General features: G+C 71.4%; 51 protein-coding genes (1 of these 51 only partly in view). 12 read left to right on the top strand and 39 right to left on the bottom strand.

Features of this window, described 5'->3' with window-relative positions; all coding sequences use genetic code 11:
* The 7 genes from ACP7BP_RS12190 to ACP7BP_RS12160 all read right to left on the bottom strand — a co-directional run.
* On the bottom strand, positions 1-962 hold the 5' portion of the coding sequence (locus ACP7BP_RS12190) for an endonuclease/exonuclease/phosphatase family protein (RefSeq protein ID WP_426244891.1). The gene continues 250 nt to the left of window position 1, outside the view; the window shows 962 of its 1,212 coding nt (coding positions 1-962); it begins with the start codon at positions 960-962; the stop codon falls past the left edge of the window.
* A gap of 126 nt (positions 963-1,088) precedes the next feature.
* Positions 1,089-2,300, bottom strand: a complete 1,212-nt coding sequence (locus ACP7BP_RS12185) for an acyl-CoA dehydrogenase family protein (RefSeq protein WP_426244890.1) — start codon at positions 2,298-2,300, stop codon at positions 1,089-1,091.
* A 111-nt stretch (positions 2,301-2,411) separates the two neighbouring features.
* Positions 2,412-3,689 carry a phospholipase D-like domain-containing protein gene (locus ACP7BP_RS12180; RefSeq protein WP_426244889.1) on the bottom strand — a complete coding sequence of 426 codons (1,278 nt, stop codon included), beginning with the start codon at positions 3,687-3,689 and terminating at the stop codon, positions 2,412-2,414.
* Positions 3,686-4,837 (bottom strand): hypothetical protein, encoded by a 1,152-nt coding sequence (locus ACP7BP_RS12175; RefSeq protein WP_426244888.1) that lies wholly within the window; start codon positions 4,835-4,837, stop codon positions 3,686-3,688. The genes ACP7BP_RS12180 and ACP7BP_RS12175 overlap by 4 nt, the downstream gene beginning before the upstream one ends.
* On the bottom strand, positions 4,837-5,070 hold the full coding sequence (locus ACP7BP_RS12170; RefSeq protein ID WP_426244887.1) for a DUF6752 domain-containing protein: 234 nt from the start codon (positions 5,068-5,070) through the stop codon (positions 4,837-4,839). The genes ACP7BP_RS12175 and ACP7BP_RS12170 overlap by 1 nt, the downstream gene beginning before the upstream one ends.
* Before the next feature lie 5 nt (positions 5,071-5,075).
* Positions 5,076-6,605: a hypothetical protein gene (locus ACP7BP_RS12165; protein ID WP_426244886.1), complete on the bottom strand. Its 1,530-nt coding sequence runs from the start codon at positions 6,603-6,605 to the stop codon at positions 5,076-5,078.
* Positions 6,602-7,696, bottom strand: a complete 1,095-nt coding sequence (locus ACP7BP_RS12160; protein ID WP_426244885.1) for a hypothetical protein — start codon at positions 7,694-7,696, stop codon at positions 6,602-6,604. Before ACP7BP_RS12160 ends, ACP7BP_RS12165 begins: the two co-directional genes overlap by 4 nt.
* 157 nt (positions 7,697-7,853) lie before the next feature.
* Here ACP7BP_RS12160 and ACP7BP_RS12155 point away from each other — a divergent pair, with 157 nt between their 5' ends.
* Genes ACP7BP_RS12155 through ACP7BP_RS12135 form a run of 5 tightly spaced genes read left to right on the top strand, consistent with a single transcriptional unit; the run spans position 7,854 to position 12,849 of the window.
* Positions 7,854-9,455, top strand: a complete 1,602-nt coding sequence (locus ACP7BP_RS12155; protein ID WP_426244884.1) for a sulfatase family protein — start codon at positions 7,854-7,856, stop codon at positions 9,453-9,455.
* A 43-nt stretch (positions 9,456-9,498) separates the two neighbouring features.
* The gene (locus tag ACP7BP_RS12150) at positions 9,499-10,764 is read left to right on the top strand and encodes a magnesium transporter MgtE N-terminal domain-containing protein (RefSeq protein WP_426244883.1); all 1,266 of its coding nucleotides are present in this window, start codon (positions 9,499-9,501) and stop codon (positions 10,762-10,764) included.
* The gene (locus ACP7BP_RS12145; RefSeq protein ID WP_426244882.1) at positions 10,761-11,306 is read left to right on the top strand and encodes a DUF1003 domain-containing protein; all 546 of its coding nucleotides are present in this window, start codon (positions 10,761-10,763) and stop codon (positions 11,304-11,306) included. Before ACP7BP_RS12150 ends, ACP7BP_RS12145 begins: the two co-directional genes overlap by 4 nt.
* Positions 11,307-11,355: 49 nt before the next feature.
* Entirely contained in the window at positions 11,356-12,519 is a 1,164-nt protein-coding gene (locus tag ACP7BP_RS12140; protein WP_426244881.1) for an Mrp/NBP35 family ATP-binding protein, read from the top strand.
* Between the two features lie 3 nt (positions 12,520-12,522).
* Positions 12,523-12,849 carry a sec-independent translocase gene (locus ACP7BP_RS12135; RefSeq protein ID WP_426244880.1) on the top strand — a complete coding sequence of 109 codons (327 nt, stop codon included), beginning with the start codon at positions 12,523-12,525 and terminating at the stop codon, positions 12,847-12,849.
* 18 nt (positions 12,850-12,867) lie between these two features.
* Here ACP7BP_RS12135 and ACP7BP_RS12130 read toward each other — a convergent pair whose 3' ends face one another.
* Positions 12,868-13,404, bottom strand: a complete 537-nt coding sequence (locus tag ACP7BP_RS12130) for a hypothetical protein (protein WP_426244879.1) — start codon at positions 13,402-13,404, stop codon at positions 12,868-12,870.
* 137 nt (positions 13,405-13,541) lie between these two features.
* Between ACP7BP_RS12130 and ACP7BP_RS12125 the strand changes: the two genes are divergently transcribed.
* Both ACP7BP_RS12125 and ACP7BP_RS12120 read left to right on the top strand, forming a co-directional pair.
* On the top strand, positions 13,542-14,297 hold the full coding sequence (locus ACP7BP_RS12125) for a LysM peptidoglycan-binding domain-containing protein (protein WP_426244878.1): 756 nt from the start codon (positions 13,542-13,544) through the stop codon (positions 14,295-14,297).
* A 40-nt stretch (positions 14,298-14,337) separates the two neighbouring features.
* The gene (locus tag ACP7BP_RS12120) at positions 14,338-14,853 is read left to right on the top strand and encodes an Rv3235 family protein (RefSeq protein ID WP_426244877.1); all 516 of its coding nucleotides are present in this window, start codon (positions 14,338-14,340) and stop codon (positions 14,851-14,853) included.
* Positions 14,854-15,071: 218 nt separating this feature from the next.
* On the opposite strand, the gene secA is transcribed toward ACP7BP_RS12120, so the two are convergent.
* The 16 genes from secA to ACP7BP_RS12040 all read right to left on the bottom strand — a co-directional run bounded on the left by secA (position 15,072) and on the right by ACP7BP_RS12040 (position 33,426).
* Positions 15,072-17,930 carry a preprotein translocase subunit SecA gene (secA, locus tag ACP7BP_RS12115; protein WP_426244876.1) on the bottom strand — a complete coding sequence of 953 codons (2,859 nt, stop codon included), beginning with the start codon at positions 17,928-17,930 and terminating at the stop codon, positions 15,072-15,074.
* Between the two features lie 178 nt (positions 17,931-18,108).
* Positions 18,109-19,335 (bottom strand): winged helix-turn-helix domain-containing protein, encoded by a 1,227-nt coding sequence (locus tag ACP7BP_RS12110; RefSeq protein ID WP_426244875.1) that lies wholly within the window; start codon positions 19,333-19,335, stop codon positions 18,109-18,111.
* A gap of 71 nt (positions 19,336-19,406) precedes the next feature.
* Complete coding sequence (locus ACP7BP_RS12105; RefSeq protein WP_426244874.1) at positions 19,407-20,084, bottom strand: response regulator; 678 nt, start codon at positions 20,082-20,084, stop codon at positions 19,407-19,409.
* 48 nt (positions 20,085-20,132) lie between these two features.
* On the bottom strand, positions 20,133-20,771 hold the full coding sequence (gene hpf / locus ACP7BP_RS12100; RefSeq protein ID WP_426244873.1) for a ribosome hibernation-promoting factor, HPF/YfiA family: 639 nt from the start codon (positions 20,769-20,771) through the stop codon (positions 20,133-20,135).
* A 384-nt stretch (positions 20,772-21,155) separates the two neighbouring features.
* The gene (locus tag ACP7BP_RS12095) at positions 21,156-21,923 is read right to left on the bottom strand and encodes a ComF family protein (RefSeq protein WP_426244872.1); all 768 of its coding nucleotides are present in this window, start codon (positions 21,921-21,923) and stop codon (positions 21,156-21,158) included.
* A gap of 68 nt (positions 21,924-21,991) precedes the next feature.
* On the bottom strand, positions 21,992-23,746 hold the full coding sequence (locus tag ACP7BP_RS12090; protein WP_426244871.1) for an LpqB family beta-propeller domain-containing protein: 1,755 nt from the start codon (positions 23,744-23,746) through the stop codon (positions 21,992-21,994).
* Positions 23,743-25,344: an MtrAB system histidine kinase MtrB gene (gene mtrB / locus ACP7BP_RS12085; RefSeq protein ID WP_426244870.1), complete on the bottom strand. Its 1,602-nt coding sequence runs from the start codon at positions 25,342-25,344 to the stop codon at positions 23,743-23,745. The genes ACP7BP_RS12090 and mtrB overlap by 4 nt, the downstream gene beginning before the upstream one ends.
* Positions 25,345-25,349: 5 nt before the next feature.
* On the bottom strand, positions 25,350-26,069 hold the full coding sequence (mtrA, locus tag ACP7BP_RS12080) for an MtrAB system response regulator MtrA (RefSeq protein ID WP_426244869.1): 720 nt from the start codon (positions 26,067-26,069) through the stop codon (positions 25,350-25,352).
* Positions 26,070-26,104: 35 nt separating this feature from the next.
* On the bottom strand, positions 26,105-27,535 hold the full coding sequence (gene ahcY, locus ACP7BP_RS12075) for an adenosylhomocysteinase (protein WP_426244868.1): 1,431 nt from the start codon (positions 27,533-27,535) through the stop codon (positions 26,105-26,107).
* Positions 27,536-27,630: 95 nt separating this feature from the next.
* Positions 27,631-28,743, bottom strand: coding sequence for an MFS transporter (locus ACP7BP_RS12070; RefSeq protein ID WP_426245429.1), 1,113 nt, complete (start codon positions 28,741-28,743; stop codon positions 27,631-27,633).
* A gap of 129 nt (positions 28,744-28,872) precedes the next feature.
* Positions 28,873-29,892: a DUF808 domain-containing protein gene (locus tag ACP7BP_RS12065; RefSeq protein WP_426244867.1), complete on the bottom strand. Its 1,020-nt coding sequence runs from the start codon at positions 29,890-29,892 to the stop codon at positions 28,873-28,875.
* A gap of 135 nt (positions 29,893-30,027) precedes the next feature.
* Positions 30,028-30,321 (bottom strand): Fe-S cluster assembly protein HesB, encoded by a 294-nt coding sequence (locus ACP7BP_RS12060; RefSeq protein ID WP_426244866.1) that lies wholly within the window; start codon positions 30,319-30,321, stop codon positions 30,028-30,030.
* Positions 30,322-30,416: 95 nt separating this feature from the next.
* Complete coding sequence (locus tag ACP7BP_RS12055; RefSeq protein WP_426244865.1) at positions 30,417-31,451, bottom strand: SIS domain-containing protein; 1,035 nt, start codon at positions 31,449-31,451, stop codon at positions 30,417-30,419.
* 11 nt (positions 31,452-31,462) lie between these two features.
* Positions 31,463-31,627: a Trm112 family protein gene (locus tag ACP7BP_RS12050; protein WP_426244864.1), complete on the bottom strand. Its 165-nt coding sequence runs from the start codon at positions 31,625-31,627 to the stop codon at positions 31,463-31,465.
* Positions 31,624-33,015 (bottom strand): phosphomannomutase/phosphoglucomutase, encoded by a 1,392-nt coding sequence (locus ACP7BP_RS12045; RefSeq protein WP_426244863.1) that lies wholly within the window; start codon positions 33,013-33,015, stop codon positions 31,624-31,626. Before ACP7BP_RS12045 ends, ACP7BP_RS12050 begins: the two co-directional genes overlap by 4 nt.
* 51 nt (positions 33,016-33,066) lie before the next feature.
* Complete coding sequence (locus tag ACP7BP_RS12040) at positions 33,067-33,426, bottom strand: DUF3499 domain-containing protein (protein WP_426244862.1); 360 nt, start codon at positions 33,424-33,426, stop codon at positions 33,067-33,069.
* A 48-nt stretch (positions 33,427-33,474) separates the two neighbouring features.
* On the opposite strand from ACP7BP_RS12040, the gene ACP7BP_RS12035 reads away from it, so the two are divergent.
* Entirely contained in the window at positions 33,475-33,918 is a 444-nt protein-coding gene (locus ACP7BP_RS12035) for a metallopeptidase family protein (protein ID WP_426244861.1), read from the top strand.
* A 3-nt stretch (positions 33,919-33,921) separates the two neighbouring features.
* Here ACP7BP_RS12035 and ACP7BP_RS12030 read toward each other — a convergent pair whose 3' ends face one another.
* The 4 genes from ACP7BP_RS12030 to ACP7BP_RS12015 form a co-directional block, all read right to left on the bottom strand.
* Positions 33,922-34,821: a S66 peptidase family protein gene (locus tag ACP7BP_RS12030; RefSeq protein ID WP_426244860.1), complete on the bottom strand. Its 900-nt coding sequence runs from the start codon at positions 34,819-34,821 to the stop codon at positions 33,922-33,924.
* Positions 34,818-36,206: a DUF5719 family protein gene (locus tag ACP7BP_RS12025; protein WP_426244859.1), complete on the bottom strand. Its 1,389-nt coding sequence runs from the start codon at positions 36,204-36,206 to the stop codon at positions 34,818-34,820. Before ACP7BP_RS12025 ends, ACP7BP_RS12030 begins: the two co-directional genes overlap by 4 nt.
* Complete coding sequence (locus tag ACP7BP_RS12020) at positions 36,203-39,097, bottom strand: glycosyltransferase family 2 protein (protein WP_426244858.1); 2,895 nt, start codon at positions 39,095-39,097, stop codon at positions 36,203-36,205. The genes ACP7BP_RS12025 and ACP7BP_RS12020 overlap by 4 nt, the downstream gene beginning before the upstream one ends.
* An 83-nt stretch (positions 39,098-39,180) precedes the next feature.
* On the bottom strand, positions 39,181-39,435 hold the full coding sequence (locus ACP7BP_RS12015; protein WP_295662002.1) for a WhiB family transcriptional regulator: 255 nt from the start codon (positions 39,433-39,435) through the stop codon (positions 39,181-39,183).
* A 188-nt stretch (positions 39,436-39,623) separates the two neighbouring features.
* Here ACP7BP_RS12015 and cofD point away from each other — a divergent pair, with 188 nt between their 5' ends.
* From cofD to ACP7BP_RS12000, 3 genes are read left to right on the top strand one after another with little or no spacing between them, the layout of a single operon-like run.
* Positions 39,624-40,643: a 2-phospho-L-lactate transferase gene (cofD, locus tag ACP7BP_RS12010; RefSeq protein ID WP_426244857.1), complete on the top strand. Its 1,020-nt coding sequence runs from the start codon at positions 39,624-39,626 to the stop codon at positions 40,641-40,643.
* Positions 40,640-41,617, top strand: a complete 978-nt coding sequence (gene cofE / locus ACP7BP_RS12005; protein WP_426244856.1) for a coenzyme F420-0:L-glutamate ligase — start codon at positions 40,640-40,642, stop codon at positions 41,615-41,617. Before cofD ends, cofE begins: the two co-directional genes overlap by 4 nt.
* Before the next feature lie 41 nt (positions 41,618-41,658).
* Positions 41,659-42,396, top strand: coding sequence for a DUF3105 domain-containing protein (locus ACP7BP_RS12000; protein ID WP_426244855.1), 738 nt, complete (start codon positions 41,659-41,661; stop codon positions 42,394-42,396).
* Positions 42,397-42,408: 12 nt separating this feature from the next.
* Here ACP7BP_RS12000 and ACP7BP_RS11995 read toward each other — a convergent pair whose 3' ends face one another.
* Complete coding sequence (locus ACP7BP_RS11995; RefSeq protein ID WP_426244854.1) at positions 42,409-43,491, bottom strand: mannose-1-phosphate guanylyltransferase; 1,083 nt, start codon at positions 43,489-43,491, stop codon at positions 42,409-42,411.
* 41 nt (positions 43,492-43,532) lie between these two features.
* Here ACP7BP_RS11995 and ACP7BP_RS11990 point away from each other — a divergent pair, with 41 nt between their 5' ends.
* A complete protein-coding gene (locus ACP7BP_RS11990) occupies positions 43,533-44,261 on the top strand; it encodes a TIGR03089 family protein (RefSeq protein WP_426244853.1) in 729 nt (242 codons plus the stop codon).
* An 18-nt stretch (positions 44,262-44,279) separates the two neighbouring features.
* Here ACP7BP_RS11990 and ACP7BP_RS11985 read toward each other — a convergent pair whose 3' ends face one another.
* The 10 genes from ACP7BP_RS11985 to ACP7BP_RS11940 form a co-directional block, all read right to left on the bottom strand.
* On the bottom strand, positions 44,280-46,973 hold the full coding sequence (locus ACP7BP_RS11985; RefSeq protein ID WP_426244852.1) for an FG-GAP-like repeat-containing protein: 2,694 nt from the start codon (positions 46,971-46,973) through the stop codon (positions 44,280-44,282).
* 226 nt (positions 46,974-47,199) lie between these two features.
* Positions 47,200-47,982, bottom strand: coding sequence for an ABC transporter ATP-binding protein (locus ACP7BP_RS11980; protein ID WP_426244851.1), 783 nt, complete (start codon positions 47,980-47,982; stop codon positions 47,200-47,202).
* Positions 47,983-47,989: 7 nt separating this feature from the next.
* Positions 47,990-48,937, bottom strand: a complete 948-nt coding sequence (locus ACP7BP_RS11975; RefSeq protein ID WP_426244850.1) for an ABC transporter permease — start codon at positions 48,935-48,937, stop codon at positions 47,990-47,992.
* On the bottom strand, positions 48,930-50,957 hold the full coding sequence (locus ACP7BP_RS11970) for a glycosyltransferase (RefSeq protein WP_426244849.1): 2,028 nt from the start codon (positions 50,955-50,957) through the stop codon (positions 48,930-48,932). Before ACP7BP_RS11970 ends, ACP7BP_RS11975 begins: the two co-directional genes overlap by 8 nt.
* Positions 50,954-52,177: a UDP-galactopyranose mutase gene (glf, locus tag ACP7BP_RS11965; RefSeq protein ID WP_426244848.1), complete on the bottom strand. Its 1,224-nt coding sequence runs from the start codon at positions 52,175-52,177 to the stop codon at positions 50,954-50,956. The genes ACP7BP_RS11970 and glf overlap by 4 nt, the downstream gene beginning before the upstream one ends.
* Positions 52,178-52,269: 92 nt before the next feature.
* Positions 52,270-53,148, bottom strand: coding sequence for a formylglycine-generating enzyme family protein (locus tag ACP7BP_RS11960; RefSeq protein WP_426244847.1), 879 nt, complete (start codon positions 53,146-53,148; stop codon positions 52,270-52,272).
* 107 nt (positions 53,149-53,255) lie between these two features.
* On the bottom strand, positions 53,256-54,140 hold the full coding sequence (locus tag ACP7BP_RS11955) for a glycosyltransferase family 2 protein (protein ID WP_426244846.1): 885 nt from the start codon (positions 54,138-54,140) through the stop codon (positions 53,256-53,258).
* Complete coding sequence (locus tag ACP7BP_RS11950; protein ID WP_426244845.1) at positions 54,137-55,081, bottom strand: glycosyltransferase family 2 protein; 945 nt, start codon at positions 55,079-55,081, stop codon at positions 54,137-54,139. The genes ACP7BP_RS11955 and ACP7BP_RS11950 overlap by 4 nt, the downstream gene beginning before the upstream one ends.
* A gap of 46 nt (positions 55,082-55,127) precedes the next feature.
* Positions 55,128-56,612 (bottom strand): LCP family protein, encoded by a 1,485-nt coding sequence (locus tag ACP7BP_RS11945; RefSeq protein ID WP_426244844.1) that lies wholly within the window; start codon positions 56,610-56,612, stop codon positions 55,128-55,130.
* Between the two features lie 145 nt (positions 56,613-56,757).
* Positions 56,758-57,153, bottom strand: coding sequence for an acyl-CoA thioesterase (locus ACP7BP_RS11940; RefSeq protein WP_426244843.1), 396 nt, complete (start codon positions 57,151-57,153; stop codon positions 56,758-56,760).
* Between the last annotated feature and the right edge of the window lie 328 nt (positions 57,154-57,481).

Below are 57,481 nucleotides of genomic sequence, written 5' to 3'. Positions count from 1 at the left end.
ACCTGCCACGGCTTGGGCGGCATCGCGCAGCTGCCGGGTCCGGTGCCGCCGCCGTTGGCCGCCTTCATGGAGGCCTGCGTGGTGATCGGGCAGAAGTACTCTTCGCGCTCGTTCATGTCACCGGTGATGAAGACCGGCAGGCCGGTGGTGGCGCGCAGGTTGTTGACCATGTCGACCTGGATCTGGGTCGCCTGGTTGCGCCACTGCTGCGCCGGGCCCTGCGCGTCGGCCGGGTTGTGGAAGTTCGCGAAGTAGATCTGGCGGCCGGTCTGCTTGTTCTTGAGCAGGACCAACGGCATCTTGATCGGGTTGCCGCCGAAGTAGGGGATGTCGATGCCGGTGGCGGTGACGAGCTCCCACTTGTCGAGGCGGTAGGCGATGGAGTTGGCCATCGCGGCCGGGCCGAGCTCCGGGCCGGGGTAGACGCCGTACTGCCCGCCCAAGGTCGCCATGAAGGCGGTGTACTGGGGCGGCTGGAACTCCTGGAACCCGACGACGTCGACGTCGTGGAGCTGGAGAAGGCTGGTGGTCCACTGCATCCGGGTCGAGCCGGCGGCGTAGCCCGTGCGGTTGCCGCCGGGGGCGGTGTGTCCGGCGCCGAGGATGTTGAAGGAGCTGATCCGCACGCTCGTGGGTGCGGTGGCGCCCACCGGGACCCGGCCGAGCTTGGTGAGCAGCTCCTCGCGGTAGTCGGCCTTGGACTGGGCGACGCGGGCGAGCTTCTTGACGGCCTGCTCCCGCTCGGCGACCTGCGCCTTGGCGGTCTTGGCCTCGGTCTTCTTGGGGCGGGCGGCCACCTGCTCGACGACGTCGGTGGAGGTCGTCGACGACTCCTCGGGCGCGGCCTCCTTGCGCGGCGACCTGTCGAGGTCGAGCGTCAGCGCGGCGAGGATCAGGGCGACGACCACCGCCACGGCGCCTGCACGCAGTACGTCGGTGTGGGCGTACCGAGATGGCCGCACGATTTCGCCTCCTGGTGCTGAGTCAATGTCGCGCCACAGGTGTCTCCACCGGGCGGTGCCCCGAGTCTAACCTCTGGCCCGTGCCGAGGCCGGACATTCGCCGACGCCCGGAGTGCCACGCCGGCATCAGCGCAGCTTGTAGTCCTCGAGCAGGCGACGGCCGATGATCATCTTCTGGATGTCGGCGGTGCCCTCGCCGATGAGCATGAACGCGGCCTCCCGGTAGAGCCGCTCGATCTCGTACTCCTTGGAGTACCCGTAGCCGCCATGGATCCGGAAGGAGTCCTCGACGACCTCCTTGCAGTACTCCGCGGCGAGGTACTTGGCCATCCCGGCCTCCACGTCGTTGCGCTCGCCCTTGTCCTTGAGCCGGGCGGCGCGGACCATCATCGCGTGGGCGGTCTCGACCTTGGTGGCCATCTCCGCGAGCCGGAAGAGGATCGCCTGGTGCTGCGCGATCGGCTTGCCGAAGGTCTCCCGCTGCTGCGCATAGGCGATAGCGAGCTCGAAGGCCCGGTTCGCGATGCCGCAGGCGCGTGCGGCGACGTTGACGCGGCCGACCTCGACCCCGTCCATCATCTGGTAGAAGCCCTTGCCGGCCTCGCCACCGAGGATCTGGTCAGCCGAGATCCGGTGGCCCTCGAAGACGGCCTCGGTCGTGTCGACGCCCTTGTACCCCATCTTGTCGATCTTCCCGGGAATGGTGACGCCCTGGGCGGTCTCGCCGAAGCCGGGCTCCTTCTCCACCAGGAAGGTCGTCATCCTCTTGTAGACCGACGTGTCGTCGTCGCCCTCGTCGGTGCGCACCAGCACCGCCACCAGGTTCGATGACCCGCCGTTGGTCAGCCACATCTTCTGGCCGGTGATCTCGTAGCCTCCCCCGTCGGCGGAGTCGGTCCGCTTCGCCCGGGTCTTGATCGCGGCCACGTCGGAGCCCAGGCCCGGCTCCGACATCGAGAACGCGCCGCGCACCTCACCCGTGGCCATCTTGGGCAGGTACTTCCTCTTCTGCTCCTCGGTGCCGTGCTGCATGAGCAGGTAGGCCACGATGAAGTGGGTGTTGATGACACCGGCGACGCTCATCCAGCCGCGCGCGATCTCCTCGACGCACAGCGCGTACGTCAGCAGCGACTCGCCGAGGCCGTCGTACTCCTCGGGGATCGTGAGCCCGAAGATGCCGAGCTCCTTGAGTCCGTCGACGATCTCCTGCGGGTACTCGTCGGCGTGCTCGAGCTCGGTCGCCACCGGGAGGATCTGGTCGTTGACGAACGTGCGGACCGCCTTGAGGATCTCGGTCTGGTCCTCGGAGAGACCCTCGGTCTGGCAGAGACGACCCATGGCATGTCCTATCTGTGGAGCGAGCCCGACGACCCGCCATGTTACGGGCGGGTACGACGCCGTCGGTCGGGGACCTGCATCCCGAGACGGCCAGGCGGAGTGCCGGAAGGATCAGTCGTCCTCCCAGGCATCACCCTTCTTCAGCTGCGGCTCGTCGACCGGCGTCTGCGTCACCATCCGGCCGTAGCCGGTGGGCACCCGGTAGGGGATGTAGAGAGCGAGGTGGGAGCCGTTGCGCCAGATGTACTCGAAGTTCTCGAGCCACTGCGGGAAGTAGCGCCCGGGGAGCCGGATGATCAGCTCGTCGCCGCGGAGCCCGCCGAAGTTCCAGTTGCTCGACCCGGTCCACACTCCGGCGTTCGCCGGGTTGCCCTCGTAGGTCCCGGAGACCGCGAGGTACTTCTGGTGGCTGTAGAGGTCGATCTCACCGTCGTAGTCGGTGTCGTAGCCGTCGACGTGGACGGGCAGGTAGCCGCGCGCGGTGCGGCCGGCCAGGGCCTTGCGGACAGCGACCCCGGCCATGCCGTACATCACCTGCACGTCGCAGCCCGCGGCGTACAGCTCGCGCATCTTGTTGGCGAGGTAGACGCCGCGCGCGTCGGCCCAGGAGTGCATGGAGACGCGCACGAGGGTGCGGCCGTCACGGCCGTAGCCCGGTGCGGGCGGGGTCTTGCAGTCGATCTGGTTGAGGATCGCCATCTCGGGGTCGGTCTTGATCGTCGGCGACGGGAACGGCATGGCCTGGAGCAGGAACTCCCCGGCCTGCTTGACCCAGTAGGGGTCCTTGGTGCGCTTGTCCTTGCGCATCATCCGCCACAGCTCGTCCATGCCCGCGAAGAGCGCGGGGTCGTTCTTGCGGACGAACATGTCGTTCCACTGGTTGACCACGGAGTTCTCGGTGAGGTTGAACGACCCGGTGAACACGACGTTGGTCGCGCCGCTCTTCAGCGCGGAGAACAGGAACATCTTGGTGTGGAGGTTCTCGCCGCGGTTGTAGTGCCGGCAGCCGAAGTGGCACTCGTAGGAGAAGCTCTTGTTCCAACGACCGCCGCCCAGGCCCTGCTTGAGGATCCTCTGGGCGGGGGTGAACTGGTGGTTGTTGAGCAGCACCTGGACGCGCACGCCGCGCTTCTTGGCGCGCACGAGGGCCTGAGCCATCCGCTGACGGTCCCAGGAGAAGAGCGACACCCGGATCCGCGAGCCACGCTTGGCGTGGTTGATGGTCTCGAGGATCGTCCTCTCGATGCGGACTTCCTTGCGGAGTGCCTCACGGGGGTGGTTGAAATGACCGCCCTCGCGTGGTTCCCAGTTGCGCCCGGCCTGGGCCGGTGCAGCCAATGCGGTGAAAACGAGCACCACAACGAGCAGGGTGATCCCCCGGAACTTCATTCCCCATGCCTCCGCAGTCTGTTCAGCGACCGAGAGAGCCTAACCCAGGTCGCGGGCTCGTCCTCATCGGCAGAGCCGGGGGTGGACGCGAGCCCTTCCTCCTCCGCGAGCTGGCGCCGTAGCTCGTCGCGCTCGCGGGAGATGCTGCGGACGTCCTCGAGCATCGCGGCGATCGTCTGGGCAGCCGACTCGACCAGCTCGGCGTCGCTCACCTCGCTCGGGTGCCGCCGGTCGGGAAGCGGGCGGGGCTCCAGCAGCGCCGCGTCACCGCGGACGTCGAAGCCGCCCTCGGCGATCAGCTCGACCGCCTTGCGGGCTCGCTTGAGGTGCTGCTTCTCGTAGGCCTCCCGGCCGACCCGGAACCGCTCACCGGACTCCGGGAGCACGCCGCCCTCGGCGAGGTAGCCGCGCACCCAGCGGCCCCGGTCACCGGCGGTGAGGAAGTCGGTGAGGTGCGGGGTGACGCGGCGCATCAGCTCCACCTCGACCACGCCCAGGGACGGGTTCACCACCTCCGACGGTGCGGGGAAGCGGGACCCGTCCAGGCCCAGGACGCCGCAGAACCTGAGCCACAGCTCCTCGGGGTCGTCGGCGCCGGGGTCGACGGGCAGGACGTGGATGCGCTCGCGGGGCAGCACCTGCGACCACCGCTTGAGGATGTCGTGCAGGTCGAAGGAGCCCCAGCCCCATTCGTTGACGGGGTCGTAGGCCTTGCGCACCGGCCAGTCGTCGATGGCCAGCGAGCCGCCGTTCTTGATCCACTCCTGCCAGCGGGACGCGACAAGCTCGGTCAGCGGCCGGGCCGTGACGATGGCGTGCAGCTCGTCGTCGGGGAACGAGTCGACCATCCGCTGCACGTGCTCGGGGGCGGCTGCGCCGAAGAACTCGTGGCTGATCAGCACGTCGCCGTCGAAGGCGAGCGCCTCGTCGACGAGGTCCTGCCACGGGTTCTTGATGTTGCCGGCCCGCCGCGAGAGCCGGGGGTCCTCCCGGATGTCCAACGAGGCCAGCAGGTGCCGACGGTGCCCCTGGCCCGGCACCAGCACACCGGCCTTGCGCAGGCGGGTCTTGTTGGACCACAGCGCTGCCTGGAGGTACGTCGTACCCGTCTTGGGCAGGCCGAGATGCACGAAGACCCGGCGGCTCATCAGCGCGGCCCGCCCAGGCTTTCGCGGTAGCGGTCGACGACGGCCTGGACCTTGCTCTCGTCGCGCTCGGAGAGCGGGACCACCAGCTCCATCATGGCGTCGGTGAGCTCGGCGATGCGCAGGTTGAGCTGTCGGTTCTCCTGCACGGCCTCCTCGAGAGCCGTCACCCGAGCGCGCAGGGACCGCCGTGCGGCGAACCGGCCGGCGATGCTCTTCACGTTGTCAGTCTTCATGGCTCTCACTTCCAGGTGACGATCAGTCTGGCGATGTTGTCGGCGCCAGCGGGGTCGGCCTCGTTGAGGGTGTCGACGTCGACCACGCTGCCACCGTGGCCGGCGACCAGGTCGAGAAGTCCGGACAGGTCGACGGGCGTCACCTGTCCATGGCTCTCGGGGTTGCGGTCGGCGGTCATCTGCACCTGGCAGAAGAACGTGCCTCCCCCGCGGGTGAGCACCCGGGCCAGCCGCAGCAGGTTGTCGCGACCGGTCCCGTCGAGGACGTCGAGCACGTGGCGGGCCATCACCACGCGCGGGCCGGGCAACCGGGACAGGTCGGCCGCCGCGTCGAGGACGGACCGGTGCTCGGTGAGGTTCACCCAGCGGTAGCGCACTGGCAGGTCCTCGGCCTCGGCGACCTTCCGCATCCGGACGTAGGACTTGTAGTGCGCGTCCATCCCCCACGTCGAGCGACCCTGGCGCCCCAGCCAGACCGCGTCGGTGCCGTAGCCGCAGCCGAGGTCGACGAACGTACCGACGTCCGGGGCCGCCTGCGCGTGCACCCACCGCACGAAGCTGCTGGGCTCGTCGGGGCTGATGTCCCTGCCACCCATGCCCCGGCCCTGGCCCACGCGGATCCCGCGGAACCAGCCGTTGAGCCGCAGCCGCGTGGAGTCGGGGGTGGTGAACTCGTAGGCGGGGTCGGGGACGCGCCAGCTCTCGCCGTACATCGCCGCCAGGAGACGGTCGGGCTGCGCCGGCGCCGCGAAGGTGCGGCCCTCGAGCTCAACCGTGCCGCGCGGGAAGATCCACTCCTCCTGGAACGGAGCGCGCACCTCCCCCATCAGGTAGAGCATCTCGTCGCGCATGAAGCCGCCGAAGACGTCGAGGCCTCTGATGGTGCCGTCGGCCTCGGGCACGTGCACCTTGACCGCGATGCCGCTGTAGCGGGTGACCACGAAGCCCATCTCGACGAGGGTGCGCTGGAGGGCGAACGACTCGAGCATCACGTCCACCGGATGGGTGTGCCTGCTGACGTAGCCGAGGTCGGCGTCGGAGTCGTGGCCGATGAGCCTGCCGTCGCGGAAGGCGCCGAGCAGGGTGCCGTAGGCGACGAAGCCCTCGATGCCGCAGTCGTCGAGCGCCTTCAGCACCGTGTCGATAGCGTCCATGAGCGGTGCCACCTGGTCGCTGTCGCGGCTCTCGAACAGCCGGGAGAGCCGGTTGGACTTGTCGAGGCCGAGCGGCCGGCCCTTGCGATCCTGTACGGCGATCCGGCCGCTGCCCTCTCCGAGCGTCACGTCGGCGGCGTACAGCTCGGCCTCGGCGACGTGGTCGACCAGAGCGAGCCGGGTCTCGCCGTCCAGGAAGCGGCGCAGCGGCTGCGGCCAGGCGATCTCGCGCTCGCCGCCACGGCCCTGGGTGTCCCGCTGGAGCCAGAACGACCACACCCGGCGGCCGTCGAACGTCACGTCGACGACGACGTCGTCACGAGAGCTGAACCGGATCCCGTCGTCGTCGACCCGGACGTCCTGCATCGTCGCCACGCTCACCGCACCCCCACCCCGGCCGCCGGGCCGGGCGAGCCCACGCCACTCCAGCCGTTGGCGCGCGCCAGGAGCAGGGACGTGTCGCGGACGAGCTCGTCGAGCGGCCCGTGCGCGGGACCCGGATCCTCACCCAGCCGGCCGGCGAGCCAGGTGCGGGCGGCCAGGGCTGCGGCACGCGTCTCGGACTCGTCGACGGCGGGCGCCTTGTCGGGTACGGCGTCGATGTCGGCGTCGAGGCGGATGTCGGCCAGGTGGCCGAAGACCGGGTAGCCGCGCTCCTCGAGGAACGAGCGGACCTCCCGGTTGATCGCGAGGCCGAGCTTGACGCCCCCACGGTCGAGGACCGGCTTGGACTCCTCGCCGCGCCGGACGACCAGGGCGCCGCGGGCGAGCTTGCGCACGCCCCGCCGGTAGTCCTTGGGTCGCACCACGGAGAGGTGCTCGTTGGCCCGACGCAGGAGGTCGCAGGACCCGTAGCCCAGTGACGGGTTCGACTCGACGATCGACAGGTCGACCTCGATGTCGGGAAGGCCGGCGGCCGCCGCGAAGCGCTGCCACAGCACCCCGGGCGGCGAGCCCGACGGGGGCACGGTGACGACGTGGACGCTCGAGACTCCTGGGGCCTCCTCCCAGCGGCGTACGAACGTGGGGATCTGCTGGGCGCGGTTGAACGTCTTGAACGCGCGGGTCCGGCGCGGCCGGCCCAGGAACGTGGGCTCGATCGAGCGGAGGTAGTCGGGCCAGCCCTCGGTGCCGAGGTTGCGGCAGTAGGTCTGCCACTGGGCGGGGATCGCACCGAGCTGGTCACGCACGGACACGACGACCTCGACCCGGTCGCCGGCGAAGGGCTCGAGCGCGGCGGCGACCTGGCGCTCGGTCGCGAAGCTGAGGAACTCCATCGAGACGAGCAGGTCGCCGTCGGTGGCTGCCGCCAGGGCCTGCCAGCGCTCGCGGTGCTCCTTCGGGAGCCGGGGCAGCTTGAGGAGGTCCAGCACTGCCTGCGGGCTCGCCGCGGGATAGCCGATGCCGGCCTCGGCCAGCGCCTCGCGATGGGTGGCCAGCACCGACTGGACGAAGCTGGTGCCGGTCTTCATCGCACCCACGTGAAGAATCACCCGACGCGTCACTTGCTGCCTCGATCCGGTCTCCAAAGGCTCGTCAACAGGGGCGAACCTAGCATCCGCCGTTGTCCTGCCACGTCTAGGATCGAGAGCCTGCTCCCCCAGACCCGTCATCAGTGAGGTGCTCCGCATGCGGCACGGCCCGCAACGCCCCGGCCGTCGGTGCCTGGTGGCCCTGACGACCCTCGCCCTGATGGCCACCGGCGCCGCGGCGTGCACCTCCGACGACGCGCAGCCGCGCGCCAAGCCGAAGCGGCAGACTCCCACCACCGCGGCGCCCGTGCCCGATCCCGGTCCGCGCGACACGGTGCTGCCGGCGTCGGCCGTGGCCCCGAGGCCGTTGTCGCGGGGCGCCGGGCGGCCCAACATCCTGCTGATCACCGCCGACGACGCCGCCATCGGCGACCTCGACCACATGCCGAAGCTCCAGCAGTACGTCGCCGACGAGGGCGTCACGGTCGAGAACGGGCTGGCCCCGACCCCGATCTGCGTGCCGGCCCGAGCGTCCCTGATCACCGGGCAGTACGCCCACAACCACGGCGCGGTCACGATCGAGGGCGAGGGGGGCGGCTTCGACGCCTTCGCCGACCAGGACACGCTGCCCGTGTGGCTGCAGGCCGCTGGCTACGACACGATGTTCGTGGGCAAGTACCTCAACGGCTACGGCGAGGACGACGCCACCTACGTGCCGCCGGGGTGGACCGACTGGCAGGCCACCGTCGACCCGACGACGTACGACTTCGAGAAGCCCACGATCAACCACAACGGTGAGCTGAGCGAGCACGAGGAGTACTCCACCGACCTGCTGCGCGACCTCGCCGTCGAGCAGATCTCCGAGCCGGCGCGCCAGGACAAGCCGTGGTACATGTGGGTCAACTACGTCGCCCCGCACACCGGGCAGCCGGCCCAGGACGACGACCCGGCCGAGACCGACCCCGACAACGAGAAGCACCTCAAGACGACCGTGCCCGCGCGGGAGTACGAGGACACATTCGAGGACCAGGACCTGCCCGACACCCCCGACATGTTCGAGGCGGAGACGTCCGACAAGACGGTCGCCAAGCTGACCTGGGACAGGTGGAACGACCGCGACCGCGAGCTGCTGCGCGAGTCCTACCAGCAGCGGCTCGAGGCGCTGCAGTCGGTCGACGACGCGGTCGCCGACACCATCGAGGCGCTCCGTGACACCGGACAGCTCGACAACACCTGGGTGGTGTTCACCGGCGACAACGGCTACTCCCAGGGCGAGCACAACATCGCCGGCAAGCTCTGGTACTTCTCCGACATCCTCGGCATCCCGATGGTCATGCGCGGGCCGGGGCTGCCGCACGGCAAGGTCGTGTCGACCCCGGTCACCAACCCGGACCTGGCCACCACGTTCGCGGCGCTGGCCGGCGCCACCCCCACGCGACCGCAGGACGGCGTCGACGTGACGCCCTACCTCACGACGGACGCCGACACCCGCGTCGTACCCATCGAGGGCTACCGCGTGAAGGGCGGTCTCACCCCGCTCTACTACGGCGTGTGGGCCGGGCCGTGGACCTACGTGCGGACCCCCGCCCGCCGCGAGGAGCTCTACAACCGCGACCTCGACCCCTGGCAGCTGAGCAGCGTCGCCGCCGATCCGCGCTTCGCGACCCAGCTGCGCGAGCTGCGCCGGCTGGCCAAGGAGCAGCACACCTGCGCCGGCGAGACGTGCGCGAAGGAGTTCTACTCCTCCGCGCAACGCTGACCAGCGAGCGATCAGGGGCCGTGCGGGCCGGTACGTTTGGACAGTGAGCACCACCCCCACCCGCGTCTACGTCGCCCGTCTGGTCGGGCTGCCCGTCTTCGACCCCCAGGGCGACCAGGTGGCGAAGGTGCGCGACATCGTGGTGGCGCTGCGCTCGGAGGCCAACCAGCCCCGCGTGCTCGGCCTGGTCGCGGAGGTGTTCGGACGGCGCCGGATCTTCGTGCCGATGACGCGGGTCACCCACGTCGACGCCGGGCAGGTGTCGACGACCGGGCTGCTCAACATGCGGCGCTTCGAGCAGCGCCCCACCGAGACCCTGGTGATGGCGCAGATGCTCGACCGCTCCGTCACCATCCGGACGTCGGGCATCACCGGCACGGTCTACGACGTCGCGATGGAGCAGGCGCGCAACCGCGACTGGGTTCTCAGTCGGGTCGCCGTGGCCGAGTCCGCCAAGGGCTTCCGGCGTCGCGGGCAGACCCACGTCGCCGAGTGGCGCGACGTCGACGGGCTCACCCGTCGCGAGGCCACCCAGGGCGCCACCCAGCTGCTGGCCGCCATGAACGAGATGCGCCCGGCCGACGCGGCGCACATGATCCACGGGCTGCCCGCCGAGCGCCGGCGCGCCGTCATCGCCGCCCTCGACGACGAGCGCCTCGCCGACGTCCTGGAGGAGCTGCCCGAGGAGGACCAGGTCGAGATCCTCGAGCACCTCGACTCCGAGCGCGCCGCCGACGTGCTGGAGGAGATGTCCCCCGACGACGCCGCCGACCTGATCGCCGACCTGCCCGCCGACATGGGGGCCACCCTGCTGGCGCTGATGGAGCCCGACGAGGCCGAGGACGTCCGGCGCCTGATGTCGTACGCCGAGCACACGGCCGGCGCGATGATGACGCCCGAGCCGGTCATCCTCGACCCGCAGGCGACCGTGGCCGACGCCCTCGCCCACGTCCGCAACCCCGAGCTCACGCCCTCGCTGGCCGCCCTCGTCTACATCTGCCGGCAGCCGCTCGAGACGCCCACGGGACGGTTGCTCGGCGCCGCCCACATCCAGCGCCTGCTGCGTGAGCCGCCGTCGACGCTGGTGGCCGCCGCCCTGGACGAGTCGATGGACCCGCTCCGCCCCGAGGCGACGATCGACCAGGTCGCGGCCCACCTGGCGACCTACAACCTCGTCGCGGCGCCGGTCGTCGACGAGGAGGGCCGCCTCCTCGGGGCGGTCACCGTCGACGACCTGCTCGACCACATGCTGCCCGAGAACTGGCGAGACAACGCCGTCCGGCCCGGCCCGATCGGCGGTGTCTCGTGAGCAAGTCGCGCACGTCTCGTCCCCGTCTCGACACCCCGCGCGAGACGCGGCGGGCCCTGGTCCGGCGGCCGTCGTACAACTCCGACGCGTTCGGCGTGTTCGCCGAGCAGTTCGCCCGCTTCATGGGCACGGCGCGGTTCCTGCTCTACATGACGCTCTTCGTGGTCGTCTGGGTCGCCTGGAACCTGCTGGCGCCCGCCGGCCTGCGGTGGGACGACTACCCGTTCATCTTCCTCACCCTGATGCTCAGCCTGCAGGCGTCGTACGCCGCCCCGCTCATCCTGCTCGCGCAGAACCGCCAGGAGACCCGCGACAAGATCATCAACGAGCGGGACCGCCAGGCGAACGCCCGCGCACACGCCGACATGGAGTACCTCGCCCGCGAGGTCGCCTCGCTCCGGATGTCGGTGGGCGAGATGGCCACCCGCGACTTCATGCGCTCGGAGCTGCGCTCCCTGCTGAGCGAGCTCGACGAGCGCGCCCGGCCCGAGCCCGAGGCGACGTTGGAGTCCTCTGCGGAGGCACAGGTCACAGACTCCTGACCCGCTCCGGCGGTGGTCGGCCACGGCGCAGCAACTACTCTTGGGGATCATGAGCACCCCGACTCTCGAGCAGGTCCAGGCTGCCCTGGAGACCGTGAACGACCCCGAGATCAAGCGCCCCATCACCGAGCTGCGCATGGTCGAGTCGGTCGACATCGCGGCCGACGGCGTCGTCTCGGTGACCGTGCTGCTGACAGTGGCCGGCTGCCCGATGAAGGACACCATCACCCGAGACGTGAGCGCCGCCGTCGAGCGGGTCCCCGGCGTCGCCCGGGTCGAGCTCACCCTGGGCGTCATGTCACCCGAGCAGCGCGGCGAGCTCGGGGAGACGCTGCGCGGCGGCCAGGCGCAGCGGGAGATCCCGTTCGCCCAGCCGGGCTCGCTGACCAAGGTCTACGCCATCGCCAGCGGCAAGGGCGGCGTCGGCAAGTCGTCGGTGACGGTCAACCTCGCGCTGGCGCTGGCCAAGCAGGGGCTCAAGGTCGGCGTGGTGGACGCCGACATCTACGGGCACTCGGTGCCGGCCATGCTCGGCGTGGCCGACTCCCGGCCGACCCAGGTCGACGACCTGATCATGCCGGTCCCGACCCCCTCGGGCGTCTCGGTCATCTCGATCGGCATGCTCAAGCCGCGCCGCGACCAGGTGGTCGCTTGGCGTGGCCCGATGCTCGACCGGGCACTGGTGCAGATGCTCGCCGACGTCTACTGGGGCGACCTCGACGTGCTCCTGCTCGACCTGCCGCCCGGCACCGGCGACGTCGCGATCTCGCTGGGCCAGCACCTGCCCAACGCCGAGGTGCTGGTCGTGACCACGCCGCAGGAGGCCGCCGCCGAGGTGGCCGAGCGCGCCGGCACGATGGCCTCGATGATGCACCAGCGGGTCGTCGGGGTCGTCGAGAACATGAGCTTCCTGCCCTGCCCGCACTGCGCCGAGGCCGGCACCGAGCACCGTCTCGAGATCTTCGGGTCCGGCGGCGGTGAGCGAGTAGCAGCCACCTTGTCGCAGCGGTTCGGGTACGACGTGCCCGTGCTCGGCGCGATCCCGATCGACATCTCCCTGCGCGAGGGCGGCGACGCCGGCAAGCCGATCGTCGAGTCCGACCCGACCGCGCCGGCGGCCCTCGAGCTCAGCGCCATCGCGGCCACGCTCTCCGGCCGCGGACGCGGCCTGGCCGGCATGCAGCTGGGGCTCACGCCGTCGAGTAGGTTCTGACGCATGTTCGGCGTCGGTCTGCCCGAGATGGCAGTGATCGCGTTCGTCGCGGTCCTCGTCTTCGGTCCGGACCGGCTCCCGGGGCTCGCCCAGCAGGCGGGCCAGCTCCTCCGCAAGGCGCGCACGATGGCCAACAGCGCGCGCGACGAGCTGCGCTCCGAGCTCGGCCCCGAGTTCGCCGACCTGGAGCTCCGCGACCTCGACCCCCGCACCATCGTGCGGAAGCACATCATCGAGGCGATGGAGGAGGACGAGGCCTCCGAGCGCCGGCGCAGGGACCGACGGCTGCCCGACGGCCAGGTCCCGCCGTACGACGTCGAGGCGACCTGACGCTCGGCACCCGGCTCCTCAGCGCGTGCGGCTCTGCACCGCGGCCAGCCGCGCGAAGCCGACGAGCATGGTGGCCCCGCGTTCGCCGCTGGTCTCCACGAAGTCCGCTCCGACGCGGGTGAGGCGCGCCTCGTGACGCGAGCCGTCGGCGAGGTGGACGAGACAGCGCTCGCCCGCCTCGGCCAGCCGGCGCAGGGCCGAGCCGAGACCGAGCCGCGTGAGCGGCGACCAGGCCACCTCGGGAACCGATCGCGGCGAGGCGTCGCGCACCGCGGCGACCGCCGAGAGCGGCACGATCCACTCCTGCGCCGAAGAGACGAGCAGGCACCACTCCGCGCTCACGCGGTGCAGCTCGCCGTGGAGGGCACCGAGCCCGACCACGTGCACGCCGACCTCGGTGCCGAGGGATGCCATCAGCCGGCTCGCGAGCGTGACGTGCTGGTACTCCGCGCGGCTGCGGTCGGCCACCTCGGCCTCTCGCTCGGCGTCGTACAGCGCCTCGGCCTGACCCTCGAGGTCGTCGAACAGGGCGGACAGCTGCTCTTCCCAGCTCACGGCGCCCCCGACATGCGCCCAGTCTGACGCACCGAGCGACGGCACGACCGTCTTCCTCGCAACTGTGCACAACGGATTGACTTCGTGAGCAAAGCGTCTTTCAATCAAGCAAACGCACGCAAACGAAAGAGTCATCCATGTCTAGGACACCACCGATGCCGCCGCCGGGCACCCGTGCCCGCCCGGCCGGGCACCGGACGGTGCGCTGCCTGATGGTGTGGGTCGGTGTCACGGCCGCGGTCTGGCTCGGAGTCATCGCCATCCGCGAGGAGATCTCCGCGGCCCTGACCGCAGACTGGGCGCTGCTCGCCTTCGACGCCGGGCTCGTGCGAGTCTCCGCCCTGGCCGCGGCCGCCGCAGGCGCCTGGATCTGGCTGGTCACGACCGTCACGGTGGTGGAGGCGGCGTGCGGCCTCCAGCGACCGGCCTCGACGAGCGGGCCGGTGCGCCGGCTCGTCCTCGCGGCCTGCGGGGTCGCCCTGGTCAGCGGGGTGGGGTGGGCACCGGCCGGTGCGGCGCCGGGCTGGACCGATCCCGCCGGCGCCGCGTCGCCCTCGGTGCAGGGCCGGCTGATCGGCGGCCTGCCGTTGCCCGACCGCGCGAGCATCGACGACTCCGTGCGAGCGGCTGGTGCTGAGCCGTCGGCTCGGGCCTCGTCCGGCCCCGCGCACACCCGCCCGGTCGCGCATCCGGCGCCGCACGACACCGGCTCTGTCGTCGTACTCGCCGGCGACTCGCTGTGGACGGTCGCCGCCGCGTCCCTGCCGCGCGGGGCCGGGGCCGAGCAGATCGAGCGCCGCTGGCGCGAGATCTACGCCGCCAACCGTGCCGTGATCGGCCCCGACCCCGACCTGATCCGCCCCGGGCTGCGCCTGACGCTGCCGCCCACCTGAAAGCGCACTGCCCCCTCGCCTCCTCGGAAAGGTGTCGACCATGACCAGCAAGCGGACCGCCTCGGTCACCCCCCTCCGCGCCCCCGTCGGCGTGGGCAGCGTTCAGGGCGCGCTCGCGCTCGAGCTCTCCCCTCGCTTCGACCCGCCGGCGCCCACCCTGGTCCCGCCCGCGCCGTCGCAGGACGTCGTCGAGGTCGACGTCGCTGAGCGCACCCGCGTCGACGGGTTCGTGGGTCGCTACCTCCGGGCCGTCGTGGAGATCGTCGCCGGTGACCGGCCGGCCTCCCAGGTGGTCCGGCACACCCGTCCCGACGTCTACGCCGACCTTCGGCGCCGGGCGCTGCTCGTCGCCCGCGCCGGCGGGCACACGCCCGGCCAGGGCCGCACCCGCGAGGCGATCCGTCCCCAGCTGGTGTCGGCCCGCACCAGCTTCGTGCGCGACGACGCGGTGGAGGCCTGCCTGATCGTGAGGTACGGCGCCCGGTGCCGCGCCGTCGCCGCCCGCTTCGAGCTCCTCCGCGACCGCTGGGTCTGCGTGGCCCTGGAGTTTGCCTGAGCAGCGGGGCACGAGGAACGAGTGCCACGCGTGGGCTCAGGCAGGTCGAGCAAGCGCGACCGAGGAACGAGGTCGCGACCGCGCGTCGAGACCCGGTGAGGCGAACGGCAGCCTCAGCCCACCGCGCCGCGGGCGAAAGGCAGCCGCAGCCCAAAGACGTCATACGGACGGAGCCCCCGGAGGCTCCATCCGTATGACGTCCGGCGGCTCTGGAGAGATCAGCCGTTGACGCGCGCGGTCAGACCCGTGGGCCCACCCGGAGCGCCGTGGCACTTCTTGAACTTCTTGCCTGAGCCGCACGGGCAGTCGGCGTTGCGGCCCACCCCGGCGAACTCGTCGTCGGCGTTGCTCGCGGGCTGCCCGACGACCTCGGCCTCGCCGTCCTCGCTGGGCGCGGAGTAGGCGAGTCGCTGCGGCTTCCGCTCCCGCTCGAGACCCTTGGCCCGGATGCTCGGCGCGTGAGCCGCGGCGGCCGCCAGGTCGATGCCGCCCGCGGCCGGAGCCGCGGTGACCTCGTGGTCGTGGTCATGGTCGTGGTCATGGTCGTGGTCGTGGTCGTGCGCGTCGTCGTCCTCGTCGTCGTCGACCTCGACCTGCAGGTTGAACAGGAAGCCGACCGACTCCTCCTTGATGCCGTCCATCATCGCGGCGAACATGTCGAAGCCCTCGCGCTGGTACTCCACGAGCGGGTCGCGCTGGGAGTAGGCGCGCAGGTAGATGCCCTCGCGGAGGTAGTCCATCTCGTAGAGGTGCTCGCGCCACTTGCGGTCGAGCACGGAGAGCACCACGCGGCGCTCGAGCTCGCGCATGACCTCGTCGCCGACCTCGGCCTCACGCCGATCGTAGGCAGCCTGGGCGTCCTTGGTGATGTCCTCGACGAGCACCTCGCGCGACAGCCCGGCCCGGCCACCGGCAGCGGCCTCGATCTCCTTGAGCGACAGGCTGATCGGGTAGAGCTGGCCGAGCGCGGTCCAGAGTGCCTCGAGGTCCCACTGCTCGGCGAAGTCGGTCGTCGCACCCATGACGTAGCCGGCGACGACGTCGTCGATGAACGTGCGGATCTGCTCCTCGAGGTCGGCGCCCTCGAGGACCCGGCGCCGCTCGCCGTAGATGACCTCGCGCTGACGGTTCATCACGTCGTCGTACTTGAGGACGTTCTTGCGGGACTCGAAGTTCTGCGACTCCACCTGGCCCTGCGCACTGGCGATGGCACCGGTGACCCGCTTGTTCTCGATGGGCACGTCGTCGGGGACCTTGAGCACCTGCAGGATGCGGTCGACCCAGTCGGACTTGAACAGCCGCATCAGCTCGTCCTCGAGCGACAGGTAGAACCGGGACTCCCCCGGGTCGCCCTGCCGGCCGGAGCGGCCACGCAGCTGGTTGTCGATGCGACGCGACTCGTGACGCTCGGTGCCGACGACGTAGAGCCCGCCGACCTTCTTGACCTCGTCGTGCTCGTTGGCGACCTGCGCCTTGACCCGCTCCAGGGTGGCCGGCCATGCCTCCTCGTAGGCGGCGGAGGTCTCGCCCAGGGGCTCGAGACCCTGCTTGCGCAGCTCCTGGTCGGCGAGGAACTCCACCGAGCCGCCGAGCATGATGTCGGTGCCTCGACCGGCCATGTTGGTCGCGACCGTGACAGCACCCTTGTGGCCGGCCATCGCGACGATCTTGGCCTCGTCGGCGTGCACCTTCGCGTTGAGCACCGTGTGCGGGACGCCGCGCTTGGTGAGCAGGGCGGAGAGGTGCTCCGACTTCTGCACCGAGACCGTGCCGACCAGCACGGGCTGGCCGACCTGGTGGCGCTCGGCGATGTCGTCCACGACGGCGTCGTACTTGGCGTCCTCGGTGCGGAACACCAGGTCGGCCCTGTCGTCGCGCATCATCGGTTTGTTGGTCGGGATGGGTACGACGCCGAGGCCGTAGATCTTGTCGAACTCGCTCGCCTCCGTCATGGCCGTACCGGTCATGCCGGAGAGCTTGTCGTAGAGGCGGAAGTAGTTCTGCAGGGTCACGGTGGCGAGGGTCTGGTACTCCTCGCGGACGGTGACGCCCTCCTTGGCCTCGATGGCCTGGTGGAGGCCGTCGTTGTAGCGGCGCCCCGAGAGCATGCGGCCGGTGTGCTCGTCGACGATGAGCACCTCGCCGTCCATGACGACGTACTCCTTGTCGTTGCGGAACAGCTCCTTGGCCTTGATGGAGTTGTTCAGGAACGAGATGAGCGGGGTGTTGACCGAGTCGTAGAGGTTGACGATGCCCAGGTGGTCCTCGACCTTGGTGATGCCCGGCTCGAGCACCGAGATGGTGCGCTTCTTCTCGTCGACCTCGTAGTCGACGTCGACCGTCAGCGTGCGCGCGAGCTTGGCGAACTCGGCGTACCAGTGCACCTCGTCCTGGGTGGGACCGCTGATGATCAGCGGGGTCCGCGCCTCGTCGATGAGGATCGAGTCGACCTCGTCGACGATGGCGAAGTTGTGGCCGCGCTGGACGCAGTCGGCGAGCGCGTCGGCCATGTTGTCGCGCAGGTAGTCGAAGCCGAGCTCGTTGTTGGTGCCGTAGGTGATGTCGGCGGCGTAGGCCACCCGGCGCTCGTCGGGCCGCATGGCGGGCAGGATGACGCCGGTGGTGAGGCCGAGGAAGTGGTGGATGCGGCCCATCCACTCCGCGTGGTACTTGGCCAGGTAGTCGTTGACCGTGACGACGTGGACGCCCTTGCCGGTCAGCGCGTTGAGGTACGCCGGCAGGGTCGAGACCAGGGTCTTGCCCTCACCGGTCTTCATCTCCGCGATGTTGCCGAGGTGGAGAGCCGCGCCGCCCATCACCTGGACGTCGTAGTGCCGCTGACCGATCACGCGCTTGGCGGCCTCGCGCACCGTGGCGAACGCCTCGGGCATCAGGTCGTCGAGCTCCTCGCCGTTCGCCAGCCGCTCCTTGAACTCGGCGGTCATGCCGCGCAGCTCGTCGTCGGTCATCTTCACGAAGTCGTCCTCGATGGCGCTGACCGCCTTCGAGATGGTCTCGAGCTGTCGGAGGATCTTGCCTTCGCCGATGCGGAGGAGCTTGTCGATGATGGCAGGCACGGAAGTTGTCTCCTGAGACGTTCGGGGCGGCTGCGCGCACCGGGCGGGTGGCAGCACCGGCCATGCTACCCACGCGTTCCAGTCACGGCAGGCCCGGGAGACGCGGGTGGCCGGGGTCCGTGGGTGTCCGTGGGCTCCGACGGCACCCGCCGGAAGCGCCTGACAGGCACGCCTCCCGCTAGGCACACACCACGGCGGCCAGTGCGGAAGCGAGGTCGCCGCGGGGCTCGACGACGATGTCGCCCAGGCCCAGCCAGCCGGCGAGGCGGCGCAGCTCGGTGGCCAGCTCCTCGGCGGTCGTGTCGGGGGCGTGCGACTCCGCGAATGCGGCCTTGACGAGCAGGCGGCCGGTGGCCCGGTCGGCCTTGAGGTCGACCCGGGCGACGATCCGGTCGCCGAGCAGGAACGGCAGCACGTAGTAGCCGTGGAGTCGCTTGGCCGCCGGCACGTAGATCTCGATGCGGTAGAAGAAGTCGAAGAGCGCCAGCGCACGCTCGCGCTCCCAGACCACCGGGTCGAAGGGACTCAGCAGCGCCCGGGCAGCGACCCGGCGCGGCAGCCGGGCGTCGCGATGGAGGTACGCCGGCCGGGCCCAGCCCTCGACCCTGACCGGCAGCAGCTCGCCGGTCTCGACGAGCGTGTCGATCGCCGCCTTCGCCCCGCTCAGCCCGTCGCCGGGCTGCAGCCGCATCCGGTAGTAGTCGGCCAGGCAGCGCGCGGTGGCGACGCCGTGCGACCGGGCCGCGCGGCGTAGGAGCTCGAGGTCGGCCTCCTCCTGGGTCGGGACCGGCCGGGCGAGGATCTCCGCCGGGATGACCCGCTCCGGCACGTCGTAGAGCACCTCGAACTGGCTGTTGCGACCGGAGATCGCGACGTCACCTGCCATGTAGAGGAAGTCGAGCACCTTGCGGGCCTCCGACCAGTTCCAGCCCCAGTGCTCGCGGGTGCGCGGGCCGGTGCTGAAGTCGTCCTCGAGCTGGCGCGCGGTCACGGGTCCCCGGTCGAGCACCGCGGCGAGGACCTCGTGCTCGAGGCCGGGCCGGGTGTCGACGACCGGCCACCACTTGCCGCGGCGCGCCCGGTAGGACTCCATCCGGTGCCGCATCAGCGGCCACAGCTCGACCGGCATCAGCGCCTGGACGTGGGCCCAGTACTCCACGAGCCGCCTCGGGCTCGCCCCGGAGGCGCGGCGCAGGAGGTCGACGTCGTAGCTCCCCATCCGGGAGTAGAGGGGCATGTAGTGGGCCCGCTGCAGGACGTTGACCGAGTCGACCTGGAGCACGCCGGTGCGCTCGACCGTGCGCATCAGGGTGCGCATCGTGGGGGTGGCGTGCGGCTTGTCGGCGAACCCCTGGGCCGCGAGGGCGATCTTGCGCGCCTGGCTCAGGCTCAACGTGTCGGGCACGGGTGCATGCAATCACGTGGCGCCGACGGTCGTGCTGTTGCTGGTTGCCTCAGCGGGTGAGACGCCTGCCCCTACGGCAGGTCCAGCAGCTTCTCCTTGACGGCGTACATCACGGCCTCCATCCGCGAGTGCAGCTGCAGCTTCTCGAGGATGTTGCGCACGTGGTTCTTGACGGTGTTCTCGGAGATGAAGAGCTGCTTGGCGATGTCGCGGTTGTTGAGCCCCTTGGCGACCAGCCGCAGCACCTCGAGCTCGCGCTCGGTCAGCCTCAGGCCGGGCACCTGGCCGCGGTTGGGCTTGGACATCTGCTTGAACTCGTCGATGAGCTTGACCGCCATCGACGGCGAGATCAGCGACTGGCCGTCGGCCACCACCCGGATGGCCTGGGCGACGTCCTCGATGGAGGAGTCCTTGAGGAGGTAGCCCGCCGCGCCGTTCTTGACGGCCTCGTAGAGGTCGGCCTCCTCGTCGGAGACCGTGAGCATGATGATCTTGGCCGAGGGCACGGCCTCCTTGATGGCCCGGCACGCCTCGATGCCGGTGCGCTTGGGCATCCGCACGTCGAGGAGCACGACGTCCGGGGCCAGGCTGGCCGCCATCTCCGTGCCCGCCACGCCGTCGCTGGCCTCGCCGATCACCTCGATGTCGGCCTCGGAGCTGAGCAGCATCACCAGACCCCGCCGGAACAGCTCCTGGTCATCGACGACGAGGGCACGGATCGGCTCTGTTGAAACGGGCTGCTCGGTCACGGGGGCATCATGACACGAAGACGCCCCCGCGCCGCGCAGTCGAGGCCCCTAGCCGGCTGAGTCTCGGACGTCGAGAGAGATGACGCCGTAGTCGTAGCCGCGGCGCCGGTAGACGACCGAGGGCCGCTCGCTCTCCTTGTCGACGAACAGGTAGAAGTCGTGGCCGACCAGCTCCATCTCGTAGAGCGCCTGGTCGAGGGTCATCATGGTGGCCGGGTGCGTCTTCTCGCGCACCACCAGCGGGCCGTCGCCGGTCACCGTAATCGGCCCGACCTGGCGCTCGGTGACGGTGTCGCCGTCACCGGACCCACCCGCGTCGTCCGGGGTCTCCGACGACGCCTCGGCGAGGGCCTGGCCGACCGACACCGGCGCGTGCCGGCCGCGGTGGATGCGACGCCGGTCGGCGGCGCGGCGCATCTGCGCGGCCATCTTGTCCAGGGCGAGGTCCAACGCGCCCATCTTGTCCTCGGCCGCCGCCTCGGCCCGGATCACGGGCCCCTTCGAGAACGCGGTCAGCTCGACGCGGGTGGCGCGATCGTGCTGTCGAGGGTTCTTCTCCTGCTCGACCTCGACCTGTACGCGGATGATGCGATGGTCGTGCTTCTCCAGCCGGACGAGCTTCTCCGAGACGTGACTTCGGAACCTGTCGGACACCTCGCAGTGTCGTCCCGTGACCACAACCTCCATGTGAACCTCCGATGTGTGCGTTGGTTACACCGTGTACGGCCTCACCCCGGCGCCGGTGCTGGCGCGCCAGCACCCCGAGGGGCGCGTGGTCCGGGGTGGGATGGAGCCCGCCCGGCCGACCTGGTCTTCGTCCCCACAATCGCCTGCCGAGGCGTTCGCAGCTTCTCTGCCACTACTGGCCTTCTCCCGGTCACCCGTCGCATCTGACGACGACGCCGAGGCAGGACTTACTTCTAAGCCGCACCGTGATCGGCTGCCCGGAGCGTGAGCTCCGCGAGCCTTACGTGGACCGTTTCGCCTGCGACTGGCATCGGCTTGCCACCCGGACACGTGAGGTGTCCGAGTGACGCAACCACGGACCCGGACGGACTCCATGCACCGACGCTAGCCCTTGGCGTCAAAGGATGAAAGCGGGTGTCCAGCCAAATGGTCAGGTCCGGGACAGGCTCCCGTCGAGAACCTCCTCGGGGTCGCCGCGACGGTCGCGATGCCGGCCACCGGCAGGCCGACCGCCTCGAGCGCGCGCTGCGCCTCCCGCGCCGTGGCGCCGGTCGTCAGCACGTCGTCGCACACGACCAGGCGCGCTGCCGGACGGCGTACGGCGAGGGCACGCAGGCGCCGCGAGGGGCAGTGCATCGTCTCGGCGAGGTTCGCGGACCGGGCCGCCGCGTCCAGCCCGGACTGGTCCAGCACGCCTCGCCGCGAGACGAGGAGGTCGGCCACGTCGACCTCGCGTCCTTCGGCCCGCAGCCGGCGGGCGGCCACCCGCACCAGCGTCTCGGTCGGCGCGTACCCGCGGCGCCGTGCCGTCCCCGGCCGCGACGGCACCGGCACGAGCACCAGGGGCCCGGGCCGATCACCTGCCGCGGCCGCCGCGGCCGTCGCCAGGAGCTCGCCGAGCGGCCCCGACAGCGCGACGCGCCGGTGCTCCTTGTGGCCGGCGACGAGCTCGCGCACCGCCCCGTCGTACGACGCGGCGGTCCACGGCACCGCCAGGCCGGCGGGCGGCGGAGTCGGCCAGGCGACGAAGGCGTCGCCCGACAACCCGGCTCGGCACGCTCCGCACAGCAGCCGCCCCGGCTGCCCGCAGCCGACGCAGCTGCTGCCGGTGGCCAGGTCGAGGGCGTGGTCGAGGAGGTCGCCGAGGATCATCCCTGCAGGACAGCGCGTAGGAGCCGGCGCCGCAAGGCCGCGCGCGCCGGCCTGTGGACGGCGGACGATCAGCCGGCGTAGCCCACGGACGCGACCTTGGGATCGAGGTCGTCGATCCTGCGGTCCGGGTCGGTGACGTCGGAGAACTCCTCGCTGGTCAGCACATAGACGCCCTGGCCCTCGACGGGCGAGGTCACCAGGCTCTCCGCGTTGCCGCGCATGGGCAGCCAGACGGGCGGCTCGGCGTCACCGGGAGCGCCGTCGACCGCGACCGTGCGCACCTGTGCGAGGTCGTCGGTGATGCGGTTCAGGATCGCCAGGGAGGTCATCGAGCGCCAGCCGATGTCGCGGATGCGTCGCGACTGTCCCTCGCCCAGGTCGAGCCGGCGCGACTCCCCCACCCGCAGCACGCGTCCCTGCGCGTCGTGGAGCACGCGGGCCGCCACGACCTTGTCCTCGCGGGCACCTCGCACGAGCGCGGCGAAGCGGGTGCCGTCGCGCGAGACGAGGAAGCGCACCACCCGCTTGCCGGTCACCCCGGGCACCGCCAGCTCGCGAGCCTGGCCGTCGACCAGCACCGACACCCGCGCTCGTCCGTTGTTGGCGTCGACGAGCCAGAGGCGTCCGCTGAAATCCCACGCCGGCCTCAGCAGGTCGACCGCACCGCTGAGCACCACGGTGGCTCTCTCGTCGGAGGCGTCGACCGGGGCTGTGAGCACCGTCGTGCCCTGGCCGGAGACGCCGGCCGCGACGTCGCCCGTGAGATTCACCGACACCGCGCGCAGACCCAGCCGCTCGGCGCCGAAGGGGCCGTCGGTCGGCTGCTGGTCGCGGAGGCCTCCTGTGATGAGCAGTCCGTCACGCAGGGCGAAGAGCTGGGAGTTCGTGCGTACGCCGTTGGGGTCGAAGCGGCCGCCGGAGCTGATGCTCACCTCGCTCTCGCCGCCCGGCAGCGGGATCGGCTCGGCGCCCAGGCTCAGGCGCAGCGCCTGGATGCGTGGCTCCTGGCGCAGTGTCCACACCAGCTGGGCGAGCATCTGCTCGGTGACCAGCCGGCTGGCGTCGCCGATCTCCCCGAGCATCGACACGTCGGCCACCCCGGAAGGGCTGATGGGCACCGACAGGCCCGGCTCCAGCCCCTCGGGGATGAACGACCGCGCCGCCTGCGAGGGCCCGGGGCCGGCCAGCAGGCCGCGCAGCAGCGCACCGGCGAACTGGTCGCCCTCGGGGACGAAGACCGGCTCGGGCACGAGCACCTGCGCGGTCGGGTCGAAGAAGTAGAGCGAGACCCTGCGGAAGCGGTCGTCGAACCACGAGGAGGGTACGACGAGGGCGTCGGGCAGCTCACTGATGCGCCACTCGTCGTCCTCGACGGTCAGCCGGAAGTCGAGGGCGGCGTCGGGCACCCCGTCGGCGGCCCCGTTGCCGACCTGTCGCGTCCAGGCCCCCCGGCCGTCGTACTCGTTGACACCGGTGATCGGCACCGAGAGGGTGAGGTCGCCGACGGGCTCGCCGATCTCGTCGTAGGTGATGGTGGCGGCCTCGGGCTTCCAGGTCTTCTGCGCTGCCTGGGTGAGGTACTCCTGCGCGACGCTGGTGCGGATCGGCGTGGCCTTCATCGCCTCCAGGAAGTCGATCACGATCTCGTTGGCCGACGCCCCCTGCTGCGGCGGCGGCGGGTCGTAGTAGGTGCCGCTGACGGCGTTGCCGGCAGTGCGGCCCTCCGACTCCACGACCGGGCCCTCCGTGGGGATGCGCACGCAGCCGGTGAGCGCCAGCAACGACAGCATCACGACGACCACTCCGCGCAAGGTGCGGCTCATGCCGACACCTCCGCATCGAGCGGCACGAGCGGGAGCGGGCTGTGGCGGAGCTTGTGACCGAGCCGCCGCGGCAGGGTCAGCCGGAACTGCGCACCCTCGCCCGGTCGGCCCCACGCCTGCAGCCAGCCGCCGTGCAGGTGGGTGTCCTCCAGGCTGATCGAGAGACCCAGGCCGGTGCCGCCACTGGTGCGGGCCCGCGCCGGGTCCGCCCGCCAGAAGCGGTTGAACACCATCGCCGACTCGCCGGGCGCCAGCCCCACGCCGTAGTCGCGAACCGCGATCGCCGCCGAGTCCTCGTTGCCCGCGACGTGCACGACGATGTCGCCGCTCTCCGCATGGTCGATGGCGTTGGTGACCAGGTTGCGCACGACCCGCTCGACCCGACGCACGTCGGCCTCGGCCAGGCACGGGTGCCCGGGGTCGCGCACCAGCACCCGCGTCTTGCGCTGCGCGGCGAGCGCCTTGGTCATGTCGGCGACCCGGTGGGCGACGTCGACGAGGTCGACGTCCTCGGTCTCGAGCACGGCGGCACCGGCGTCGAAGCGGCTGATCTCGAGCAGGTCCGCCAGCAGCGTCTCGAAGCGGTCGAGCTCGGTCTGCAGCAGCTCGGCGGCTCGCGACGTGACCGGGTCGAAGGCGTGCCGGGCGTCGTGCAGGACGTCGCCGGCCATCCGCACCGTGGTGAGCGGGGTGCGCAGCTCGTGCGAGACGTCGGAGACGAAGCGCCGCTGCAGCCGGCTCAGCTCCTCCAGCTGGCGGATCTGGCGCTGCAGGTTGGAGGCCATCTGGTTGAAGGACGTGGCCAGGCGGGCGAGGTCGTCCTCACCGGTGACGCGCAGCCGCTCCTGGAGCTGCCCCGCCGCCAGTCGCTCCGCCACCATGCGCGCCATCCGGATGGGTGTCACCACCTGGCGTGTCACCAGCCACGACAGCCCCGCCACGAGCAGCAGCAGGAGGACTGCTGCGGTGAGCATGGCCCGGGTGACCAGGGCGAGCGTCTCGGACTCCTCCTCCAGCGGGAAGATGTAGTAGAGCGTGTAGGTCTCCCCGTCGGCCGGCAGCGTGAGCTGCGAGCCGACGACGATGCCCGGCCCGGGCGTCAGGCCCGCGTTGGACCCGGTGGTGCGGATGCGGGTGTAGGTCCACGACGTCGGTGACGGCTTGGAGAAGGTCTCCTCGAGCTTGGCGGGCACGGTCGCCTTGTCGAGCCTCGGGGTGAACTTCGTGCCGCCCGTCGCGAGATCCAGACCGCTGCCGACCGGGGGCGAGAGGACCACGGCGAAGCCACGGGTCGCTCCCCGGTCGATGATCGGCTCCACGAGCTCCTGCTGCTGGCCCGGGGCGTCGGCGTTGTTGCCGGGCGCGGCCGCCAGCCGGCTGCGCGCGTCCGCGGTCTCGTTGCGGGCCTCGGCCACTACGGCGTCGACCCGGTTCTGCAGCAGCCCCTCACGGGTCTGCTGCAGCAGGAACCACCCCACCACGCTGACGACCGCTGCGGAGAGCAGCACCGTGCTCGCGACGACCCGCACCTGGATCGATCGACGCCACACGGTGAGCCCGCGGCGTACGGCGGTGGTCAGCTCGGCACGGATGGCCATGCGGGTCAGGTCGGGTCGCGGGCGGGTACGCCGGCCTTGTAGCCGACCCCGCGCACGGTCACGACGATCTCGGGGTTCTCCGGATCGTGCTCGACCTTCGAGCGCAGGCGCTGCACGTGAACGTTGACCAGGCGGGTGTCTGCGGCGTGGCGGTAGCCCCAGACCTGCTCGAGCAGGATCTCGCGGGTGTAGACCTGCCACGGCTTGCGCGCCAGGCAGACCAGCAGGTCGAACTCGAGGGGGGTGAGGTTGATCGGCTCGACGCCGCGGGTGACGCGGTGTCCGGCGACGTCGATGTCGAGGTCACCGATGTGGAGCGACTCGGAGTCGGGCGTGTCGAAGCGGCGTACGCGGGCACGGATGCGCGCGACGAGCTCCTTCGGCTTGAAGGGCTTCACGACATAGTCGTCGGCGCCGGACTCGAGACCCACGACGACGTCGATGGTGTCGCCCTTGGCCGTCAGCATCACGATGGGGACGCCCGACTCGGCGCGGATCTCCTTGCAGACGTCGATGCCGTCCTTGCCGGGCAGCATCAGGTCCAGCAGCACCAGGTCGGGACGGTAGTCGCGGAACGCCGACATCGCCTCGTCACCGCGACCCACCATCCGGCTGTCGAAGCCCTCCTGGCGGAGCACGATGGTGAGCATCTCCGCGAGGGAGGCGTCGTCGTCGACGACGAGGACGCGCCCTCGGTGGGGGGCGTCGGCCGGCTGCTGGCTCATCCGGCCATTGTGCCAGCCGACGCCTCCACGCGAGCTCAGTAGCGGTACTGGTCGGACTTGTACGGGCCCTCGACCGCGATGCCGAGGTAGCCGGCCTGGTCGGCGGTGAGCGTCGTCAGCTTCACGCCGAGGGCGTCGAGGTGCAGGCGGGCGACCTCCTCGTCGAGGTGCTTGGGGAGCACGTAGACGCCGACCGGGTAGTCCTCGGGCTTGGTGAAGATCTCGATCTGCGCGAGGACCTGGTTGGTGAAGGAGTTCGACATGACGAACGACGGGTGGCCGGTCGCGTTGCCGAGGTTCATCAGGCGGCCCTCGGAGAGCACGATGATCGCGTTGCCGGCCGGGAAGGTCCACACGTCGACCTGCGGCTTGACGTTCTTGCGCTCGGCGACGCCCGGCTTCTCGAGGCCGGCCATGTCGATCTCGTTGTCGAAGTGACCGATGTTGCCGAGGATGGCGTTGTGCCGCATCCGGGACATCTGGTCGACGGTGACGACGTCCTTGTTGCCGGTGGCGGTGATGATGATGTCGGCGATCTCGAGCACGTCGTCGAGCGTGGAGACCTGGTAGCCGTCCATCGCCGCCTGGAGCGCGCAGATCGGGTCGATCTCGGTGACGATCACGCGGGCACCCTGGCCACGCAGCGACTCCGCGCAGCCCTTGCCGACGTCGCCGTAGCCGCAGACGACCGCGACCTTGCCGCCGATGAGCACGTCGGTGGCGCGGTTGATGCCGTCGATCAACGAGTGGCGGCAGCCGTACTTGTTGTCGAACTTGGACTTGGTGACCGAGTCGTTGACGTTGATGGCCGGGAAGAGCAGCGAGCCTTCCTTCATCATGTCGTAGAGGCGCAGCACGCCGGTGGTGGTCTCCTCGGTGACGCCCCGGATGTGGCCCGCGATGGTGGTCCAGCGGTCCTTGCTCTCGGCGAGCGAGGCGTTGAGGACGTCGAAGACGACCTTCTGCTCGTAGCTCGCGGCGGTAGCCGGGTCGGGGGCCACGCCGCTCTTCTCGGCGTCGACGCCGAGGTGCACCAGCATCGTGGCGTCACCGCCGTCGTCGAGGATCATGTTGGCGAAGGTGCCCTCGGGCCACTTCAGGATCTGCTGGGTGCACCACCAGTACTCCTCCAGCGTCTCGCCCTTCCAGGCGAAGACGGGCACGCCGGCCGGGCTGTCGACGGTGCCCTCGGGACCGACGGCGACTGCGGCGGCCGCGTGGTCCTGGGTGGAGAAGATGTTGCAGGAGGCCCAGCGCACCTCGGCGCCGAGCGCGACCAGCGTCTCGATCAGCACGGCCGTCTGGATGGTCATGTGCAGCGAGCCGGCGATCCGGGCACCGGCGAGCGGCTTGGAGTCGCCGTAGCGCTCGCGCATCGCCATCAGGCCGGGCATCTCGTGCTCCGCGAGCTTGATCTCGGTCCGGCCGAAGTCGGCCAGGCTCAGGTCGGCTACCTTGAAGTCCATGGGTGCTCTCCCCCTGTGAGATGGCGGCGGTGACGCCGGTGTGAACCACACGAGATTAAGGCGAGCCTCCCCGGATCGCAGAATCCTCGGCACCCTCAGCGAGGCCCGGGAAACCATCGCGCCACGGCCCACGCCACGTTCACGATCGGCACCCCGAGCGCTGCGACCAGCGTCGACCAGGAGAGCCACCCGGCGCCGACGGCGAAGGCTGCGTAGACGCACAGCGCCACCACCTCGGTGGCCAGTCCGTGCACCGACGTGACGGTCGCCCGGGCCGGGCCGGTGATGACCTGCTGAAGGCGGGCCTCGGCCACGATCATGGTGTTGTTGAGCAGTCCGTAGCCCACGCCGATGGCGACGAAGCCGGCGTACGGCGTCACCGTCGCACCGGCGGAGACGAGCCCGGCGCCGGCCAGCACCATCGCCCCGAGCGTGCGCGACGACAGCCTGGCGGCGCGGCCGGCGAGGGCGGTCCCGACGGCCTGTCCGAGCACGGTCACGAGGATCAGGGCCGGCACCGTGGAGAGCGCGACACCGCCCTCGCGGGCGACCAGCGGGAAGTACTCGTCGTACGCCGTGAGCCCGACCAGCACGGCGGCCAGCAGCACTGCGCGGCGCACGTCGACCGACGTGGTCGCCTCGCGGACGCCGGTGCGGAGCATCGCGACGTACCGCTGGGTGAGCCGCTCGGTCGCGAGGAGCAGGTCGCCGTCGCGGTGGGGCCGCCGCGCCCGGGTGGAGACGGGCAGGGTCGCGGCCAGCGCGAGATGGACGCCGACGAGCCCGACCGAGGCCCACCCCACCAGGGCGTACCCGCCGACGGCGAGCAGCGGGACGGCCAGTCCGGCTGACGCGAGGTTGGCGAGCATGGCGGCCGACTCGGCCCAGCCGACCAGCCGCGGGTAGAGGGCTGCCGCGCCCCGCACGTCGAGCTCGTCGTAGAGAAGGGCCTCCAAGGTGCCCGACATGATCGACCCCGAGATCCCCCACAGCACGAACCCGAGGGCGAAGCCGGCGAAGGTCGGTAGCACCAGCCAGGCCGCGAAGGCCCCGGCGTAAACCGTCGCCGAGGCGACCAGGAGGAGCCGCCGGTCGAGCAGGTCGGCCCAGGCCCCCGACGGCACCTCCGTGACGAAGGAGGTGAGCGACCAGATCACGAACAGCCACGAGATCTGCGACGCGGAGACGCCCGCGTCGGCGAAGAGCAGCGCGTAGACGCTGTAGAGCGGGACCAGGTCGCGCGTGGCGTAGTAGGCCAGGACGTGCGCGGTGAACGCACGCCCAGGTGGCAGGGAGGAGGCTGGGACCTACGCCGGGCTGTCACGCATGGTGCGAGGCTACCCTGCCGGTGGCGCTGCCGAGGGGCCGTTCTCGGCCTCGGCGTCGTCGTGACTCTCGTCGTGCCCCTCGTCGGCGGAAGCCTTGCCGTGTCCGGGCCCGAAGGGCAGGACGTGCATGATCGCCACGACCACCGCGCCCACGACCAGGCCGATCACGGCGGAGGCCGCGGTGTTGGTGAGCCAGCCGACGACGGCGCCGATGGCGGGCAGGGCGTCGTGGGCCCCCTCCTCGAGGTGGTGGACGACGTCGTAGAGGCCGTGCCAGCCGAGGTCGTCCGTGCCCGCGAGCAGGATGTGGCCACCGACCCAGAGCATGGCGACGGTGCCGACGACGGAGATGACGGTGAGCAGGCGGGGCATGCCCGCGACCAGGGCGCGTCCGATCTTCTTGGTGCCTGCCGACTTGCGCTGGCTGAGGTGCAGGCCGATGTCGTCCATCTTCACGATCAGGCCGACCACGCCGTAGACCAGGACGGTGATGCCGAAGGCCACCAGGACGAGGATGATGGCGCGCGGCAGGAACGACTCGTCGGCCACCTCGTTGAGGGAGATCACCATGATCTCGGCCGAGAGGATGAAGTCGGTGCGGATCGCGCCGCTCACCATCGACTTCTCGGCCTCGGGGCTGATCTCGGTGGCGAGCTCCTCGTGCTCCTCGTGCCCGCTGAGCTTCTCCCAGATCTTCTCTGCGCCCTCGAAGCAGAGATAGGTGCCGCCGAGCATCAGGATCGGCGTGAGCAGCCACGGCAGGAACTGGCTGAGCAGCAGCGCCGCGGGAAGGATGAACAGGAGCTTGTTGCGGAGCGAGCCGACGGCGATCTTCCTGATGATCGGCAGCTCACGCTGGGCGGCGACGCCGTGGACGTACTGCGGGGTCACCGCGGTGTCGTCGACCACCACGCCGGCTGCCTTCACGCTCGCCCGGCCGGCCGCCGCGCCGACGTCGTCGATCGAGGCGGCCGCGAGGCGGGCCAGCACGGCGACGTCGTCGAGGAGTGCGAACAGACCGGCGCTCATCGGGTCGCCCAGTGGCTGTGCTTGGTCACGCGCTCACCCTAAGGGGTGGCCGCCAACCGACCGGGGCGGCCGGGATCGCTCCCGGCCGCCCTGTCGATGGCGCTGTCGCTGGCGCTGCGCTGAGCCGGTACGGCGTCAGGCCCGCTGCCCGAGCGCGAACTGCACGCTGCCGCTCGGGTCGATGCTGGCGTCGAGAACCATCCCGTCGAGCTGCTCGGCGCAGGTGGCGTCCAGATAGACGGTCGCGCCGTCCTGCTCCACCGTGGCGTCCCCCGGCTCGGGGGCCGGTGCGGCGGTGATCGCGAAGCCGGGCTCGGGCTCTTCCTCCATGGAGATGCGCAGACCTGCCTCGCCTGACTGGTTGGTCTGGCTGGTCTGGCTGGTGATGTCGCGGACGATCGTGCTGGCGTTCTCGGTGAGGGTGAGCACGGGCTCTCCTTCCGATGGCGGTCAGGACCCCACCACCATGACAAGCCGATGCCGCCGGATCAAACCCTCGGGCGTGTCGCCAACGGGCTCGGCGCTCAGTCGTCGACCAGGCCGATGCGGAGGTACTCCGCGGCGTAGGTGCCGCTGAGGAGCAGCGAGCTGTACCGCGCGAGCTCGGTGTCGGCGTCGGTGCTGACCGTCTCGACGCGTACGCCGCGCGAGGCCGCCGCGGCCAGCAGGCGTCCGCGCTGCTCACGGATCACCGGCTCCTCGTCCCCGTCTTCGAGGACCAGCAGCAGCGGCCGCAGGTCTCCCCGGGGTCCGTCGTCGAACGGGTCGGCGAAGACGTCGCGCTGCTGGGTGGCCTCGAGCACCGGGAGGAGGTGCTCGATGTCTCCGGCGATGGCCGACCGGCCGCTGGCCCGCCGGATCGACTCGGCCACCCGCCTGGCGGCCCGGGCGGCGAGGACCGACCCGCCCCAGACGATCGGGTTGGTGTCGGCCAGGGCGATCGCCAGCATCTTGGCGGGGTTGACCGCGAGGTCACGGTGCGGCGAGCAGGCGATGGCCACGTCGTCGAGCGCGGTCGCCACCCCCTCTGCGTCGGCGCGCGGGCCGAGGTGGATCTGCTCGAGGAACTCCAGCATCACCACCGCGGTGGCCAGCTGGTCGCCCGTGACGGTCGGCAGGATGGTGACGTCGCGGCCGGCGGCGTGCTCGGCGACCAGCGACTTCGGCGGGCAGGCCACCACGACCTGGCAGCCGCGGCGTACGGCCTCGGCGACGGCAGCGGCGGACCCGGCGTCCGACCCGCCGGGTGCGAGCACCACGACCAGGTCGAGGCTCCCTGCCCAGCCGGGCAGGGCGGGCGCGGGCCAGGCCACGAATGGCACGGGGCACCAGGGCTCGAGCACGGCGCGGAGCAGCCGGGAGTCCGGACCGGCAGCGATCACCGCACGCGGGCGCGACAGGTCGCGGCTGCGGGACAGTGCCTCGCGGGTCGCCTCCTGCGCGTCGTGCGCCTCCCGGCGGACGCGCGCTCCCGCCTCCGCCAGCGGGCGCAGCGCACCGTCCGCCGCGGCCAGGGCCGCCTCGTCGTCGAGCCGGGCCTCGTCGAACCAGGTCACCATGTCGGTCCCGCTCAGGCGGGCTTGCGGGCCTCGTCGAGCAACAACACCGGGATGTCGTCGCGCACCGGGTAGGCGTTGCCGCAGCCGGAGCAGACCAGCTCCTCGTCCTTCGGGGTGAGGGTGGACCGGCAGGCGGGGCAGCGGATGATGTCGAGCAGCTGGGGGTCGAGGTTCATCGGTCACTCCTGATGATGGTGAGTACGTCGTCGCGGACGCGGGCCATCGTGGCCTCGTCCTTGCCCTCGGCGTTGAGCCGCAGCAGCGGCTCGGTGTTGGAGGCGCGCACGTTGAACCACCAGTCGTCGTGGGTCACCGTGAGCCCGTCGAGCGTGTCGACCGCGACGCCGTCGGCGCCGGCGTAGGTCTCCTCCAGCTCCGCGAGCACGGCGGCCTGGTCGGCCACCGTCGAGTTGATCTCGCCGCTCGCCGGGTAGCGGGAGTACTGCGCGAGCAGCTGAGAGAGCGGCTGGTCGGTCTCGGCCAGCGCCGCGAGCGCGTGCAGCGCGGCGAGCATGCCGGAGTCGGCGCGCCAGAAGTCGCGGAAGTAGAAGTGCCCGCTGTGCTCGCCCCCGAAGATGGCCCCGGTCTCGGCCATGGTGGCCTTGATGAAGGAGTGCCCGACGCGGGTGCGCACGGGCTTGCCGCCGAGCTCGGTCACGATCTCCGGCACCGCGCGGGAGGTGATCAGGTTGTGGATGATCGTGCTGCCGGGCTCCTTGACCAGCTCGCGCGCGGCGATCAGGCCCGTGAGGGTCGACGGCGCGACGATCTCGCCCCGCTCGTCGACGAGGAAGCAGCGGTCGGCGTCGCCGTCGAAGGCGAGCCCGATGTCGGCCCCCTCGGCGATGACCCGCCGCTGGAGGTCGGCGACGTTGGCCGCCTCGATCGGGTTGGCCTCGTGGTTCGGGAACGAGCCGTCGAGCTCGAAGTACATCGGCACGAGCTCGACCTGGTCGGCGCCCATCCGCTCGAACACCACCGGGGCGGTGAGCCCGGCCATCCCGTTGCCGGCATCGACGACGACCTTGAGCCGGCGGCCCTCGACCGGCGCGAGCGTCAGGAGATGGGCGGCGTACGCCGCGAGCACGTCGTGGTGGGAGATCTCGCCGGGGGCCGCGGCCGCCGGGGTCGTGCCGGACGCGACGAGGTCGCGGATCTCGGCCAGCCCCGTGTCGAGCCCGATCGGCTGGGCGCCTGCGCGGCACATCTTCATGCCGTTGTACTGCGCCGGGTTGTGGCTCGCGGTGAACATCACCCCCGCTCTGTCGAGGTGTCCGGAGGCGAAGTAGAGCTGGTCGGTCGACGCCTGCCCGATGAGGACCACGTCGGCACCGGCCGAGGTGGCGCCGTCGGCGAAGGCGCCGGCCATGCCCGGCGAGCTGGGACGCATGTCGTGGCCCACGACCACCTCGCGGGCCCCGGTCACGGCCACGAAGGCCGCCCCGGTGGCACGGGCGAGCGCCTCGTCGAGCTGGTCGGGGACGGTGCCGCGCACGTCGTACGCCTTGAAGATGGCGTCGAGGTTGGCGCGGTCCAGGGTGCTGGAGGGACTGCCGGGGGCCATGCGCGCAGCCTAGTGGCACCAGGCCCGGGACCGGACCGTGGTGCCGAGGGGTCAGTCGCTGGTGAGCACGCGCAGGTGACCGCGCTTGACGCCGTGCGACGGGTCGTCGGCCGGGTGGATCGTGGGCGCGGGCTCCGGCGGCCGGGCGGCCTCGCGTACGGCGTCGGCCAGGGCGAGCAGGTCGTCACCGCTGGGACCGCGCGACGAGGTGTCGGCCGCCAGCCGCAGCACCTCCCAGCCACGAGGCGCGGACAGGCGCTCGCTGTGCTGGTCGCACAGGTCGTAGGCATGCGGCTCGGCGTAGGTCGCGAGCGGGCCCAGGACAGCGGTCTGGTCGGCGTACACGTAGGTCAACGTGCACACCGCGGCACGACCACAGGCGGTCCGCGAACAGCGTCGGGCGAGGCTCACGCGGGCAGGCTACCCCTCACGGAGACCGCGCCGGACTAGGCTCGCGGCGTGGATGAGAGCAGCCTCGACGAGGCGCCCGTACGTCGGACGCGTGACCGCCGCGGGCGCGGCATGCGCGGTCCCGGCATCCTGCCGAGGCGACTCGGCACGCCCGCCCGGCGCACCGCCCGGGAGCGCTTCGACGCGCTGGCCCTGGACGTGGTCACCGAGATCGACGAGCGCTGGCAACGCCAGCTGGGGCTGGTCGAGTACGCCGTCGAGGACACCCCTCTCGTGCCCGACGACTGGAGCGCCGAGACGGTGCCGCTGTCGTCGCTGATCCGCGGGCAGGGTGGGCAGCCGACCCGGCTGGTGCTGTTCCGGCGGCCCATCGAGCACCGGTGCGAGACGCGGGACGAGCTACATGCGCTGGTGCTGACGGTCGTGGTCGAGCAGGTCGCCGAGCTGCTCGGCATGGACGCCGAGGACGTCGACCCGCGCTACGCGCGCTGAGACCTACCTCAGTGCAGCCGCGAGCGTGAGAATGCCGTCATCTGCGTCGAGGGTGCATGGCACGTTGAGAGGCGCGACCCTCGGGTTCGAGTCGTGCCCGAAGGGCAGACCAGCGAGGAGGGGTACGTCAAGCGTGCCCAAGCGGTCGCGCAGGACATCGAGAATGGTCCATCCCCTGTCCTCGTAGTCCTCGAAGCCCGTCAGCCAGCCGAGCGCGACACCGACGACGCCGTCGAGGGCGCCCGACATCAGGAGCTGGGTCAGGGCCCGGTCGACGTTACCGAGACCCGCCAGCTTGTTGATCTCCAGCAGCAGGACGTGGCCGCGCATGTCGAAGTCCAGCACCCCGACGCTGCGTGCCAGCATTTCCAGGTTGCCCCCGAAGAGCTTGCCCACGGCTCTGCCCCCGGTGGTGAGCTCGGCGCCGAACTGCGTCGGGTCGGCCCTCACCGGGGCCGGTGTTCCGCCGTACAGGATGTCGCGGACGATCTCCGCGTGCTCCCCGGCCACAGCGCCGTGCAGGGAGGGCACGCCGGCCATGTGCCACAGGCGATGCAGGGCCGTGATGTCGCTGTAGCCGACCAGTGGCTTGGGGTCCTTCGCGAGCGCGTCGACGTCGACGCCGGCGAGGAGCCGGGAGCTTCCGCAGCCACCGCGCAGCGTGATCACGGCGCGCACCTCCGGATCGCGGATGGCCGCGTTGAGGTCCGCGAGCCGGTCTTCGTCGCGCCCGGCGAGGTACCCGAGCCGGTCGTCAGCGTGCACACCGCAGCGCACGCGCAGGCCCCAACACTCCAGAACGGCCGTGCTCGTCTCGATCCACTCCTCGGAGGACCAGCTGGCCGGCGAGACCAGGGCAACCAGGTCACCCCTCGACAGCGCGCGGGGGAGCTCCTGGCTCACTGCAGGGCCGGGCGCACGTCGGCGACCTGGCCACTGAGCACCAGCGGCACGAGCGGCAGCACCGCCAGCCCGCGCGCCCCGAGCTCGACGACGCCTACGGCGCTGGTGCGGTCGAGCTGCACCTCGACGTAGGCGGCCTTCTCGGGCAGCCGCACCCGCGCCGCGGCACCGACGTCGAGGTCGACGGTCCGCGGCTTCAGGGACCTGCCGGACGCCGTACGCAGGAGGACGGTGGCCTCTCCCACCCTGGGTATCCCCGCCAGTACGAGGCGCTTGGGGCCGGCCGGGACGACCGCAGCCGACCGGCCGGTCAGCTCCACACCGGGGACCGCGCGCGCGATGTCGCCGTCGACCAGGGTGCGCACGCTCGAGGTCACCGGTCCGGTCGCGTCGATCCGGACGCCGAGCGCGTCACGGGCGGACTTGCCCGCCAGCACCTCGGTCAGGTCGACGACGGCGGTGGCGCCGGGTGCGACGCTCAGCTCCTCGACCCCGGTGGGCGCGAACTCGCTGCGCGCCGCGACGAGCCGGATCTTCACCCTTGCCTCGCTGGTGCCGGGGTTGGCGACCGCGAGGGTGCGCTCACCCTGGCCCGCGCCCACCCCGAGGAGGTACGACGCCGTCGCGGGCTCGGCCTGGCCGGGCAGCCAGTCGCGGGCGACCCGGTCGGTGCCCAGGTCGACCACGGTGTCCAGGACCGAGGAGCCGAGCCGGCCGCGGGTGACCTGGACGTGCAGGGTGAGGTCGTCACGGGAGGGCACGACGTCAGCGAGCTCGACCCTCTCGGACCGGTGGCCGCGCACCGTGAGCCCGCGCAGGTCGGGCACGTCGAGCGGGCCGTCGGGCCCGAGGACGGTGATGTCGGCGACCGCCGGGCCGCCGTCGGGGTTGACCAGCTCGAGGATCGAGCGGTGCTCGGCGCCGGCTCCGATGCCGGTGAACCAGGCCTCCGGCTGGGGGTCGACGCAGGTGGTCGCCGCGGTGGGTCCCGCGCGACCCGCCACGAGCCCGGGCGCCAGGTCGTCCTCGCCGCGGATCACGAGCGGCCCGTCGGAGTCGGTCTCGGGCACCTTGCCTGCCCTGACGGCCAGGGTGCCCTCCTCGTCGCCGAGCACGAGCTGTCCGGCGGCCTCGGGATCGGCACTCGCCGCGGCCACCGCCCCGGCTCCCGGCCCGGCCGGCGGGCAGACGAGGGTGGCGCGCGTCAGCGACGTGCTGCTGGGGGCACGGGTGAGGTCGGGCTGGGCCTCGGGCTGCACGAGCGCCAGGGCGCCGACGGTGAGGAGCGGCACCAGCACGGCCAGCACGGTCGTCGGCCCTGGCCGCCGCGAGCCAGAGGTCGAGGCACGCCGGCCGGGTGCGGGGGGCTGCGGGTCGGTGGTCACGACTCCCGCCTCCGCACGGTCGGGCCGGCGAGCACGGCGACGACGGCGATGGCGATGGCCTGCACGATGAGGAGTACGACGCGCAGCACGGATCCCGGACCTGACACCGCATCCGGGTCGAGCGGCCGGTCCACCCGCCAGGCGCGCGTCTGCCGGTCCTCGGCGCTGGCCTGCACGAGGCCCGACGTCGCGTCGAGCCCGGAGGCGACGCGCCCGTCGGCAGGTGCCGGCATGACGACGTACTCGATGCCCGCCGCGGCGAGCGCGGTGACCGATGTCGAGGTCGGCCGCGACACCAGCTCGGCGACGTCCGCGGAGAAGGCCGCGTCCTCGTCGGCCAGCGCGAGGATCTCGTCCTCGCCCAGGGTCACGCCGTCGCCGCGGCGCACGCGGTAGGTGAGGCCGTCGTCGACGGAGCCCCGCACCACCAGCACGCCGTGCTCGTCGCCGGTGAGCGAGCTCTGCTCCATGTAGGCGGGCACCACCGCCTCGCTGTCCCGCGCCAGGTCGTCGGGCGCCTCGGTCAGCCACCACACCAGCCCGCCGAGGGGGACGACGGCGGCGGCCACGGCGAGACCGGCGGCCAGCGCACGCTGCCAGAGGGGGTGGTGCTGCTCGAGCCGACGCAGCCAGGCGTCGGCGCCGAGCACGGTGGCGACCACGGCGAGACCCTGGAGCACGACGACCAGGAAGCCCAGGCTGGGCGGGGTCGTCGTCGCCGGGAGTCGCAGGGTGACGAAGCCGAGGACGGCGGCGACCAGGGCGGCGGCCAGGGCGACGACCCAGCACACCAGCACCGGCACCCGGGTGGCGCGGGGCACCAGCGCGAGGACGGCGAGCACCCCCACGACGCCGCCCAGCCACCACGGCGCGCCCAGGTCGCCCATCCGGCCGGTGATGAGGTCGAGGTGCTCGACGCTGGCCACCGGCAGCCGGCCCGCCTCGAGCAGGAGCCCGGCGGCCGAGCCGGTCGTGACGAGCGGCAGCAGCCAGGGCGCGAGGAGAACGGGCACGATGCCGAGCGCGACGGCGGGCGGAGCCCACGCCGAGCGGTCGCGCAGGAGCCGCGGAGCGATCGCGAAGCCGGCAGCCACCACGATGACCGCGGCCAGCACGGCGAACAGCCACACCTCCGGCACGAACGCGGTCGCGAGCGCCAGCAGGAGCCCGGTGCGCCAGGCGGCGCGCCACCGTCGGTCGGGCTCGGGATCTGCGAACCCGAGGGCCGCGTGGGCCAGCCAGGGCAACAGGGCGGTGACCGCGACGCTGCCGAACCGGCCCTCCCCCCACGCACCCGACGTCGCGGGGACCAGGGCATAGGTCACCGAGCCCCAGACCAGCAGCCAGCGCGGCACACCGCGCGCGTCGACCAGGTGGCCGGCGACCTTGAGCAGGCGCCACGCTCCCCAGAGCGCGCACGGCACGGCCAGCAGCATCAGGGCCGAGACAACCGCACCCGGACCGCCGATGAAGGCGCCGACGACCACGAAGGGGAGGAGGTACGCCGGGGCCGGCACGCCGGTGCCGGTGCCGAGCGGGTGCCACGCCTCGACGTGCAGCCGCCACCAGTCGGTGAGGGACTCCGGCACGGGGGCGAGCCCGCCGCCGACCACGGAGCCGAAGGCGACCCGGGCGGCCACCAGGGCGAGCACCACCACCAGGGTCATCGTCAGCGCGACCGGGTTGGTGAAGAACCTGGCGACGAACCCGGAGTCGGCGAGCAGCTCATCGTCCTCGTCGGCCCCGGAGTGGCGACGGGACTCGGCGGGGCGGGCGTCGACGCGCGCGACGCCCTGCGCCGTCCCCCCGGAGTCAGCCAGCTTGGCGGCGCGCCGGCGCTCGGCGACGTCCTGTGCCTGGTTGGTGACCGCGCTCGCGAGATCGCTGAGGAAGTCGAGACCGTGCCGGTAGGGCACCCAGGCCGGGGCCAGCAGCGCGCGCACATCGGCCGGCTCACCGGTGCGACGAACGGCTCGCGACCGCCGGGCGGAGACCAGGTGCCGAGGCCGGGAGTAAACCGAGACCAGGGCCGCGAGCTCGTCGAGCGCCTCCCCTACCGAGCGCACGACGAGGAAGCCCAGGACGCGCAGCAGGGTCCCGAAGAACAGCCGGACCACCTGCCACGGGAGCCGCCGACTCGGCGCGTTGGCCAGCAGCGTGAAGAGCGCGGCACGGCGCTCCTGGTAGTGGGTGTGCCGTCCGGTGAGCGGGGTGCGGCGTACGCCGCGGTGCGCCGCCTCGGCGTGGAAGACCACCGCCTGGGGCACCACGAGCGTGGTGTGCCCGGCTTCGGCGGCACGCCACCCGAAGTCGATGTCGTTGCCGAAGATCGGCAGGTCGGCGTCGAAGCCGCCGAGCTCCTCGAGCACGCGTCGGCGGACGAGCATGCCGGCGGTGTTGACCGCGAGCGCCTCACGGACCTCGTCGTGCTGGCCCTGGTCGTACTCGCCGCGCTCGAGGCCGGTCTCCCGCCGACCGGTGCCGGAGATGGTGACGCCGAGCTCGAGGAGCCGGCGCAGCGAGGGCCACTCGCGCAGCTTGGGGCCGAGGATCGCGGCGGCGGGACGCATGGTCGCGACGTCGAGCAGGGCGGCGAGCGCACCGGGGGCGGGGTTGGCGTCGTCGTGCAGGAACCACAGCCACTCGTCGTCGAGGGGCGGCGCCTGGTCGAGTGCGAGGGCGACTGCCTGGGGCCAGGTGGTGGCGCCGGAGACCACGTGCACGGCGTCGTCGCCGAGGGCGTCGGCGAGCAGGGTCGCGCTGGCGTCCTTGCTGCCCGTGTCGATCGCGACCACGCGGTCGACCGGGCGCTCCTGGGCGCGCAACCCGTCGATCACCGCCGGCAGCCAGCGGGCCCCGTCATGGCTGACGAGGACGGCGGTGACGATCACCGGGGCAGCCTAGCCACCGCTCCAGCAAGGGCCGAATCAGCCGGAAGCGGGCCGATCCGACCCCGATGGACGCCGCACCGCCGTCAGACGGCGCGCTTCTTCAGCTTGCGACGCTCGCGCTCGGAGAGACCGCCCCAGATGCCGAAGCGCTCGTCGTTCATCAGTGCGTACTCAAGACAGTCATCGCGGACATCGCACGTGAGGCACACCTTCTTGGCCTCGCGCGTCGATCCGCCCTTCTCAGGAAAGAACGCCTCAGGATCGGTCTGCGCGCACAGCGCGCGGTCCTGCCAACCCATCTCTTCGGCGTCGGAATCAAGGAGAAACAGTTCTCGCATCGGCCCTCGCCCTCTCGACCCTACGTGTCCCAGACCGACCTACCGGACCGCCTGGCAGTGCCAGCCCCCTGCTGGAAGAACACTGCTGGAATTACATGCCTGTCGTACCCCGGAAGTCAAGCCCGGATCTGCTATAGCCTCTGGTCCCGATGAACTAGTCCGTGCGGGTTGTCCGGCACAGTGTGCGCATGCAGAAGATCACCGTGCTGTCGGGGGGCTTCGGCGGAGCGACCTTTCTCCGCGGCCTGCGACACGCGCTCGACACCGGCACCCTGCCGCAGCTCTCCACGTCCTCGCCTGCTCCGGGGGCGCCGGCAGCGGAGGTCACCGTGGTGTCCAACACCGCCGACGACCTGTGGATCCACGGGCTCAAGGTCTGCCCCGACCTCGACACCGTGATGTACACCCTCGGCGACGGGCTCGACACCGAGCGGGGCTGGGGGCGCCGCGACGAGACCTGGAGCATCAAGGACGAGCTCGAGGCGTACGGCGTCGAGAACACGTGGTTCGGTCTCGGCGACCGCGACCTGGCCACCCACCTGGTGCGCACGCAGATGCTGGAGGCGGGCTACTCGCTCTCGGAGGTCACCGAGGCGCTGTGCAAGCGCTGGCAGCCCGGGGTGCGGCTGCTGCCGATGAGCGACGACCGGGTCGAGACCCACATCGCGATCGCCGACCCCGAGAGCCCGAGCGGACGCCGGGTCGTGCACTTCCAGGAGTACTGGGTGCGGCTCCGGGCCCAGGTACCGGCCGAGGCAGTCGTGGTCGTCGGTCTCGACGAGTCGTCACCTGCTCCCGGCGTCGTGGAGGCCATCACCGACGCCGACCTGGTGGTCCTGCCGCCGTCCAACCCGGTCGTGTCGGTCGGCACCATCCTCGGCGTGCCGGGCGTCCGCGACGCGCTGGTCGCGACCAGCGCCCGGGTGGTCGGCCTGTCCCCCATCGTCGGCGACACGCACGTGCGGGGCATGGCGCACCAGCTCCTCGACTCCATCGGCGTGGAGGTGTCGGCCGCCGGCGTCGGGCTGCACTACGGCGCACGCGACGCGGGCGGCCTGCTCGACGGCTGGCTGGTCGACGAGCGCGACGCCCATCACCTGCCGGCACTCGCCGCCGCCGGCATCAGGGCCGCGGCGGTGCCGCTGATGATGACCTCGCCCGCGGTGACGGCCGCGATGGCCTCCGCGGCCGTGGACCTGGTCTCGTGACCGAGGCGCGCCTGCAGGCCTTCGCCCCCGACGGCCTGCCGGAGATCTCCGCCGGCGCCGACCTCGCCGGGCTGGTGGCCAAGCACACCGAGCTGCGCGACGGCGACGTGGTCGCGGTGACGAGCAAGGTCGTCGCCAAGGCCGAGGGCCGGGTCCGGCCCGGCCCCCGCGAGGACGCGGTGGCCGGCGAGACCGCGCGGGTGGTGGCCCGTCGCGGCCCGGTGCTGATCGTGCGCACCCACCACGGGCTGACGATGGCGGCCGCCGGCATCGACGCCTCCAACGTGGCCTCCGGGACGGTGGTGCTGCTGCCGGTCGACCCCGATGCCTCGGCCCGGTCGCTGCGCGAGCGGCTGCGCCACCTCACCGGGGCCAACGTCGCGGTGATCGTCACCGACACCGCCGGGCGGGCCTGGCGCGAGGGCCAGACCGACATGGCGATCGGCGCCGCCGGGATCACCCCGCTGGAGGACTTCGTGGGCCGGGTCGACGCGCACGGCAACGAGCTGGCGGTCACCCGGCCGGCCGTGGCCGACGAGCTCGCCGGTGCCGCGGAGCTGGTGCAGGGCAAGCTGCACGGCCGGCCGGTCGCCGTACTCCGTGGGCGCGCGGACCTGGTCCTCCCGCCGGGCGAGCACGGCCCGGGCGCCCGGGCGCTGGTGCGCGACGACACCTCCGACATGTTCGGGTACGGCGCCCGCGAGGCCGTCGTCCGGGCGCTGGCCGGGCAGCCGGGCGACCGCGCGCCGTTCGGCGCGCCGGCCGCTCCCGAGGACCTCGCCGCGGCCCTGGTCCAAGCTCCCGGTGTCCGGGAGGTCGTCCCCAGCGAGGACGACGCCAGTGCGCACGTCCTTGCCGACACCCCGGCCGGCGTCGCCGTGGCGGCGATCTGCTTCGCCTTCGGCTGGCAGGTGGACACGATCGACGACACGACTGCGGGCATCGCCGTACGCGTGTCACCCGTCACTACGTAGACTCAGCCGACGAACCGTTCGAGACGACCGAGGACTCCCACGTGGCGAAGCAGGACAAGACCAGCCGTAAGGCGGTCATCGACGAGATCCGCAACAAGCAGAAGAGCGCCGAACGCCGTCGCGGAGGCATGATCCTCGGCGTCGCGGTGCTCGTCGGCCTGCTGATCATCGGTGCCGCCGCCTACAAGCCGGTCAAGGACTACTTCGACCTGAAGTCGTTCAAGGACAAGAACCTCTCCGAGATCGGCCTACCCGCCGACGCGTGCCAGAAGGTCGAGACCAAGAAGGCCGAGGGCAACCAGGACCACGTCCCGCCGGGCACGCCGCTCAACTACCCCGACGCCCCACCTGCGTTCGGCCAGCACTACAACGTGTGGGCTCCCATCACCAAGAAGCTCTACACCACGGGCGACCGGCCCGACCTCGGCGAGCTCGTGCACAACCTCGAGCACGGCTACACGATCCTCTGGTACGACGAGACCGCCGCCGGGGACGAGAAGATGATGGACGAGATCAGGGGCATCGCGTCGAAGTTCGGCAGCGACGACAACCTCCGCAACAAGTTCAAGGCGGTGCCCTGGACCAGCGAGGACGGCGACCCGTTCCCCAAGGACGCCCACATCGCCTACACCCACTGGTCCGCCGGTGGCGAGGGCGAGACCGACCCGGAGAAGCAGGTCGGTGTCTGGCAGTACTGCTCGGCTCCTAGCGGGGCGGCCCTCGACAAGTTCATGCTCGACTACCCCTACCTCGACTCCCCGGAGCCGAACGTCGTCTGAGCCCCGCTGGCCTCAGGTCAGCTCGCCGTGGCCGTCCTCGTCGAGGGCGGCCACGATGCGCTTCACGTCCTGCGCACGCTCGCGGGTGGTGACCAGCACCGCGTCGCCGGTGTCGACCACCACGACGTCGTCCAGACCCACCACCGCCACCGTCCGCCCCCCTGCGGGTACGACGAGGCCCGAGGAGTCGACGTTCCGCACCAGGCCCGGGTCACCGAGCACCGTGACGGCGTCGCCAGCGTCGAGGATGCCGAGCAGGGACGCGAAGTCGCCCACGTCGTCCCAGCCGAAGGCACCGGGGACGACCGCGACCCGGCCGAGCGCCGCGGCGGGCTCGGCGACCGCGTGGTCGACGGCGATCCTCGGCAGCTGCGGCCACACCTCCTCCAGCGTGGCAGGCTCGGCGGCGACACCCCGCAGGGCGGCGGCGAAGCCTGGGTCGGACTCCGCGAGCAGGTCGAGCATCACGCTCGGCCGGCACACGAACATCCCGGCGTTCCAGAGCATTCCCTCGGCGACGTAGCCGGTGGCGACGTCTCGTGGCGGCTTCTCGACGAACTCGGTGACGCGGCGGGCGCTGCCCTCGATCGCGTCGCCGAGCCGGATGTAGCCGAAGCCGGTGGCCGGGTGGGTCGGGGCGATCCCGACGGTGACCAGCCAGCCGTCGCGCGCGACCCGGGCCGCCTCGCTCACCACGGCCCGGAAGGTCTCGACGTCGCCGATCACGTGGTCGGCGGCGAAGGACCCCATCACCGCGTCGGGATCGCGACGCTCGAGCAGCGCCGCGGCCAGCCCGATCGCCGCCATCGAGTCGCGTGCCGACGGCTCGGCGACCACGTCGGCCGGCGACAGGCCGGGCAGCTGGGCGAGCACCGCGTCACGGTGCGCCCTCCCCGTCACGACCAGCACCCGGTCGGCCACCAGCGGGACGAGCCGGTCGACGGTGCCCTGCACGAGGGTGCGGCCGCTGCCGGTGAGGTCGTGGAGGAACTTCGGCGACGCGCGCCGTGAGAGCGGCCACAGCCGGGTGCCGGCCCCGCCCGCGGGGATCACCGCCCAGAAGTGGTCGAGTGCCGTGCCCTGGCTGGAGGTCATGGGCGCGAGGGTAGCGAGCCGGGTGCTTCTAGGCTGAGCCGGTGACCACCTTCAGCACCGTGCTCCGCGACCTGCTGGCGCGCGACGCCGGCCGCCCGCTCGTGACCTTCTACGACGACGCCACCGGGGAGCGGGTCGAGCTGTCCGCGACGACGTACGCCAACTGGGTGTCGAAGGCGGCCGGGCTGCTCGTCGAGGAGTGCGACCTCGAGCGCGGCCAGTCCCTGCGGATCGACCTGCCGACCCACTGGCTCGGTCCGGTGTTCCTCGGAGCCGCCTGGACGATCGGCCTGGTCGTGACCGCCCACGACGAGCCGGACGCCGTGGTCTGTGGTCCCGGGACGCTGGCCGAGTGGGCCCCTCGGGCCTCCGACCTGCCGGTCCTCGCCTGCAGCCTGCTGCCGCTGGGGGTCCGCTTCGCCGATGGCGTGCCGTCGGGGGTCCACGACGTCGGCACGGAGATCTGGGGCCAGCCCGACGCCTTCACCGCCTGGGACCCGCCCGGCCCGGACGACCCGGCGACCGACTCACTCACGCAGGCTGACCTCTTCGGCCCGACGCGAGCGACGGCCGCCGGCGGGAGTCTCCTCACCGACGGCGGCCGTCTTCTCACGACAGCGAACCCGGCTTCCCCACCAGGTGCCGCTGCCTTCACCGAGCCGCTCGTACGCCGCGGCTCCGTGGTCCTTGTTGCCGGGGCGGACCCCGCCCGGCTCGACGCGTTGTACGCCGAGGAGCGGGCGACGGCCAGGGAGCTCACCCGGTCCTGAGCGTCTCGTCCACGCCGGTCACCCGGCCAGGTCGTAGATCCCCATCCCCTCGCCGAGGAACCGGCGCCCTGAGACGCCCGTGTCGTTCCCGTAGAGCACGTACAGGTGACCTGTCGCCCGCTCCCGGGCCAGCACGTCGGCGTGCCCGTTGGCCTTGATGTCGCTGATCCCGATCACCCAGTCGTACGGCGCGAAGTCGTACTTCAGCGCGGAGCGGGGACTGACCGCGCCCACACCGGTGCGCGCTGCGCCGATGCCCGAGCCGGTGCCGGGGTAGATCTGCGCCACGCCGCCGACCTCGCCGGAGAGGTCGGGCAGACCGTCGCCGGTGACGTCGCCGACAGCGGCCAGGTTCGCGACCCCGGTCCATCCGGTGCCCACCTGACGGGGTGCGGCCAGGTGGCCCTGGCCGTCGCCGCGCCGCAGCTGCATGGTGCCGTTGGCCTCGCGGGTGATGACGTCGCCGAAGCCGTCACGGTCCCAGTCGCCCACGTTGAGCAGCACGTCGGAGCCGCTGAGGTCGGCGCCGGTGTCGATCGGGTTGCCGAGGTCGTAGGTGCCGGCGTTCGGGACCACCACCAGCTCACCGCCCCGGCGCGCGATCAGGTCCGGCGCCGGGTCGCCCACGAGCTGGCCCCCATTGCCGATGTCCTGAAGTCCGGCGACGTTGCGCATCGCGCCGACCGGCGCGCCGAACGTGCCGTCGCCGCGCCCGGCCAGCAGGTAGACCTTGCCGTTCTTCATCCGGCCGATCAGGTCGGGGCGCCCGTCGGCGGTGTAGTCGCTGCCGCCGATGACCTTGTTGTACGGCGCCCAGTTGCCGACCACCTTGCGCGACTTCTCGAAGGTGCCCACCCCGGTCCCGGCCCGGAGCCAGACGGCGCCCTGCTTGTCGCGGCCGAGCACGTCGGGCCGTCCGTCGCCGGTGACGTCGCCGGCGGCCGTGAGGGAGACGAATCGCCCCCACTTGCTGTCGACCTTCGCAGGCTTCAGGCGGCCCTTGCGGGTGCCGAGGAAGGCGTCGACGCGAGCCCCGCCCTTGACCTTGGCGATGAGGTCGTTGCGGCCGTCGTGGTTGATGTCGCCCACGGGCGTGACGAGGTTGTGTCCCTTGAACGACTTCATCGTGCGCGTCGTCGCTGCGAAGGTGCCGTTCCCGCGGCCCGGACGGATCTTGGCGACCCCGTTGCGCGACGTCATCACCAGGTCGGCGTGGCCGTCTCCGGTGAGGTCGCCGGAGACCAGCACCTGCTTCTTGCCCTTCCAGCCGCGCGCGCCCAGCACGACCGGCTTCGAGAAGGCCGACAGACCACCGGTCGTCACCACGAAGCCGCGCTTGTCACTCGCCCGGCGCACCACCATGTCGGGGTAGGCGGTCCCGGCGAGGTTGGACTGCAGGCTGGTCGCCGTCCACCCGGACTGGGCACTGGCCGCCAACTGCCGGATCCGCGGGATCTGGGCGTAGAGGTACTTGCCCGGGCAGGCCGTGCTCCCGGCATCGCGGTGGCCGTTGATGGCCTGGAAGACCTTCTTGCCGACCTGCTGAGAGGTCGAGGCGGGGTTCACGCCGTGCAGGCCGAGCTTCCAGGCGAAGAGCGCGCCGTAGGCCTGGATCATCACCTCGGGCGGCTGGACCACGTCGAAGTTGCCGATCGCCGACATCGCGAACGAGTAGTCGTTGTAGCCGAGGGTGTGCGCGCCCACGACCGGCTTGTCGATGCCTCCGTAGCGGCCCTCCCAGATCCGGCCGAAGCGGTCGACGAGGTAGTTGTAGCCGATGTCGCTCCAGCCGCGGGACTTCACGTGGTAGGCGTAGATGCTGCGGATGATCGCCGGCACCTGGTCGGCGGTGTAGTCGTTGGCGTTGACCGTGTGGTGCACGAAGCCCGCGCTGACCGTGCCGTAGCGCAGCGACTTGGCGTCTCGCATCCGCTCGTCGGCGCCCCACTGGGCCCGCGAGTAGATCACCGGCATGGGGGCGGTGGTCGCCGCCTGCATCGCGATGGCCTCCTGGCCCTGGGGCTGCGGCTGGTCGGCGGGCACCCGCGCCCCGGCGGCCCCGGTCTCGAGCGCCGGTGCCTCCTCGACGGTGGCCGTCGGCTTGCCCGGGTCGATGACCGACAGCTGCAGGTCGTCGGGCAGCGGTGCGGCGCCGGCGTCGGTGACCGCCTTGACCTGCACCTGGTCGACGTCGCCGACCAGGAGCGCGTCGGTGCCGGGACGGGCGTGGCGGGCCTCGCGGCTGGCCGGGTCGGGGTCGTGGTCGTCGTCGTACGGCACGCTCATCCAGTCGGACCAGTCGTCGCCGGTGCGGGTGCGCACGGTCACCGCGATGTCGTCGGCGGGCACCTGCTCGCCGTGCTCCCAGGTGACGCCGACGGCGCCGTACCCGACGACCGGGGCCGGCTCGCTGACCAGCTCGTGGGGAGCCACGACCTGCCGCTGGCCGCCCATGGTGCCGCCCTTCGTCGCAGCGGCGTCCGGGGTCAGCGAGTAGTCGGTGACCTTCGGCTCCACCGCCTTCGCCGGGACCCTGGCCCGCGCGGACGAGAGGTACGCCGCGGCGCTGGGCTGTCCGCCCTGCGCCCCGGGCTGGCGGGCGACGACGTCCAGCGACACGATGCTGGCGGCCGGGGTGAGCACGGCCACCACGACGCCCAGCGCCAGCAGCTGCTGGCAGGCGGTGATGAAACGGACCTGGGAAGAACGCATTAGTGGCTACTCCAGTGAAGGGGAAGATTCACACGGGATAGCAAGATTCACACGAGTCACACTGGTTACGCGATGGTTTCTGAGTAACTACAAGCTTGTAATTTCCAGTCGACACGCCGGGCGATCCCGACTTTGTCAAGTTCCTGGTGGCGCGCCGGAGCGCCGCCCGCAGGCCGACCTGCCCTCGCGCCCGCCGCCTGCCCATGCCGCGCGGGCGGATGCGCGGTCAGATGTCGGCGCCGAGCACCTCGTCGTCGTTCTCCTCGTCGCCGTCGTACTCGAGGAAGTCGATGCCCTCCTGCACGTCGCCGTCGAACACGAGGCGGCCCTTCTCGAGCACCAGCACCCGGTCGCACATCTTCTTGACCGAGCCGGCCGCGTGGCTGACGTAGAAGAGGGTGACGCCGCTCTGGCGCACCTCCTCCATCTTGGCCATGCACTTCTTCTTGAAGGGCTTGTCGCCGACCGCCAGCACCTCGTCGGCGATGAACACGTCGCAGTCGACGTGCACGGCGACGGAGAAGCCGAGGCGGGAGTACATGCCCGAGGAGTAGACGCCGACCGGGGTGTCGAGGAACCGGCCGACGTCGGCGAAGTCGACGATCTCGTCGAACTTGGCGTTGGTCTCCTTCTCCGACATGCCCAGGATCGCGGCGTTGAGGTAGATGTTCTCGCGACCGGTGAGCTGGCTGTGGAACCCGGCGCCGGTGGCGATCAGGCCGGAGATCCGGCCGCGGGTGCGGACGCTGCCGCCGTCGGGGACCATGCTGCCGTTGACCATGCGCAGCAGCGTGGACTTGCCCGAGCCGTTGAGCCCCATCAGGCCGATGGACTCACCCTGCTTGACCGAGAAGGACACGTCGTTCACGGCCAGGAACTTGTCGCTGATCTTCTGGCCGCGCGTCTTGGCCACCGCCATCTGCTTGAGGGTGCGGTGGTACTGGAGGCGGAACTCCTTCGTCACGTGGTCGACGATGATCGACTCCGGAGCAGAGGCATGGACGCTCATCGACCGATCACCCGATCATCTCGGGAAGCCGGCGCTCGAGCCTGTTGAAGGCCCACTGAGCGAACAGCAGGAACACGAACACGGCGCCGAGCACGACGAAGCCCCGCTGGAACAGGTCGCTCGGGAAGGAGTTCTCGAGCAGCGCGGCCTGGTCGTCCCCGGTGGTGGTGACCCAGAAGGCGCGCTGCATGAGCAGCACCACCTCGACGACCGGGTTGGCCATGAAGATGCTGTGCGGGAGGCCCGTGCCGAACCGCTCGACCACGAGCGCGTAGGGGTACATCATCGGCACACTGAACGGCAGCACCTGGGTGACGTTCTGCACGACCCGCCCGAAGTCGCGGAAGAGGACGTTGAGCGCCGAGAAGAGCAGCGCCAGCGCGGTCGCCAGCATCAAGACGGTGGCGAAGGCCATCAGGCCCGCGCCCAGGCCCAGCATGTCGGGACTCCAGCCGGCGATGAAGCAGGCGCCGACCAGGACCACCAGCTGCGGGCCGGTGTGGTAGAGCGAGACCAGCATGGAGGCGACCGGGAACATCTCCTTCGGGATCGCCATCTTCTGCACGAGGCTCTTGTTCGCGAGGATCGAGCGCATGCCGGCGCCGTAGCTCTCGGTCAGGAAGTGCACGACCACCATGCCGGCGAACAGGTGGATCGCGAAGTTCGGGGTGTTGGCGCCGCGACCGGCGATCATGCCGAAGACGAAGTAGAACGTCAGGAACCTGATCAGCGGGTTGATGTAGGACCACAGCAGGCCGAAGCGCGAGCCGAGGTAGCGGGCCTTGATCTCACGCGAGACGAGCAGGCGCAGCAGGTAGCGGCGTCGGAAGACCTCGAGCAGCCCCGTCGAGCCGGCGGGGTCGATCAGCGGGACGTGCGCCAGGTCGTGGCGCACCACGACGTTGTCGGAGCTGGTCGAGCCCACTCCCCCCGGGCCCTTGACGGTGTCAGTCATCGTTGGCCTCGGCACGCCCCTCCGGCTCGGTGGTCCAGGGCTCGAAGGTCTTGTCCCACGCCTCGGGCGAGGTGATGTCGCCCAGGGCGGCGCGGTACTCCCGTGCCAGGCGCGGCCACTCGCGGCGGTAGCGCTCGTGGATCTCGACGGTCTTGGCCACCAGCTCGCGGAACTTCGCGGGGTCGCGCCGGTAGAACGCCGCGGAGGTGCCGTCGTTCATCGAGACCACGGCGGAGTCGTAGGACGCGAGGCGGTACCACTTGGCGTCCATGGCGCGGATCTCGGCCTCGGGGTGCTCCTTGGCCAGGTCGCGGGCCGGCTTGAGGTGGCGGATCGGCGCGAGGCCGGCGGTGACCAGCTGTGCCCAGCGGCCGGGGATCTCGACGATGTCGCGACCCTTGCGCGGCGGCTTCTTGCGGCGTACGGGCGGGAACGACTCGCGGTCGGCCTCGAGCTGGGCGTCGGTGAACTGCTTGCGGAACGCGTTCACCTCGGCCAGCCGGCCCGGGAGCATCTCGTGCAGGTGACCCGGCCCGGCCAGCACGTCCTCCATGGCCTGGTGCCGCAGCTCGGCCGTGGAGTACTGCATCGAGACCAGGTGGGCGATCTGGTGGTTGATGCTCTCCCGGATCATCCGCCCACCCTTGGGGTACGGCGAGTGCAGCAGCGCCGCCACGATGCGATTGCGGTGGTGGAAGTAGGCCTGCCAGTCGACGGCGTCGTTCTTGTCGGTCCACGGCACGTGCCACACCGCGGCACCGGGGAACGTCACGGTCGGGAAGCCGGCCGAGCGGGCCCGCAGGCCGTACTCGGAGTCGTCCCACTTGATGAAGAGCGGCAGCGAGAGGCCGATCTCCTCGATCACGACCCGCGGGATGAGGCACATGAACCAGCCGTTGAAGTCCACGTCGACGCGCTTGTGCAGCCACCGGGACGAGCGCAGGTTCCGGGCGGCGAGGTCCCAGTCGCTGTAGCCGTCGAGGGGCGTCATCCACCAGAAGCGCCACGGCTGGATGATCTCGCCGAAGGAGTGCAGGCGCGCCCGGGAGTAGAGGCTGAACATGTGGCCGCCGACGATGGTGGGCCGCTTGGCGAGGTCGCCGAACGTGACCGCCCGGACGATGCCCTCGGGCTCGCACACCACGTCGTCGTCCATCATCAGCGCGTAGGTCGCCGTGCCCTTGCGCAGGCTCTCGAGCTGGCCACGGGCGTAGCCGCCGGAACCGCCCAGGTTGCCCTGCACGATCACGCGCAGCTGGTCGCCCAGCGCCTTCTCCGCGGCCGGGAAGAACTCCGACTCGGTGACCGGCTTGGTGCCCTGCTCCATGACCAGGACCTGGTCGATGTAGGGGCGCAGCGTCTCGTCCTCGGCCAGCTGCCCGATCAGCTTGGCGCAGAAGTCGGGCCGGTTCATCGTCGTGATGGCGATGTCGGCGGTGCCGTGATCGGCCCGGTCGGCGGGCACCTCGGCGGACCACTCGGCCGAGACCACGACGGCGTCCTCGTCACCGGAGACGATGTCGTACCAGTACCATCCGCCGTCCACGAACGGCGTCAGAGTCAGGTCGAAGGTGAAGGTGGCCTGCCCGGAGCGGTCGACGGTGCCGGAGTCGACGCGCTGGGAGCGCCCGTTGGCCATCGACTTGTAGACCGTGAGGCCCGCGCCCGCCCCGGTGACCTCGACGGTCAGGCGCACCTCGTCGACGACGGTCCAGCGCCGCCAGTACGACGCCGGGAACGCGTTGAAGTAGGTGCCGAAGGAGAGCTTGCGGCCCTGCGGCACGCGCAGCGCCGTACGCGACTCGATCTGGTCGGGGTGGATGGACACCCCGGTCGAGGTCGTCTGCCGGATCGCGGCGTTGTTGAGGTCCTTGGCCGCGCGGCTGCCGCCGATCTCGTAGCGGTCGGCGTCGAGGCGGGCCTCCTCGGGGTCGACGTACAGGGCGAAGACGTCGGTGTCCTTGTCGATCGGCAGGATCTGCCGCTGCAGGAGCCTCCGGGTGGTCGCTGATGTGGTCATGCGTCGACCCCTCCGCTGGTGAGCTCGGCGCCGTCGGCGAAGTGCGGCCTGAGCTTGTTCTCGAACATCGACAGCGCGGAGCCGATCGCCATGTGCATGTCGAGGTACTTGTAGGTGCCGAGACGGCCGCCGAAGAGCACCATCTGCTCGCGCTTGGCGAGCTCGCGGTACTTGAGGAGCTTCTCCCGGTCCTCGGCGGTGTTGATCGGGTAGTACGGCTCGTCGTCGTCGCCCGCGGCCCGGGAGTACTCGTGGACGATGACGGTCTTGCCCTTGATGTAGGTGCGCTCGGGGTGGAAGTGCTTGAACTCGTGGATCCGGGTCCAGGGCACCTCCTGGTCGTTGTAGTTCATCACCGCGCAGCCCTGGAAGTCGTCGACGTGCTTGACCTCGGCCTCCAGGTCGACGGTGCGCCACGAGAGGCGCCCCTCGGAGTTGCCGAAGTACTCGTCGACGGGTCCGGTGTAGACGATCGGGACCCGGCCCTTGTACTCCTCGGCGACGTCGAAGAAGTCGGTCTCGAGGCGGACCTCGATGTTGGGGTGGTCGGCCATCTTCGTCAGCCAGGCGGTGTAGCCGTCGACCGGGAGGCCTTCGTACTTGTCGTTGAACCAGCGGTTGTCGAAGTTGTACCGGACCGGGAGGCGCGTGATGATGTCGGCGCTCAGCCTGGTCGGGTCGGTCTGCCACTGCTTGGCGGTGTAGCCCTTGATGAAGGCCTCGTAGAGGGGACGGCCGATCAGCGAGATCGCCTTCTCCTCGAAGTTGCCGGCCTCGGCCGTGTCGAACTCGGCGGCCTGCTCGGCGATCAGCGCGCGGGCCTCGTCGGGGGTGTGGCTCTTGCCGAAGAACGTGTTGATGAGCGCCAGGTTCATCGGCAGCGAGTAGACCTGGCCGGCGTACTGGCCGAAGACGCGGTGCTGGTAGTTGGTGAACGCGGTGAAGCGGTTGACGTACTCCCAGACCTTCTCGTTGGAGGTGTGGAAGAGGTGCGCGCCGTAGACGTGCATCTCGATGCCGGTCTCCGGGTCCGCCTCGCTGTAGGCGTTGCCGCCGAGGTGGTGGCGGCGCTCCAGCACCAGCACCTTGAGTCCGAGGTCGTTGGCGCACCGCTCGGCGATGGTGAGGCCGAAGAATCCGGAGCCGACGACCACGAGGTCGGGCTGCGCGGACTGGTCGGGCTCGGACGACGACGTCGTGGTGGTTTCGGGCGAGGTCAAGGCAGCGGCTCTCCTGGGTCTGGGGCGCCCGTCAGTCTACGGTCCGGGTGGTGCTGGCTCCGAGTCGGCACGAGCGCCCGCGCGTCGGCTCGTCACGACGCCGCGGTGGCTGCCGCACCCGGTACGGCGGCGGCGGGCGCCGCGATCCGGAAGCCGACGTTGCTCGCCGCCGACTCCGGGGTGTTGCCCGACCGGGCCGCGACCCGGTAGCGGTGGCAGTAGGAGTCGTGGCACAGGAAGGAGCCGCCACGCATGACCCGGTGGGTGCCGGTCTCGGGTCCCACCGGTGCGGTGACGGGCGACACGGCGTACCACCCGGGGTCGAACCAGTCGGCGCACCACTCCCAGACGTTGCCCGAGGTCTGCCACAGGCCGTGGCCGTTGGGCGCGTAGGTCTTGACGGGCGCGGTCGTGACGAAGCCGTCTTCGGCGGTGTTGGTCGTCGGGAAGGTGCCCTGCCAGATGTTGCAGCGCCACCGGCCGTCGTGGGTGAGCTCGTCGCCCCATGGGAACCGCGCGCCGTCGAGGCCGCCCCGGGCGGCGTACTCCCACTCGGCCTCGGTGGGCAGCCGGCCGCCGACCCACGCGGCGTAGGCCTCGGCGTCGCGGTGCGACACGTGCACGACGGGGTGCTGGGGCCGGGTCGACACGTCGGAGCCCGGTCCCTCGGGGTGGCGCCAGTCGGCACCGCGCACGGCCAGCCACCAGGGCGTGCCCTCCGCGGAGCCGACCACGTCGCCCGGATCGCCGCCGAAGGCGAGGTGGAACACCGCCGAGACGCCGAACTCCTCCGCGTCGGTGACGTGCCCGGTCGCCTTCACGAAGGTCGCGAACGCGGTGTTGGTGACGGTCGTCGCGCCGATGCGGTACGCCTGGAGCTCGACGTCGTGGACCGGCTGCTCGCCGTCTCCGGCGTAGCCCTCGTCGAACGGGTCGCCCATCGCGAAGCGGCCGGCGGGGATGTCGACCATCCCGCGCAGCGAGCCGCCCCTGTGGGTCGGGCGCCGGGTCGGGCGCCGCGGCGGCGGGGTGGCCCCGCCCTCGCGGGAGGGCGCGCAACAGGCCGGCTGGGCTTCGGTCATCGCGGCACCGACCGCATCCCGCGTGCGGAGCGCAGCGCCCGCAGCACGTTGGCGGCCTCGCCGCGGCCACCGCGCACCGGGCTGAGCGCCACCACGCCCAGGGTGACGAGGTAGGGCTTGAGGCGGACCAGGAGGTTCTCGCCGTAGCGGAAGTGGACGACGAAGAGGTTGCGGTACATGTAGAACCCCTTCCAGCCGGAGAGGTCGTGCTGCTGGTTGAAGTCCAACTGTCGCACCAGCACGGCGTCGCGCACCGCCACGATCGGGAAGCCCGCGCGCCGCGCCCGCAGGGCGTAGTCGGCGTCGTCGTAGAAGATGAAGAACGACGGGTCGGGCAGCCCGATGGCCTCGACCACCTCGCGGGCCACCATGAAGCCCTCGAACGCGACGACCTCGATCGGCACCTCCGCAGGCAGGTCGGCGCGGGCGGGCCAGGTCGAGTCGACGCTGGCAGTCTTCGGCCGGATCGCGAGGGGGTTGCGCAGGTCGAAGCGGACGGCCGACTTCTCCACGAGCCGGCCGCCGAGGTCCTCGCGCACCGCCATCAGGCAGGGGCCGCCGTGGGACAGGAGCACCGCCAGGCAGTCGGGAGCCGGCACCACGTCGTCGTCCATCAGCCAGATGCGGTCGAAGCCCGCGTCGTAGGCCTGCTGGACGCCGAGGTGGAAGCCACCGGCGCCACCGAGGTTGTCGGTCGAGTGCGTGCGGTGGAGCGGGAGGTCGGTGCGGGCCTCGAGCACCGCTCGGGTGCCGTCGGTGCTGGCGTTGTCGACGACGAAGACGGCGTCCGGCGAGTGGGTCTGCGCGGCCAGGCCGTCGAGCATCCGGCTGAGCAGCTCCGACCTGTTGAAGGTGACGATGACGACGGCGACGGTGGTCACGCGAGGAACCTCTCGTGGCCGGTGAAGTCGCTGCGCAGGCCGGCGCGCATCGCGCCCAGGCTCAGCCTCAGCCGGCTCAGGCTCGGCCTGGTGAAGGTGTAGAACCACAGCGTCTTCACCACGAAGGCGGCCGCAGCCAGCCCACCGCGGTAGTCCCGCAGGTTGACCAGGTTGTTGCGCGCCATGCAGTAGTGCTTGAGGTCGCTCGGGCTGTGGTTGTAGGTGGTCAGCCCGCGCATCATCGGAGTACCGAGGTCGTCGGTCGCCGGGTGGAGGAAGCGCGCGTCGACGACGGTGGCGCACCGGGCTCCGGACTCCATGGCCCGCCACAGGTACTCCACGTCGTCCCCCCAGATGAAGAACTCCTCCCGTGGCAGGCCGATGCGGTCGACCAGCTCGCTCGTGACGAGGACGCCGTTGAAGGGGATGACGACGTCGCGGATCAGGCCGTGGGTGGCGGCCTTCTCGACGGCTGCCATGTCGTGCACCACACGGCTGCTGCCCGGGAGCCGGATCGGGAAGCACAGCCTCGACGCGTCGTGCTCGGCCAGCACCGCCGGGCCCCAGAAGTCCAGGCTGCCGGCGTGCTCGAGGAGCAGCTCGAGGCAGTCGGGCTCGGGCACCCCGTCGTCGTCCATCAGCCAGACGAGCTCGGCATCGAGGTCGATCGCCCAGGCCAGTCCGTCGTGGAAGCCGCCGGCGCCGCCCCGGTTCGTCGGCAGCGACCTCGCGAGCAGCCCGGGTGTCGACCCCGACGCCGCCTCCCGGGCCAGCCACTCGCCCGTGCCGTCCGTGGAGGCGTTGTCGAGCACCAGGATCTGGGCCAGCCCCTCGACCTCGCGCAGCCGGGCCAGCAGGCGTTGCACGAGTGCCAGGCGGTTGAAGGTGACGACGACCGCGACGATGCGTCGGTCGTGTGCTTGCGTCGGCCCCTGCGTCACGGCGTACACCCTAGGTGCCGGGGGTGGCCGGGACGGGTGGCAGGAGTCAGCAGGCGCTGCCGAGGTCCTCGGCCTCGTTGGCGGCGTAGCCCTCGCGCAGGGACCCGAACGAGCCTCCGGTGAGCGACGGCGTGCTGGGCACCTTGGCCTTCTTCTTGCCCTCGCCCGCGTCGGCGTCACCGGCGGCCAGGGTGACCTGCTTGCCCTCGGCCCTGTCGATCGCCTCGCCGACCTTCTGCCGGATCAGCTTGATGTCCGGGTCGGCCGTGTTGATCATCGGCGGCACCAACGAGACCGTGGCGATCTTCTGCGACTTCGCGCGCAGCGCCAGGCCCATGAAGTTGTCGACCTCGCTCTGCGGCAGGTTGGTCGAGATCATCTGGGTGCTGGCCTGGGCGATCTTCTGGAAGTTGCGTACGGCGACCTCGGGGCTGATCTGCTCGAGCATCGCGCCCATCACGCACTTCTGCCGCGCCATCCGCGAGTAGTCGTCGGAGCCCTCGCGGGACCGCGCGAACCAGAGCGTGTCGTGCCCGTTGAGCCGGCGGGTGCCCGGCTCGATGTAGCCGGTGACGTCGCTGCCGAGGCCACCTACGGGGATCCGGTCGCGCACGGTGAGCTCCACGCCGCCGACGGCGTCGACGAGCTCCTTGAAGCCCTCGAGGTTCACCATCGCCCAGTAGTTGATCTTGAGGTCGGTGATCCCCTCGATCGCCATGATCGTGGCGTCGACGCCCGGGTTGTCGGATCCCTTGAAGAGATCGGTGTGGTCGCCGGCCCAGGTGCTGACGCCGTTGAGGTAGCAGCCGTCGCAGTCGAAGCCCCGGGGGAACTGCTTGTCCATCACCGAGCCCTTGCGGAACGGGAAGTTCGCCATGTTGCGCGGCAGGCTCACCAGGACGGTCTTCCCGGACTCGGCGTCGATGCTGGCGACCGTCATCGAGTCGGGACGCAGCCCCCAGCGCCCCGCTCCGGAGTCGCCGCCGAGCAGCAGGACGTTGAAGCGGCCGTCGTGGGCACCGACGACCTCGCCGTGACCGAACATCGTGACCATGAAGTCGCGCTGCACGCCGACCATATGGGCGCCGAAGAGCAGCGTGCCGGCCACGGAGAAGCACAGCACCCCGTTGACGCCGACGACGGCCAGTCGGTGGTTCTGCCGCAGGCTCAGCGGCTGGCCGATCCGCCACGCGTCGACGATGAGGTAGGCCCAGCCGACGGCGAGCGCCATCAGTGCCAGGCGCAGCGCTCCGAGCAGCGTGGTGTTGGAGACCGCCCAGAAGGCGAAGTCGCGTGAGACCAGACCCAGGACCAGCGCACCCACGCCGACCAGCGCCAGTGCGAACCAGAGCCGGAGGGCGATCCGGCCCACGCGGCGGTTGCCGGCGACCAGCTGCGCCGAGCCGGGCAGGACGAGGGTCATCAGCATCAGCGCCACCGCCCGACGGAAGCGCACGCGGGCGGCGCGGTCGGGGACCCGGTTGTCGACGCGGTTGCCGGCGTCAGCTGTCGGGAAGGATGCGGAATGCATCGAGGGCACCTCTGCTGGGGAAGGGGGCAGATGCGGTCGGCCCAGTATCACCAGTCACATGGGTCACATCCGTGCAGGCACGCCGTGGGGCCGTCGGCCGGAGTGGGCGCCCCCCTGCGCTCGGGGCGTCGGCGCAGCCCGCCGGTCAGGCCCGGCGGCCCCGGTCGATCTCCTCCTTGCGCGCCAGCCGGTGGGCGCGGCGGATCTCCGCCTCACGCAGGCGGCGTACCTCCGTGGGCGTCTCCGGCATCAGCCCGGGCACCGGACGGGACCGCCCGTCGGCGTCGATCGCGACGAAGACGAAGTACGCCGAGGCGACGTGCAGCGGCTCGTCGGCCGCACTCCCCCACGGCTGCGCCTCGACCCGCACGCCGATCTCCATCGACGACCGGCCGGCCCAGTTGACCTGGGCGAAGGTGCGCACGATGTCGCCCACGTGGACCGGCTCGAGCAGCACCATCTCGTCGAGCGCCGCGGTCACGGCCGGGCCGCCGCTGTGCCGCTGCGCGACGGCGCCGGCCGTCGAGTCGGCGAGCTTCATGATCTCGCCACCGTGCACGTTCCCGAGCAGGTTGGCCTCCGTGCTGCTCGTGAGGACGCCCAGCGCGACGCGCGAGTACGACGGCGGCAGCGCGACAGCATCCTCACCGTCGGCACCCGGCGCCACAGCATCCTCACCGTCGACACCCGGCTCCGGACCGCCGCTGCCGCGCGCTTCGCCCTGACTCGTCTGATTCGCTCGCAGCGCGACAGCATCCTCACCGTCGACACCCGGCTCCGGACCGCCGCTGCCGCGCGCTTCGCCCTGACTCGTCTGATTCGCTCGCAGCGCGACAGCATCCTCACCGTCGACACCCGGCTCCGGACCG

The sequence above is a fragment of the Nocardioides sp. LHG3406-4 genome, assembly GCF_049897745.1.
GTDB lineage: Bacteria > Actinomycetota > Actinomycetes > Propionibacteriales > Nocardioidaceae > Nocardioides.
This window is presented reverse-complemented; position numbering and strand designations above follow the sequence as displayed.

Bases quoted from the DNA above. Each gene is read 5' to 3' on its own strand.
- ACP7BP_RS12185 (WP_426244890.1), bottom strand. From the start codon at position 2,300: ATGGGTCGTCTCTGCCAGACCGAGGGTCTCTCCGAGGACCAGACCGAG.
- ACP7BP_RS12180 (WP_426244889.1), bottom strand. From the start codon at position 3,689: ATGAAGTTCCGGGGGATCACCCTGCTCGTTGTGGTGCTCGTTTTCACC.
- ACP7BP_RS12175 (WP_426244888.1), bottom strand. From the start codon at position 4,837: ATGAGCCGCCGGGTCTTCGTGCATCTCGGCCTGCCCAAGACGGGTACG.
- ACP7BP_RS12170 (WP_426244887.1), bottom strand. From the start codon at position 5,070: ATGAAGACTGACAACGTGAAGAGCATCGCCGGCCGGTTCGCCGCACGG.
- ACP7BP_RS12160 (WP_426244885.1), bottom strand. From the start codon at position 7,696: ATGAAGACCGGCACCAGCTTCGTCCAGTCGGTGCTGGCCACCCATCGC.
- ACP7BP_RS12155 (WP_426244884.1), top strand. From the start codon at position 7,854: ATGCGGCACGGCCCGCAACGCCCCGGCCGTCGGTGCCTGGTGGCCCTG.
- ACP7BP_RS12140 (WP_426244881.1), top strand. From the start codon at position 11,356: ATGAGCACCCCGACTCTCGAGCAGGTCCAGGCTGCCCTGGAGACCGTG.
- ACP7BP_RS12135 (WP_426244880.1), top strand. From the start codon at position 12,523: ATGTTCGGCGTCGGTCTGCCCGAGATGGCAGTGATCGCGTTCGTCGCG.
- ACP7BP_RS12125 (WP_426244878.1), top strand. From the start codon at position 13,542: ATGTCTAGGACACCACCGATGCCGCCGCCGGGCACCCGTGCCCGCCCG.
- ACP7BP_RS12120 (WP_426244877.1), top strand. From the start codon at position 14,338: ATGACCAGCAAGCGGACCGCCTCGGTCACCCCCCTCCGCGCCCCCGTC.
- hpf (WP_426244873.1), bottom strand. From the start codon at position 20,771: ATGGAGGTTGTGGTCACGGGACGACACTGCGAGGTGTCCGACAGGTTC.
- ACP7BP_RS12095 (WP_426244872.1), bottom strand. From the start codon at position 21,923: ATGATCCTCGGCGACCTCCTCGACCACGCCCTCGACCTGGCCACCGGC.
- ACP7BP_RS12090 (WP_426244871.1), bottom strand. From the start codon at position 23,746: ATGAGCCGCACCTTGCGCGGAGTGGTCGTCGTGATGCTGTCGTTGCTG.
- mtrB (WP_426244870.1), bottom strand. From the start codon at position 25,344: ATGGCCATCCGTGCCGAGCTGACCACCGCCGTACGCCGCGGGCTCACC.
- mtrA (WP_426244869.1), bottom strand. From the start codon at position 26,069: ATGAGCCAGCAGCCGGCCGACGCCCCCCACCGAGGGCGCGTCCTCGTC.
- ahcY (WP_426244868.1), bottom strand. From the start codon at position 27,535: ATGGACTTCAAGGTAGCCGACCTGAGCCTGGCCGACTTCGGCCGGACC.
- ACP7BP_RS12065 (WP_426244867.1), bottom strand. From the start codon at position 29,892: ATGAGCGCCGGTCTGTTCGCACTCCTCGACGACGTCGCCGTGCTGGCC.
- ACP7BP_RS12055 (WP_426244865.1), bottom strand. From the start codon at position 31,451: ATGGTGACCTGGTTCGACGAGGCCCGGCTCGACGACGAGGCGGCCCTG.
- ACP7BP_RS12050 (WP_426244864.1), bottom strand. From the start codon at position 31,627: ATGAACCTCGACCCCCAGCTGCTCGACATCATCCGCTGCCCCGCCTGC.
- ACP7BP_RS12045 (WP_426244863.1), bottom strand. From the start codon at position 33,015: ATGGCCCCCGGCAGTCCCTCCAGCACCCTGGACCGCGCCAACCTCGAC.
- ACP7BP_RS12015 (WP_295662002.1), bottom strand. From the start codon at position 39,435: ATGCGAGAACTGTTTCTCCTTGATTCCGACGCCGAAGAGATGGGTTGG.
- cofD (WP_426244857.1), top strand. From the start codon at position 39,624: ATGCAGAAGATCACCGTGCTGTCGGGGGGCTTCGGCGGAGCGACCTTT.
- ACP7BP_RS11995 (WP_426244854.1), bottom strand. From the start codon at position 43,491: ATGACCTCCAGCCAGGGCACGGCACTCGACCACTTCTGGGCGGTGATC.
- ACP7BP_RS11985 (WP_426244852.1), bottom strand. From the start codon at position 46,973: ATGCGTTCTTCCCAGGTCCGTTTCATCACCGCCTGCCAGCAGCTGCTG.
- ACP7BP_RS11980 (WP_426244851.1), bottom strand. From the start codon at position 47,982: ATGAGCGTCCATGCCTCTGCTCCGGAGTCGATCATCGTCGACCACGTG.
- ACP7BP_RS11975 (WP_426244850.1), bottom strand. From the start codon at position 48,937: ATGACTGACACCGTCAAGGGCCCGGGGGGAGTGGGCTCGACCAGCTCC.
- ACP7BP_RS11970 (WP_426244849.1), bottom strand. From the start codon at position 50,957: ATGACCACATCAGCGACCACCCGGAGGCTCCTGCAGCGGCAGATCCTG.
- ACP7BP_RS11960 (WP_426244847.1), bottom strand. From the start codon at position 53,148: ATGGTCGACATCCCCGCCGGCCGCTTCGCGATGGGCGACCCGTTCGAC.
- ACP7BP_RS11945 (WP_426244844.1), bottom strand. From the start codon at position 56,612: ATGCATTCCGCATCCTTCCCGACAGCTGACGCCGGCAACCGCGTCGAC.
- ACP7BP_RS11940 (WP_426244843.1), bottom strand. From the start codon at position 57,153: ATGAAGCTCGCCGACTCGACGGCCGGCGCCGTCGCGCAGCGGCACAGC.